Source organism: Corallococcus aberystwythensis, assembly GCF_003612165.1.
Lineage (GTDB): Bacteria > Myxococcota > Myxococcia > Myxococcales > Myxococcaceae > Corallococcus > Corallococcus aberystwythensis.
In genome coordinates this window covers 1-46975 of record NZ_RAWK01000035.1, presented here as the reverse complement: position 1 = coordinate 46975, position 46975 = coordinate 1, and the positions used below count along the sequence as shown (strand labels likewise).

43 protein-coding genes and 1 pseudogene are annotated in these 46975 nt (G+C 69.1%); 27 read left to right on the top strand and 17 right to left on the bottom strand.

Features of this window, described 5'->3' with window-relative positions:
• Positions 1-204 precede the first annotated feature (204 nt).
• The 9 genes and pseudogenes from D7W81_RS07990 to D7W81_RS07950 all read left to right on the top strand — a co-directional run bounded on the left by D7W81_RS07990 (position 205) and on the right by D7W81_RS07950 (position 8621).
• The gene (locus D7W81_RS07990) at positions 205-1515 is read left to right on the top strand and encodes a nucleotide-binding domain-containing protein (protein ID WP_120554739.1); all 1311 of its coding nucleotides are present in this window, start codon (positions 205-207) and stop codon (positions 1513-1515) included.
• A gap of 136 nt (positions 1516-1651) precedes the next feature.
• Positions 1652-1774, top strand: a pseudogene (locus D7W81_RS44370) (IS5/IS1182 family transposase); the annotation flags it as partial.
• A gap of 106 nt (positions 1775-1880) precedes the next feature.
• Complete coding sequence (locus tag D7W81_RS07980) at positions 1881-3074, top strand: serine hydrolase domain-containing protein (RefSeq protein ID WP_244227052.1); 1194 nt, start codon at positions 1881-1883, stop codon at positions 3072-3074.
• Between the two features lie 100 nt (positions 3075-3174).
• Positions 3175-3621, top strand: coding sequence for a Spy/CpxP family protein refolding chaperone (locus D7W81_RS07975; RefSeq protein WP_120554735.1), 447 nt, complete (start codon positions 3175-3177; stop codon positions 3619-3621).
• 103 nt (positions 3622-3724) lie between these two features.
• Positions 3725-4534: a M14 family metallopeptidase gene (locus tag D7W81_RS07970; protein ID WP_120554734.1), complete on the top strand. Its 810-nt coding sequence runs from the start codon at positions 3725-3727 to the stop codon at positions 4532-4534.
• Positions 4531-5412, top strand: coding sequence for an aldo/keto reductase (locus D7W81_RS07965; protein WP_120554733.1), 882 nt, complete (start codon positions 4531-4533; stop codon positions 5410-5412). The genes D7W81_RS07970 and D7W81_RS07965 overlap by 4 nt, the downstream gene beginning before the upstream one ends.
• 111 nt (positions 5413-5523) lie before the next feature.
• The gene (locus D7W81_RS07960; RefSeq protein WP_244227051.1) at positions 5524-5823 is read left to right on the top strand and encodes a FruA-associating protein, FapA; all 300 of its coding nucleotides are present in this window, start codon (positions 5524-5526) and stop codon (positions 5821-5823) included.
• A 102-nt stretch (positions 5824-5925) separates the two neighbouring features.
• Complete coding sequence (locus D7W81_RS07955) at positions 5926-6393, top strand: (2Fe-2S)-binding protein (RefSeq protein WP_120554732.1); 468 nt, start codon at positions 5926-5928, stop codon at positions 6391-6393.
• Positions 6390-8621 carry a xanthine dehydrogenase family protein molybdopterin-binding subunit gene (locus D7W81_RS07950; RefSeq protein WP_120554731.1) on the top strand — a complete coding sequence of 744 codons (2232 nt, stop codon included), beginning with the start codon at positions 6390-6392 and terminating at the stop codon, positions 8619-8621. Before D7W81_RS07955 ends, D7W81_RS07950 begins: the two co-directional genes overlap by 4 nt.
• Positions 8622-8750: 129 nt before the next feature.
• Here the strand turns inward: D7W81_RS07950 and D7W81_RS07945 are convergent, their stop codons facing one another.
• Positions 8751-9383: an Isoquinoline 1-oxidoreductase subunit gene (locus D7W81_RS07945; RefSeq protein ID WP_120554730.1), complete on the bottom strand. Its 633-nt coding sequence runs from the start codon at positions 9381-9383 to the stop codon at positions 8751-8753.
• Between the two features lie 331 nt (positions 9384-9714).
• Here D7W81_RS07945 and D7W81_RS07940 point away from each other — a divergent pair, with 331 nt between their 5' ends.
• From D7W81_RS07940 to D7W81_RS07920, 5 genes are all read left to right on the top strand, one after another.
• Positions 9715-11454 carry a flavin monoamine oxidase family protein gene (locus D7W81_RS07940; RefSeq protein WP_208721209.1) on the top strand — a complete coding sequence of 580 codons (1740 nt, stop codon included), beginning with the start codon at positions 9715-9717 and terminating at the stop codon, positions 11452-11454.
• A 36-nt stretch (positions 11455-11490) separates the two neighbouring features.
• The gene (locus D7W81_RS07935) at positions 11491-12669 is read left to right on the top strand and encodes an FAD-dependent oxidoreductase (protein ID WP_120554728.1); all 1179 of its coding nucleotides are present in this window, start codon (positions 11491-11493) and stop codon (positions 12667-12669) included.
• Positions 12670-12703: 34 nt separating this feature from the next.
• Positions 12704-13237 carry an AidA/PixA family protein gene (locus D7W81_RS07930; RefSeq protein WP_158621486.1) on the top strand — a complete coding sequence of 178 codons (534 nt, stop codon included), beginning with the start codon at positions 12704-12706 and terminating at the stop codon, positions 13235-13237.
• A gap of 62 nt (positions 13238-13299) precedes the next feature.
• Positions 13300-13833 carry an AidA/PixA family protein gene (locus D7W81_RS07925; RefSeq protein ID WP_120554726.1) on the top strand — a complete coding sequence of 178 codons (534 nt, stop codon included), beginning with the start codon at positions 13300-13302 and terminating at the stop codon, positions 13831-13833.
• Between the two features lie 33 nt (positions 13834-13866).
• On the top strand, positions 13867-15378 hold the full coding sequence (locus tag D7W81_RS07920) for a peroxidase family protein (protein ID WP_120554725.1): 1512 nt from the start codon (positions 13867-13869) through the stop codon (positions 15376-15378).
• A 30-nt stretch (positions 15379-15408) separates the two neighbouring features.
• Here D7W81_RS07920 and D7W81_RS07915 read toward each other — a convergent pair whose 3' ends face one another.
• Positions 15409-16599: a substrate-binding domain-containing protein gene (locus tag D7W81_RS07915; RefSeq protein ID WP_120554724.1), complete on the bottom strand. Its 1191-nt coding sequence runs from the start codon at positions 16597-16599 to the stop codon at positions 15409-15411.
• Positions 16600-16749: 150 nt separating this feature from the next.
• Between D7W81_RS07915 and D7W81_RS07910 the strand changes: the two genes are divergently transcribed.
• On the top strand, positions 16750-17583 hold the full coding sequence (locus tag D7W81_RS07910; protein WP_244227049.1) for a hypothetical protein: 834 nt from the start codon (positions 16750-16752) through the stop codon (positions 17581-17583).
• A 29-nt stretch (positions 17584-17612) separates the two neighbouring features.
• Here D7W81_RS07910 and D7W81_RS07905 read toward each other — a convergent pair whose 3' ends face one another.
• The 8 genes from D7W81_RS07905 to D7W81_RS07870 form a co-directional block, all read right to left on the bottom strand.
• Positions 17613-18482, bottom strand: a complete 870-nt coding sequence (locus tag D7W81_RS07905; RefSeq protein WP_120554722.1) for a WGR domain-containing protein — start codon at positions 18480-18482, stop codon at positions 17613-17615.
• 11 nt (positions 18483-18493) lie between these two features.
• Positions 18494-19468: an NAD-dependent epimerase/dehydratase family protein gene (locus D7W81_RS07900; protein WP_120554721.1), complete on the bottom strand. Its 975-nt coding sequence runs from the start codon at positions 19466-19468 to the stop codon at positions 18494-18496.
• 76 nt (positions 19469-19544) lie between these two features.
• Positions 19545-20732 carry a GNAT family N-acetyltransferase gene (locus D7W81_RS07895; RefSeq protein WP_120554720.1) on the bottom strand — a complete coding sequence of 396 codons (1188 nt, stop codon included), beginning with the start codon at positions 20730-20732 and terminating at the stop codon, positions 19545-19547.
• A 57-nt stretch (positions 20733-20789) separates the two neighbouring features.
• Complete coding sequence (locus tag D7W81_RS07890; protein WP_120554719.1) at positions 20790-21995, bottom strand: DmpA family aminopeptidase; 1206 nt, start codon at positions 21993-21995, stop codon at positions 20790-20792.
• 11 nt (positions 21996-22006) lie between these two features.
• Positions 22007-22579: an imm11 family protein gene (locus D7W81_RS07885; RefSeq protein ID WP_120554718.1), complete on the bottom strand. Its 573-nt coding sequence runs from the start codon at positions 22577-22579 to the stop codon at positions 22007-22009.
• Between the two features lie 6 nt (positions 22580-22585).
• On the bottom strand, positions 22586-23815 hold the full coding sequence (locus D7W81_RS07880) for an AHH domain-containing protein (protein ID WP_120554717.1): 1230 nt from the start codon (positions 23813-23815) through the stop codon (positions 22586-22588).
• 74 nt (positions 23816-23889) lie between these two features.
• Entirely contained in the window at positions 23890-24462 is a 573-nt protein-coding gene (locus D7W81_RS07875; RefSeq protein WP_120554716.1) for an imm11 family protein, read from the bottom strand.
• 15 nt (positions 24463-24477) lie between these two features.
• Positions 24478-24846: a hypothetical protein gene (locus tag D7W81_RS07870; RefSeq protein WP_147445379.1), complete on the bottom strand. Its 369-nt coding sequence runs from the start codon at positions 24844-24846 to the stop codon at positions 24478-24480.
• A 106-nt stretch (positions 24847-24952) separates the two neighbouring features.
• Here D7W81_RS07870 and D7W81_RS07865 point away from each other — a divergent pair, with 106 nt between their 5' ends.
• Together D7W81_RS07865 and D7W81_RS07860 are read left to right on the top strand one after the other, a co-directional pair.
• The gene (locus tag D7W81_RS07865; protein ID WP_120554714.1) at positions 24953-25525 is read left to right on the top strand and encodes a dihydrofolate reductase family protein; all 573 of its coding nucleotides are present in this window, start codon (positions 24953-24955) and stop codon (positions 25523-25525) included.
• A 205-nt stretch (positions 25526-25730) separates the two neighbouring features.
• Entirely contained in the window at positions 25731-27344 is a 1614-nt protein-coding gene (locus D7W81_RS07860; protein WP_120554713.1) for a sensor histidine kinase, read from the top strand.
• Here D7W81_RS07860 and D7W81_RS07855 read toward each other — a convergent pair.
• Positions 27268-28848, bottom strand: coding sequence for a GspE/PulE family protein (locus D7W81_RS07855; RefSeq protein WP_120554712.1), 1581 nt, complete (start codon positions 28846-28848; stop codon positions 27268-27270). The genes D7W81_RS07860 and D7W81_RS07855 overlap by 77 nt on opposite strands.
• A 391-nt stretch (positions 28849-29239) precedes the next feature.
• On the opposite strand from D7W81_RS07855, the gene D7W81_RS07850 reads away from it, so the two are divergent.
• Genes D7W81_RS07850 through D7W81_RS07840 form a run of 3 tightly spaced genes read left to right on the top strand, consistent with a single transcriptional unit; the run spans position 29240 to position 32276 of the window.
• Positions 29240-30343 (top strand): porin family protein, encoded by a 1104-nt coding sequence (locus tag D7W81_RS07850; protein ID WP_120554711.1) that lies wholly within the window; start codon positions 29240-29242, stop codon positions 30341-30343.
• Between the two features lie 16 nt (positions 30344-30359).
• On the top strand, positions 30360-30638 hold the full coding sequence (locus D7W81_RS07845; RefSeq protein ID WP_120554710.1) for a DUF485 domain-containing protein: 279 nt from the start codon (positions 30360-30362) through the stop codon (positions 30636-30638).
• 12 nt (positions 30639-30650) lie between these two features.
• A complete protein-coding gene (locus D7W81_RS07840) occupies positions 30651-32276 on the top strand; it encodes a sodium:solute symporter family transporter (protein ID WP_120554709.1) in 1626 nt (541 codons plus the stop codon).
• Between the two features lie 26 nt (positions 32277-32302).
• On the opposite strand, the gene D7W81_RS07835 is transcribed toward D7W81_RS07840, so the two are convergent.
• The 3 genes from D7W81_RS07835 to D7W81_RS07825 form a co-directional block, all read right to left on the bottom strand.
• Positions 32303-33415 carry an alpha/beta fold hydrolase gene (locus D7W81_RS07835; protein WP_120554708.1) on the bottom strand — a complete coding sequence of 371 codons (1113 nt, stop codon included), beginning with the start codon at positions 33413-33415 and terminating at the stop codon, positions 32303-32305.
• Positions 33416-33463: 48 nt separating this feature from the next.
• Entirely contained in the window at positions 33464-34225 is a 762-nt protein-coding gene (locus tag D7W81_RS07830; RefSeq protein ID WP_147445378.1) for a bestrophin-like domain, read from the bottom strand.
• A gap of 237 nt (positions 34226-34462) precedes the next feature.
• Positions 34463-35227 (bottom strand): bestrophin-like domain, encoded by a 765-nt coding sequence (locus D7W81_RS07825; RefSeq protein ID WP_120554706.1) that lies wholly within the window; start codon positions 35225-35227, stop codon positions 34463-34465.
• A 141-nt stretch (positions 35228-35368) separates the two neighbouring features.
• Here D7W81_RS07825 and D7W81_RS07820 point away from each other — a divergent pair, with 141 nt between their 5' ends.
• From D7W81_RS07820 to D7W81_RS07810, 3 genes are all read left to right on the top strand, one after another.
• The gene (locus D7W81_RS07820; protein WP_120554705.1) at positions 35369-36223 is read left to right on the top strand and encodes an ion transporter; all 855 of its coding nucleotides are present in this window, start codon (positions 35369-35371) and stop codon (positions 36221-36223) included.
• 21 nt (positions 36224-36244) lie between these two features.
• Positions 36245-37822, top strand: coding sequence for an N-6 DNA methylase (locus tag D7W81_RS07815; RefSeq protein WP_120554704.1), 1578 nt, complete (start codon positions 36245-36247; stop codon positions 37820-37822).
• A 109-nt stretch (positions 37823-37931) separates the two neighbouring features.
• A complete protein-coding gene (locus D7W81_RS07810; RefSeq protein ID WP_120554703.1) occupies positions 37932-38489 on the top strand; it encodes a superoxide dismutase family protein in 558 nt (185 codons plus the stop codon).
• A gap of 59 nt (positions 38490-38548) precedes the next feature.
• On the opposite strand, the gene D7W81_RS07805 is transcribed toward D7W81_RS07810, so the two are convergent.
• Together D7W81_RS07805 and D7W81_RS07800 are read right to left on the bottom strand one after the other, a co-directional pair.
• Entirely contained in the window at positions 38549-40828 is a 2280-nt protein-coding gene (locus D7W81_RS07805) for a glutamine amidotransferase (protein WP_120554702.1), read from the bottom strand.
• A 27-nt stretch (positions 40829-40855) separates the two neighbouring features.
• Positions 40856-41614: a DUF4159 domain-containing protein gene (locus tag D7W81_RS07800; protein ID WP_120554701.1), complete on the bottom strand. Its 759-nt coding sequence runs from the start codon at positions 41612-41614 to the stop codon at positions 40856-40858.
• Positions 41615-41670: 56 nt separating this feature from the next.
• On the opposite strand from D7W81_RS07800, the gene D7W81_RS07795 reads away from it, so the two are divergent.
• From D7W81_RS07795 to D7W81_RS07780, 4 genes are all read left to right on the top strand, one after another.
• Positions 41671-41958 (top strand): molecular chaperone DnaJ, encoded by a 288-nt coding sequence (locus D7W81_RS07795; RefSeq protein WP_120554700.1) that lies wholly within the window; start codon positions 41671-41673, stop codon positions 41956-41958.
• Between the two features lie 27 nt (positions 41959-41985).
• Positions 41986-42693 (top strand): hypothetical protein, encoded by a 708-nt coding sequence (locus D7W81_RS07790; RefSeq protein ID WP_120554699.1) that lies wholly within the window; start codon positions 41986-41988, stop codon positions 42691-42693.
• Positions 42694-42774: 81 nt separating this feature from the next.
• Positions 42775-44247, top strand: a complete 1473-nt coding sequence (locus D7W81_RS07785) for a DUF6250 domain-containing protein (RefSeq protein ID WP_120554698.1) — start codon at positions 42775-42777, stop codon at positions 44245-44247.
• A gap of 29 nt (positions 44248-44276) precedes the next feature.
• Positions 44277-45842 (top strand): beta-ketoacyl synthase N-terminal-like domain-containing protein, encoded by a 1566-nt coding sequence (locus D7W81_RS07780; RefSeq protein ID WP_120554697.1) that lies wholly within the window; start codon positions 44277-44279, stop codon positions 45840-45842.
• A 46-nt stretch (positions 45843-45888) separates the two neighbouring features.
• Here the strand turns inward: D7W81_RS07780 and D7W81_RS07775 are convergent.
• A partial coding sequence (locus D7W81_RS07775; RefSeq protein WP_244227047.1) for a sigma-70 family RNA polymerase sigma factor occupies positions 45889-46975 on the bottom strand: 1087 nt, incomplete at its 5' end.

Sequence of the window (46975 nt, the reverse complement as noted above, 5' to 3'; positions counted from 1 at the left end):
GATGCGTCGCCACAGCTCATCCGGCACTCGCCAGCCGTCGTCCTTCTTCACTACCCCATGGCCGCGTCCTCCTGCCTCTTCAACCCGGCAGGTGGCCGACCTTCTTCCCTACCGAAATAGGCTCTTAGAACCAAGCGCAAAGAACAATGAGCCTTATCAGCAAGCACATCGAATTTCTTTTGGTGCAAATCCAAGGAGGTAATGGTGGGACTCGGTGAAATTTTTGGCGAATTTCTGTCCAACCTCCAGATCGACAATGCCGAGACGATCTCGATGCGATACGGAGAGATAACGGCGGCATTAAACAAAGCATTTCGCGACACCGACTCAAAGATCGACAACAGACTACAGGTCGGCTCATATGGCAGGTCATCTGCAATCAAGGAAATCTCCGACCTCGACATGCTATACATCATGCCGAGCACTGCCTGGGACGACTACTGTGGAGAGGGAGGGCAGTACAAACTGCTCGATGCCGCAAGCAACGCAATCAAAGCGCGATACCCCAAAACGGATATTTTCGTCGATCGACTCGTTGTTCGCGTGCTCTATCAGGACTTCCACGTCGAAGTTCAACCTGTCTTTGAGACAGACGATGGCAGCTTCAAGTACCCAGACACATACAATGGCGGAAGCTGGAAGATCACCAAGCCACGTGAAGAAATAGATGCGATGTCCGAGGTTGACGAACGAAAGAACGGGAACCTTAGGCGTCTCGCTAAAATGGCTCGAGCATGGAAAAACAAACACGGCGTCGGCATTGGTGGCCTACTAATAGACACCCTTGCACACAACTTCCTTGAATCAACGAAAGACTACGACGAAAAGAGCTTCCTATACTTCGACTGGATGAGTCGTGACTTCTTTTCCTACCTTGCTGCGCTGCCCGAGCAAGAATATTTCGCGGCACTTGGCAGCGGCCAACGGGTCAGGGTCAAGAGTAAGTTTCAAAAGAAAGCAAAAAAAGCGCACGAACTGTGCCTAAAGGCAATCGACGCAGAGGGGCGCCCCACTCAGAACTCAAAGTGGCGAAAAATTTACGGTCCTCCATTTCCGGCTGACACCGCAGGACTCAAGAAGTCAACCCTCATTGATGGCGCCTATTCCGCAAGCAACACTGAAGAGTTCTTCGAGAGCCGTTTCCGCTATGACGTCCGATACAATATTCGACTCGAATGCGAGGTATCTCAAAACGGCTTTCGCGAGTACCTGCTCAGCGATCGGATTGCTAGAGGTCTACGACTCCGGCGCAAACGGTCACTCAGGTTCTTCGTAGCGGCACACGATATTCCGGAACCCTTCGACCTCTACTGGAAAGTTCTCAACAGAGGGGCCGAGGCGATTCGGCGGAACAATATTCGAGGTCAGATTGTGGAGGACGCAGGACATCTGGAGCGGACTGAAACTGCCAATTTTTATGGAGACCACATTGTGGAGTGTGTCGCCGTCAAGAATGGCGTCGTCGTCGCAACCGACCGAATTCGTGTACCTATTGATGGAGAGAGCGACGGGTGAGAATGCTTCTCGAAAATCAACTTAAGCCAAGGCAATCACTCGCAGCGCCCAACGAAATTTAGTCCGGGGCTGGTCAGTGACGAGAGACATCCTCAGCTTGTAAGTCATGGTCTGCTAGCTCGTCCCCGACGCCTTCTGGCAGCGCGTAGCACCGATGCTGCCTCCGCACCGGCCCAAGAAAAAGATGGGCCGTCCTCGGGCGGACGAACGGGCGGAGCTGGAGGCCATCGTCTTCCAGCATCACAGTGGCACCCCGTGAGAGATGCTGCCTCGCAAGCAGTTCGACCTGTCCGACATGACGGCTTGGCGCAGGCTGGAGGAATGGCCCCGCGCTGGTGTGATAGCTACAGTTAAATTCGCGGCGAATGGGAAACCGATTAATGAAGCGGCTGCGCGCCTGGGGATTGTGTCTGTTGCTTGCCAACGGCTGCGCCACGACGTCCGCGGTCCGCGAGTCGCCGCCCGTTCCGGACGTAGCCGCGCTGGATGCCGAAGCGGCTCGCGCGATGACCGCGACCGGCGCGAAGGGACTGGCCATCGCCGTGATTGACGACGGGCGCGTGGTGGCGACCCGCGCCTATGGTGCTCGTGATGCGAAGGGGGAGCCGCTGCGGACGGACACGGTGATGTATGGCGCGTCCATCACCAAGACGGTCTTCGCCTACGTCGTCATGCAACTGGCGGACGAGAAGCGCATCGACCTGGACACGTCCATCTCGAAGTACCTGGACAGGCCACTGCCGGAGTACCCGGACGAGGACCGCTATTCGACCTGGTCCCACCTGGCCGGGGATGACCGCTGGCGGGACATCACGCCTCGCGTCCTGCTCACCCACAGCGCGGGCTTCGCCAACTTCGGCTTCCTGGAGCCCGATGAGCGGCTGCGCATCCACTTCGCTCCCGGCAGCCGCTTCGCGTACTCCGGCGACGGCATCATCCTGATGCAGTTCGTGCTCGAACGCGGACTGGGGCTGGACGTGGGCGCGGAGATGCAACAGCGCGTGTTCGACCGCTTCGGCATGCGCACGACCAGCATGATGTGGCGGCCGGACTTCGCCCAGAACCTGGCCGACGGATGGAAGGCTGACGGCGGCGTGGAACCGCACGACGAGCGCAGCCGGGTGCGCGCGGCGGGTTCCATGGACACCACCCTCGACGACCTGTCGCGCTTCGCGGCCGCACTGGTGCGCGGTGAAGGTCTGTCACCTGAAACATTCGCCCGGATGACGTCGCCGCAACTGCTCATCACCACCCGGAGCCAGTTCCCCACCCTCCAGGACGAACTGCCGCCGGAGTCGCGCCGCAAGGACCTGGCGGCGGGCCTGGGCGTGGTGGTGTTCGACGGCCCGCAGGGACGCGGGTTCTTCAAGAACGGTCACAACGACAGCACCGCCAACACGCTCGTGTGCCTGCCTCGCGGGCGCCGCTGCGTGCTCATCCTGAGCAATGACGTCCGTGCAGAGCCCGCCTACCCGCACCTGGTCCGCTTCGTGTTGGGCGAAGCCGGCGTGCCCTGGGATTGGGAGTACGGTGACATGCCACTCTGGGACGGGCGCTGACCCCACGCCCTTCACACTTCTTCACCGCCCGCTCAAACTCACGCAACTGGCGGCTTCCATATTGGTTCCAGTCAAGCCCACGCCTCTGGAGCCACACGCCATGAAGAAGACGCTCGCCATCGCCGGAACCGCCGTCGTCGCCGTCACCCTCCTCACCGGGTTCGGCTTCGGCCGCCATCACCGCGGCACGCCCGACCCGGAGCGCATCCACCAGATGGTCACCTGGAAGCTGGACGACAAGCTGGATGACCTGGACGCCACCGAAGCCCAGCGCACCTCCATCCACGCCGTGAAGGACCGCCTCCTCAACGAAGGCCGGGGGCTCATGGAGGGACAGCAGGCCGCCCGCACCGAGGCCGTCACCCAGTTGGCGTCCGACACGCCCGACGCCGCGAAGCTCCACGCCCTGGTGGACGCGCGCATCGACGCCGCTCGCGCCTTCGCCCACAAGGCGGTGGATGCCGTGCTCGAAGTGCACCGCACGCTCACGCCCGCCCAGCGCCAGGAGCTGGTCGGCGACATCCGCGAACACACCGGCGCGAAGTAGACCCACCCAGGGAGTTCCACCCCGGTGCGCGGGGCACGACACATCCCGTGTTTCACCTTGATCCTTCGTGGGCAGGAATGACGCGCGCGGTTATGGTCGGACGGTGGATTACACCGACTACGCACGACGCATCCGCTCCCACGCTACGCTGGGTGAACTCTCCGAATACGGCCAGGTGAACGAGGGGGGGCGCGACTATCCCCTCTTCCGCCTCATCGTCCCGGGCGACCGCTGGCTCGTCATCACGTCCGGCTTCCATGGCGAGGAGCCCGCCGGGCCGCTGACGCTCGCGAAGCACCTGCCGGACATCGTCGCGTACGCGAAGTCGAAGGGCGTGGGCCTGCGCGTCTACCCGTGCATCAACCCCTCCGGCTTCGAGGACGGCACGCGCTACAACCGCAGCGGCGAGAAGCCCAACAACGACTTCATGCGCTACGAGATCGCCCCCGGTGAGTGGCGCGGCGAGCTCGTGGGCGACCCGTCCATCCTCCGCTGGGCCCTGTACGACGGCGGCCCCAAGGAGACGCGCGCGGTGCGAAGCGACCTGGCCCGCTTCCCTGCTCCGGATGCCGCGCTCGACATCCACCAGGACAACTACCTGGGCGGCATCGCCACGTACGCGTACACCTTCGGGGACACCGCCGCCTTCCGCCCGCTGATGGAGGCCGCCGCCGCGCACGCCACCGTGGTGAAGAGCCGCAAGGTGGATGACAACGCCTACGCCGACGAGCACGGCCTCATCTACTTCCACGATGGCAGCGTCACCGACTGGTACATGCGCCAGGGCGTGCCCTATGCCGCCGCGCTGGAGACCACCACGCCCACGACGCAGGACGCGTGCGACGCGGTGAACCTCATCTGGATCCGCGGCTTCATCGACCTGGCCGCGCGTGGCGAGGGCCCCACCCGATGATTCAGCGTCCCCTGGGAAACAGCGGTCTCACCGTGTCCGCGCTCGGCTTTGGCGCGGGGCCCGTGGGCAGTGAAGCGCTGAGCGACGCCGACGCGGAGGCGCTCCTGAACGGCGTGCTGGACGCGGGCATCACCCTCATCGACACCGCGCCCAGCTATGGCGTGTCCGAGGAACGCATCGGCCGGTTCCTCGGCGCCCGCCGCCGGGAGTTCGTGCTGTCCACCAAGTGCGGCTACGGCGTGCCCGGCGTGGAGGACTGGACGCCCGAGTGCATCACGCGCGGCGTGGACCTGGCCCTCCAGCGGCTGCGCACCGACGTGCTGGACGTGCTGCACTTCCACTCGTGTCCGCCGGACGTGCTGCACCGCCCGGGGCTCATCGAAGCGCTCACCCGCGCGGTGCAGGCGGGCAAGGTGCGCGCCGCCGCGTACTCGGGTGACAACGCCGGGCTGGACGCGGCGCTGGAGACGGGCGCGTTCGCCGTGGTGCAGACGTCCGTGAACCTCTTCGACCAGCGCTCGCTGGACCACGGCGTCGCGAAGGCCCGCGAGCGCGGCGTGGGCGTCATCGCCAAGCGGCCCCTGGCCAACGCGCCGTGGCGCTTCCCGGGGCGCCCCTACGCGCACGACGTGGGCGAGTACTGGGAACGGATGCAGCGCATGGCCCTCCAGACGGACGGGCTGGACTGGCCGGAGCTGGCGCTGCGCTTCACCGCGTTCGCGCCCGGCGTGGCCACCTGCATCGTCGGCACCACGCGGCTGGACAACCTCCGCGCCAACGCGCGCACCCTGGAGCAGGGTCCCCTCCCTGACCCCACTGTCCAGGCCATCCGGGACGCCTTCCGTCGCAATGACAACAATTGGGACGGCGTCATCTGACGCAGCCCGCCAGTCTGACATTCCGTCCTTCAGCGAAGATTTCAGCGTCGGCAACTGCTCAGAATCGACGTTTGTCTCGTCCATCCGGGTCGGGTGCTCAGCCTGGGGGCCATGGCAACCATCCGGTCCATGAACGTGATGCCAGAGTTTGAGAAGGATGGAGAGTCGGTGGAGATGCACCCCTCTGCGCTCGACCTGAACCAGATCGAGCCCACGCCGCAGGTGGCGAACTGGTTGCGCCTGCGCGCGAGCCAGTGGCTCACCACGGCGCAGAAGGACTTCAACACAGCGCTCTTCGCGCGGGACGGTTCGGAGGCGTCGTTTGACCGTTACGCCGACGCCCGCTCGGAGCTGGACTCCGCGGAGGCCTGGGCGCTGCGCGTCGCGGAACTCCTGACGCAGGCGCGTTAGAGCCGAGCCGCGTTGATGGGAGGCGGACGTTCGGTGTCCGCCGCCTCCGGGACATCCGAGCGGGACTGCTAGCCTCCACTCCTCCCCCGGAGGAGTCCGCGGATGGCCTTCACGCTGAACGTCAACGGAGCAGCCCACGTCATCGACGAGGAGGAGGACATCCCCCTTCTCTACGTGCTGCGAGACACGCTGCGGCTCAACGGCGCGAAGTACGGCTGCGGCGTGGGCCAGTGTGGCGCGTGCACCGTGCTGCGCGACGGGGCGCCGGTGCGCTCCTGTGTCGTGCCGGCCGTGTCGCTCCAGGGACGGGAGGTCACCACGCTGGAGGGACTGCGCGCTCCGGACGGTGCGCTGCACGCGCTCCAGCGCGCGTTCCTCGCGGAGCAGGCGGGACAGTGTGCGTACTGCATCCCGGGGATGATCCTCTCCGCGGCGGGGCTGCTGCGCCGCAAGCCCTCCCCCACCGAGGCGGACATCCGCACCGCGCTGGATGCGAACCTGTGCCGGTGTGGTTCCCACAACCGCATCGTGCGCGCCGTGCAACGCGCGGCGGCGGAGCTTTCGGGATGAGCGCTCCTGTTTCCCGACGCTCGGTGCTGAAGGGGTCGCTGGTGATGGCCTTCGCGCTCGCGGGGCCGGATGTCGGATGGGCCGCACCCGCGAAGAAGAACGGGCTGCCCCAGGACCTGGCGCGCACGCCGGGGCTGGATGCGTGGATCCGCATTGGCGAGGACGGCGTCGTCACGCTGATGACGGGCAAGGTGGAGCTGGGCCAGGGCATCCTCACCGCGTTGGGACAGTTGTGCGCGGAGGAGCTGGACGTCGAACCGTCGCGGCTGCGCGTCGTCTCCGGTGACACGCGCGTGTGTCCTCCCGAAGGCCCCACGGCCGGGAGCATGTCCATTCCCAATGGTGGCGCGGCGGTGCGGCAGGCCTCCGCGGAGGTGCGCGCGCTGCTGGTGGACATGGCCGCGAAGCAGCTGCGCATCCCGGCGAAGCGGCTCACCGTCCGGGACGGCACGCTCCAGGACACAGGTGGAAGCGCCCGCATCACCTACTGGGAGCTCGTGGGAGGCAAGCGCCTCCAGCGAGAGGCCACCGGCACCGTCGCGCCCAAGCCCGCGGCGCAACGCAAGCAGGTGGGACGGTCCCTCCCCCGGGTGGACCTGCCCGCGAAGGTGACAGGCGAAGCGCGCTTCGTGCAGGACCTGCGGTCCGACACGTTGGTGCATGGCCGCGTGGTGCGCGCGCCCACGCCGGGTGCATCACTGGTGTCGGTGGACTTCGCGCCGGTGACCGCGATGCCCGGCGTGCTCAAGGTGGTGCGGGACGGAGACTTCCTGGGCGTCATCGCCACGGGTGAATGGCGGGCGGTGAAGGCCGCCGCCGCACTGGCCGCCACCGCTCGGTGGAAGGAGCGCGCGCCCCTGCCCGTGGATCCGCATGCGTGGTTGCTGGCACAGCCCACGCAGGATACGGTCATCCACTCCGTGGAGCGGCCCACCGACGTCGCGCCTACGCGCACGCTGGAGGCCACCTACCGGCGGCCGTACCAGATGCATGCGTCCATCGGTCCGTCCTGCGCGGTAGCGGCGTGGGACGGCGCCACGATGACCGTGCACACCCACAGCCAGAGCGTCTTCGAGACAGGCGAAGCACTGGCGAAGCTGCTGGGGCTGTCGAAGGAGCACGTGCACTGCCGGCATCAGGAGGGAGCCGGCTGCTACGGCCACAACGGCGCGGACGACGTGGCGGCGGACGCCGCGCTGCTGGCCCGCGCCCTGCCCGGCCACTCGGTGCGCGTGCAGTGGTCACGCGAGGACGAACACACGAACGAACCCTACGGCTCGGCCATGGTGACGCGGGTGCGTGCGGGCGTGGACGCGAACGGGGACGTGCTCGACTGGGATTACGCGCTGTGGTCCACGGCGCATGGAACGCGGCCCGGAGGCGAGCCCGGCAACCTGCTCGCGGGCCGTTCGCTGGCGAAGCCCTTCGCCCAGCCGGAGCCGAGGAACGGTGGACCGCCGAACTACTCCGCCGACCGCAACGCCATCCCGCTGTATGCCTTTCCAGGTCAGGCCGTGACGACGCACTTCGTGAAGGCGATGCCCGTGCGCGTGTCGTCGATGCGCGGTCTGGGTGCCTACGCGAACGTCTTCTCCATCGAGTCCTTCGTGGACGAACTGGCGCACGCCGCGAACGTGGACCCCGTGGCCTTCCGGCTCCGGCAGCTCCGGGATGAGCGGGCAAAGGCAGTCATCACCCGCGCGACGGAGCGGTTCAATTGGGCAGGCTTCCAGCGCAGGCCGCACCACGGCCGGGGGCTCGCGTTCGCCCGGTACAAGAACCTGGCGGCGTACTGCGCGGTGTGCCTGGAGGTCTTCGTGGATCCAGACACCCATGTGCCGCGAGTGGTGCGCGCCGTCATCGCCGCCGACGCGGGCGAGGTCGTCAACCCGGATGGGCTCGCCAACCAGTTGGAGGGCGGGCTCATCCAGTCGCTGAGCTGGACCCTGAAGGAGGCCGTGCGTTACGACGCGCGCCGCATCCTGTCGCGCGACTGGGAGGGCTACCCCATTCTCACCTTCTCAGAAGCGCCGCCCGTGGACGTGCAGCTCATCGACCGGCCGGAGGAGCCGTTCCTCGGTGCAGGGGAAGCAAGCCAGGGGCCCACGGCGGCGGCGCTCGCCAATGCCGTGTTCGACGCCACGGGCCTGCGCGTGAGGGACCTGCCGCTCACCGCGGAGCGCTTGAGGACCCTTCGCGAAATCCAGGCCTCCGGACATCCAGGCTGACCCCCTCCCGGCCGAGGCCGTCCCAACTGGTCCGACTGTCGGACCAGTTCGCGAGGTGCGCCGCCGCCGGGGAGCCCTCGCGGGATTCTCTTTTTCTCAACCCAGGGGACGGACTTCCTGTCCGCGCGCTCAGGGCTTCGGACAGTGGGCGCCCGTGTCCATCCAGGCCTGGATGAGCGCGCCGAACTGCGCCTGCGTTCCCGGCACCGGCTGGCGTCCCGGGCCCGGGTTCCAACCCCAGCCCACGAGCACGTCCTCCGCCATGTGGTGCTGGATGGCGGCCAGGTCCTTGCCGCCGTTGCGCTTCGGGTCCTTGAGCTGCTCGCAGATTTCGCCCAGCGAGCGCCCCACCCACGCCATCTCCACGGGGGCCAGCGCCCACTTGGGATTGCCCGGGATGCTGGCCACGGTGGCGCCCACCGTGGGCGTGTTCGCCTCCTGATGGCAGGCCGTGCACGGCAGTCCGGGCGCACCGTGGCCGTCCTCGCCGCCCACCACCGCTGGGACGTGCGCCTGTTGGGTCATGCCCTGCCGGGGCCGCCCATCTGGCGGGTGGCAGTTGGTGCAGCGCGGATGGGCAATCACCCGCCCCGCCTCCACGAAGAGCGCAACGGAGCGCGCCTGCGCGTCCTCGATGCGCGCGAAGGACGCCACGGGCCGCAGCGTGTCTGGCGCCACGGGTGCGTCAGGTGTCGCGCTCCGGCAGCCCGTGGGCGCGACCACGGCACACGACAGCAGGAGGACGGCCCGGTGGCTTCGCATGTGTGCCCAAGCGTGACACGGCACGCAGGGGACCCACCATCCCAGAGGAAGGCCGGTCCCGCCGAGTGTCCACCTTCCGGCGCCAGGGAAGGCCCCCGGCCCTGACTCCTGACGCGTCAAAGCCAGTCCTGACACGCCAGGAATCAGCGCCGCACCCAAAGCCTGTCGCCTGACACGTCAAGGCGGCGGCCCTGCCTGCGCAAGTCCTTGAATGCAGACAGGAAATCACCAGGACTTCCCTGGCACACAGGCTGCACACGGATTCCTCGAAATAGAACACCTCTCACCCTCTCCCTGTGAGGCAGACATGTCGCGCGTGAATCCCCCACCCATGGACACCGGAATGGACGATGGCCTCCAGGTCGACGTGGCCATCGTTGGAGCGGGCGTCTCCGGGCTCTACACGGGCTGGAGGCTGCTGGCCGGGGAACTCGCGCAGGGCGAGACGCGGCCCGGGTCGGTCCACATCTTCGAGCTGACCGAGCGGCTGGGCGGGCGCATTGAATCCGTCTTCCTGCCCGGCGTCTCGCTGGCCGCGGAGATTGGCGGCATGCGCTATCTGCGCTCGCACGAGATTGTCGATTCGCTCATCACGAAGGTCTTCGCCCAGGAATTGACGCCCACGGACTTCCCGCTGGGTGACGACAGCAATCACTACCGCTACCTGCGGGGACAGCGCTTCAAGGCCGACGCGTGGGTGAACGCCCAGAAGAACCGCCAGCCCTACTGGACCCGCTACTTCCTGCCCAGCGAGGTGGTGGGGTTCGACTCGGACCAGCTCTTCAACAAGATCATCTACGACGTGCTCATGGCCGACCCGTGGTTCCGGGAGCGCTACGCGGACAAGGTCTCCTTCACCGCGCCCTACGACTATGGCTTCAAGCTGACCGCGCGGGAGTGGGATGACATCAAGCCCCAGCTGACCTACCGCAAGCCGGGCCCCTACGAGGGCCTCAAGGTCAACGACCTGGGCTTCTGGAACCTCATCAAGGACCAGGTGGGCCAGGAGGCCTACGAGTTCCTGGCGGTGGCGGGCGGCTACTACTCCAACACCATCAACTGGAACGCCGCGGAGGCCTTCCCCTACCTGGTGGGCGACTTCTCGAAGGCGGACGTGAGCTACCACACCCTGGTGGGCGGCTATGACCAGGTGGGCAACAGCCTGGCGCAGCGCTACGTGGCGCAGGACCCCACCGGGAAGCGTGCCCACCTCTGGGGACAGAACGGCCTGCAGCGGCTGGACCCGGCGCCGGGCGGCAGCCCGTACAAGTACGTCCTCACGATTGGCAATGCCCAGAGCGGGAAGAGCTGGACGGTGTATGCCAATGCCGTGGTGCTCGCCATGCCGCGCCGCTCCCTGGAGCTGATTGGCGCGGACCGGTTCTTCTCCAGCCCCGAGGTCCGCGCGGAGGTCCGCAAGAACATCGGCGCGGTCATCAGCGAGCCGTCCTTCAAGCTGCTGATGGGGTTCGAGTCCCCCTGGTGGAGCCAGGAGTTCAACGCGCACGCGGGCGAGTCCCTCACCGACCTGCCCATGCGGCAGTGCTACTACTTCGGCACCGACCCGGTGAACAGCCACTCCATCCTGCTGGCCAGCTACAACGACATGCGGACCACCGCCTTCTGGTCCGCGCTGATGGCGTCGCCCCACCGGAACCTCAAGCGTTTCAAGCCCCGCGCCACGCGACTGGCGAGCGCGGAGGCGCTGGCCGAGGTGGAGTCCCTCCAGGCCCCGGATGTGATGGTCCAGGAGGCCGTCAACCAGCTCCAGGAGCTGCACGGCGCCGAGAACCCCGTCCCCGCGCCGTATGTCTCCTACTTCCGCAACTGGACCGACGACCCCTACGGCGGCGGCTACCACGCGTGGCAGGCCGGCGTGAGCGTGCGGGAGGTGATGCCCTTCATGCGCCGCCCCGACCCCTCCGAGCGCATCCACATCTGCGGCGAGGCGTACTCGGACCAGCAGGGCTGGGTGGAGGGCGCCGTCTGCGAGGCGGAGAAGATGCTCCAGGCGCACTTCGGCCTCGCGTGGCCGTCCTGGCTGGACAGCCAGTACTACCTCGGCTGGTGAAGCCAGACATCCCCCGGCACGAGGACAAGCAAAGACATGGACTCCTATGACGTGGTGGTCGTGGGCGCGGGCGCCATTGGCCTGTCCGCCGCCTACTGGTGCTCGAAGGCGGGCAAGAAGGTCCTGCTGCTGGACCAGTTCGACTTCGACAATGACTTCTTCTCCTCCAAGGGAGAATCCCGCTTCTTCCGCGTGATGTATTCCAACCCGCACCTGTCCCTGCTGGCGCAGTCCGCCTATCCGCTCTGGCGGCAGCTGGAGGACGACAGCGGGCTGGACGGCATCCTCAATGACACGTCCCTGCTGTTCTTTGGCCCGCCCAGCGGGGTGAACACGCCCGAGGGAGACCTGGTGGATGCCCAGGCCGTCCTGCAGGAGCAGGGGCTGCCCTTCGAGCGCCTCACCGCGGCGGACTTCCCCGAGCGCTATCCGGCCCTCAAGGGCCTGAGCGACGACGTCGTCGGCTTGCGGCAACCCCAGGCGGGGGTCATCGCGGCGGACCGCGCCCTCCGGGCCCTCACCGAGCTCTGCCGCAAGCAGGGCGTGACGATGATTCCCCGCCGGACGGTCAGCCGCATCCAGGACGCTCCGGGACAGGTGACCGTCACCACCGCGCAGGGGAACTACACCGGGAAGAAGCTCATCCTGGTCCCCTCCGCGTGGACCAACCCGGTGCTCGACAGCCTGAACATCCAGCTGGAGCTGGAGATCTGGACCATGACGTATGCCTATTTCGCCGTGGCCCAATCCCAGTACACCTACCCGCTCTGGTTCTACTTCGGCACGCCCCAGTTCTCCGGGGACGACACGACGACCTACTACGGCCTGCCCCCGCTGCTGACGCCCGGGCGCCTCAAGGTGGGCACGGACTTCACCTTCACGAAGTCCCCGCTGCCGCCCACCTCCCCGCCCCAGGCGGACCCGCGCATGGTGGAGCTGCTCAACACGTTCATGCGCACGCACTTCCAGGGACTGCAATCCCTGGCACAGGACCCCGTGGGCTGTCTCTACACGATGACGCAGGACCTGAACTTCGTGCTGGATGCCCTGCCAGGGCACCCGGACATCCTGCTGTTCACCGGCGACACAGGCCAGGCGTTCAAGTTCACGCCGCTACTCGGGAAGATCCTGGCCGAGCTCGCGCTCACCGGCGTCACCCAATTCAACATCCAGCCCTTCTCCATCCAGCGGCCCGGAATCCTGCGGCCCCGCTGAAGCCTGTCCTCCCCCTCAATCCCAGGAGCCCGCAATGGCAGATACCGAGAACACCGCCAACGTCCTTGTCGTCGTGGATGCGGAGAGCATCTATCAGACCTACCAGGGCCAGTTCAGCACGGACCCCAACCGCCCCGTCTCCCTGGGCGAGCGGACGCCCTACATCTACATGTTCGTCCGCCAGGACGAGATGCTCTCCGGGCAGGCCACGGACGACCTGACCATCGCGGTCAACACCAACAACAACATCCGGTGGCGGATCACCTCCCTGACGGGGAACACCCGCTACAGCGTCGCGCTCAACACGTGCACCATCCTGCGGGGCGTGGGCTGCATCACCCAGCCCATCCTCATCGAGCCCACCGTCACGGTGCCCCTGCCGTCGGTCAATGGCTACCAGGTCACCGTGGACCGGTTCCAGCAGTACAAGGATGCCTACTTCCAGGCCACGGCGGTGAACGCCTCGGAAACGCCTGTCTCCTACCAGTTCTCTTTCGCCCTGGCGAACAACGACGGGAACATCCTGGGTTACTTCTCCTGGGACCCGAAGATCTCCATCACGGCGTAACACCCCCGTCTGTCTTCACACTCCAGGCCCCCGTTTGTCTTCTTGGAAAGGATTGAAGCGTCATGGCACAGGATAGCGGCTTCATTGACGTCCTCACCGTCGTGGATGTGGACAAGGTCATCAGCAAGTATCACCCCAATGCGTCGGCGGACGAGCCGGGGGTTTCGATCTCGGACTGCGTGTACATGCTCGTCCGGCGGGACGAGGCGGTGGGGGCGGAGGCGATACCGGAGCTGACCTTCGCGGCGAAGACCAGCGACACCCTGCGGTGGCGGCTGGCGTCGCTGACCCTCAACACGCGCTACAGCGCCGTGCTCTACAAGATGCGGGTTTCCGGCAACCCGGATTGCATCACCCGGCCCCAGCCCCTGGTGTCCAACATCAAGGTGCCGGTCCCGGAGGTGTCAGGCGGACAGAGCAGCGGCTTCAACACGCAGGACTACGTGGACTTCTTCCTCCAGTCCACGGCCCTGAGCCCCACCGCGACGGTGCCGAACCAGAAGGTGACCTACCAGCTCTACGTCCAGATCACGGACAACCAGGGCAACAAGGTGGGGACCTACTCCTGGGATCCGTACATCACCATCACGACCTGACCCGCGCGGCCCACAGACATAGGGAGACCTCACATGAGCGACCAGAACCGAATGCAGGCCCGCGCCGCGCTTCCAGGCAGCGGCTGTCCCTTCCACCGTGGCGTGGGGAGCGCCATGCTCTCCAAGACGTCCTCCGGCAACCTGGTCCGCCCCCACGGCGGAGTGGGCGCGGCCCCTTCCAGCAGGTCCGCCCAATCCCTCACCGGGGACAACGGCCCCGTCGCCTCCGACTTCTTCCGGATGTTCCCGGACCTGGCGCCATCCCTGTTCAATGTGGAGGACCTCCGGCTGCTCACCCTGCCGGGCGGCCCGATGGACGTCGCCAACCTGGGCGTGGGCGTGCCCCAGGACAACCCCACGATTCCGGCGGGCTATACCTTCCTGGGGCAGTTCCTGGACCACGACCTGACGTTCGACGTCTATTCAGACATCAACGGCCGCGACACCCAGCCCAACCAGACGCGCAATGCCATCACCCCCACGCTGGACCTGGGGAACGTGTACGGCCGGGGCCCGGTGCAGGACGCGTTCCTGTTTGACCAGAAGGACGGCGCCACGCTGCTGTTCGGCCGGCCGGACAACCCGGACGGGGACGTGCTCCGCAACGTCCAGGGGACGGCCATCATCGGGGACCCGCGCAACGACGACAACATGTTCGTCGACCAGCTTCAGCTGGCCTTCATCAAGTTCCACAACCAGGTGGTGAAGGACCTGAAGGGCCAGTTCTCCGGAGGAGACCTCTTCACCGAAGCGGCGAAGCGCGTGCGCTGGCATTACCAGTGGATCGTCTACCACGACTTCGTGCGCCGCTTCGTCGGGGACGACCTCTACGGCAAGCTGGTGGACCAGGGGCCGCAGTACTTCCCGCCCAACCTCCAGCAGATCCCCATCGAGTTCTCCGCGGCCGCCTACCGCATGGGCCACGCGACCATCCGCGAGCTCTACCAGGTGAACGCGAGCTACAAGAACGTGCAGATCTTCGACCTGCACCAGCCCGGGACCTTCCTGAGCCCGGAGAAGCGCGTGGACTGGAAGTACTTCTTCAACACGGACGCCAGCGTCACGCCGCAGGGGGCCAAGCTGTTCGACACGGTGGTCGCATCGGAGCTGCTGCAATTGCCGGAGGCGCTCATCCCCGGCTTCGACCACCCCCAGTTCAACGGGAAGCCGGATCCGCTCTACCTCTCACTCCCAGGCCGCAACCTGCTGCGCCAGAACGAGTTCACCCTGCCCGCGGGACAGACCGTCGCCGACGCGCTGGGGGTGACCCGGTACTCCAACTCCCAGCTGGGGCTGCCGCAGAACTGGGCGAGCACCCTGGCGCCGCTCTGGTACTACATCCTCAAGGAGGCGAAGCTGGCCAACCAGGGCCGCTTCCTGGGCCCCGTGGGAGGCCGCATCGTGGGCGAGACGTTCTTCAGCGTCCTGAAGAACGACCCCCGGTCCTTCCTCCACAACAAGGGATGGAAGCCCACCTACGGCACGGCCGGCGACTTCACCATCGCGGACCTGCTGCGCATCGCGGACGCGTACACGGCGTCCTGACACGTCCGGGGCGCTCCGCGGTGTGAACGCTCAGCGCCCCACGCCCATGCGCGTCCACAGCTCCAGCAGCGTGCGGAGCACGGACGCGTCCGGCACGTCCGCCGCGGGCGGCACGTCCACGCGGATGCCCTGCGCCGCCAGCCGCGTGAAGGGGTTGTCCGCGTCCGGCGTCTTCAGCGGCACGGACGGGTCCGCCGGCCGGAAGCCGAATGCCAACGCCCGGGCCTGCACGGCCGGGCTGCGCAGGAAGGCCACCCACTCCAGCGCCGCCTCGCGCTGCTCGGGCGTCACCCAGTCCGCCTGCAACACCGCCGCCGGATGGTCGCTCCACAGCGTCACCGGCGGATAGTCCACCCGCAGCGGCCCCCACCGGCCCTGCGCGTGGCTCAAGTGCGCGATGGCCAGGCTTTCGTACACCAGCGCCAGGTCGTAGCGGGACGGCCCGTAGCGCACCAGGTCCGTCATGAACGTGCCCGTGGAGGGCTCGAAGCGCGTCACGCCCCGCTCCAGCCCCTGGAGCCACGCCTGATAGCCCGGGTCCAGCAGGTCCGCTTGCTTCACGGCCGTGCGCCGGCCCAGGTACTCCAGCGTCGCGGACAGGAGCGCCTGCAGGCCGGAGTTGGACTTCGTGGGGTCCGTGTGGCCCAGCTTCACGAAGCCCCACTCCGGCGGGCCGCCCACCGCGGGCCAGCCCCGGTCGCTCGCCACCGCGCGCTGGAGCGTCTTCCACGACAGGGCCGCGCCTCCGTCCGCCTTGCGCAGCACGTCCATCCGGTCCTGCCAGCCCACGAACACCAGCGGCGTGATCACCAGCGGATGCGGGACGGCATCCCCCTGCGTGGCGAACAGCGGCCCGTGCGAGGCGTCCGTCGCCCAGTCCGCCGCCAGCATGCGCAGCTCCGCGCTGTCCGCCGGGCTCCACACCGTGGGCTTCTCCCGGCCCTCCAGGATGGCCCGCGCCGCCTCCAGCGAGCCCTGGCCCACCAGCGTCACCCGCACGTGCGGATGCGTCGCCTGGAAGTCCGCGAGCGCCGCCTCCACCCACGCCCGCTTCTCCGTGCTGTAGAGGAACGTGATGTCCGTCACGCGCCGGCGCGACGGCAGCGGCGGGGACTCGGGCTCCGGCGTCCCCTGGCGGGGCGCTCCCGGGGCCGCCAGCAGGTAGAACACCCCCAGCATCGCGGCCAGCACGCCAATGAGGAGGAGGACCCGGGGCTTCATGTCCCCCCTCGTACCCCGGGGCGCGGTCCCGGAAAGCCCGGAAGTGCTTTTGTCACAACCCTGTCACTCACGACTTCTCCCCTGGCCGCTCCCCTTCCAGGAGGAGCCTACCGGGTTGTTTGAACTCATATGGCTGGCAGAATGGGCCGGATGACGACACTGGCACGAAGCATCGCGCTCCTGGGGCTGGGAGCGGTGTTCGGAGGCTGCGCGGCGAAGCAGGCCCCTCCCGTCCAGCACTACGCGCTGGGCATGTCCCGGGCGGAGTATCGGGACTACGCGGGAGCGAAAGCGAGCCCCTGCGACTCGGAGCCGCGCTGGTTCCAGGACGAGCTGACCGCGGTGAACGGCCTGATGGCGCGCTTCCTCAAGGAGACGGAACAGGCCCTGGATCCGAAGGCGCTGGAGCACCCGAAGCAGCTGGCGCTGCTGGAGGAGGGGCTGCGCACGCTGCCCCCGGTGCTGAAGGTGCACGAGGCCAACCTCCGCGCGCTGACGTCCTGCGACTTCCGGCGCGTGGGTGCGTTCCCGGACCTGGCCCAGCGCGGCACGACGCTGCTGGCGGAAGCGCGCGAGCGCATGGCGCTGGGGCCCCAGATTCAAGCGGCCTCGGCGCTGCGCGAGGCCCAGAAGCAGTGGCGCGAGCAGGGCCCGGCGCGCGAGGCGAAGGCGCGCGAGACGTGGTGCCCGAAGCCCTCCAAGGTGGGCCAGCCGGACCTCTACTTCGCGCGGCAGTCGCCGGACGGGCGCACCGAGTGGTTCTTCTGTGATGGCCACGTCGTGGAGAAGTCCGGGGACGCGGAGCCCGCGCTCCTGAGCCCGGAGGGGCTGTCCAAGGCGGAGCGCCGGCGGGTGCAGGCGAAGAAGTACCTGGACGCGGCGCTGGCCTACCCCGCGGAGGAGATGGACCGCGAGCCCACGGCCGCCACCCTCCAGAAGCCCGCCGCGTCCGAGGGCGGCAGCGCGGCGGAAGGCGCACCGTAGGCCCGGGCGTGACGCGCGGCCCTCCGGCGTCACGCTCCCAGCCGGGCGAGCCGCTTCGACAGGTGCGCGTCACCGCCCGCGTCCACGCTGGACACGAAGGCGGACAGGGACTGGCCCGCGCCGGACAGGTGGGCCTCCACGTGCGGCTTGAGCACGGACCAGCGCTTCGTCCACGCGTCCTCGGAGCCGTCCCGCAGCTCCGGGCGCTCGCTGAGGAGCGCCGTCACGCGCAGCGCCAGCTCCGGGTCGTTGAGCGTCCGCACCGCGGCCACGCCCGGCGGCACCGAGCCCGCGGGCGCGGCCTTCCACATCTCCGTCGCGCGCTGGAAGGCGGCCACGTCCACCTGGGACAGGAGCCCCAGCGCGTGGCGCAACGGCAGCCGGCCCTCCGCCTTGGGCCCCACCACGTGCGCCATCAGCGCGGCGAAGGGCGCGGCCAGGGCCGGGTGCGCCGCGGGGTCCACGCCGCCCAGGGACCGCAGCGCGTGACGCGCCTTGCGCGACAGCCGCGTCACCTTCCAGCTGGGGCCCTTGAGGCGCGACTGGAGCAGCGTGAGCGCGGATGCGGCGGCGGCCACGGCCTCCGGGCCGGGCGTGGCGGGGGTGACCCGCCGGGGCAGCACGAGCGCGGGCGGCGGCGCGGCGGCGGCCTTCGGGGGCGGCGCGGCCGGGGCAGCTCCGGAGCCCGCTTCGGCGCCGACTTCCGCGTAGCCCTCGCGCACCTTCTCCGCGACCTTCTTGGTGTACTCCTTCAGGGCGGCGTCTTCGTCCGGGAAGACCTTCTCCTTGCGCTGCCCCGCGGTGCCGATGCGGCCGTAGGTGACGATGAAGGTGGCGCCCTGGACCTCGGGCATCCAGAACTTGGAGCTGTTGCCGTCGACGAACTCGAACCTGCGCATGGACGCGGAGGTTACTCCACCTTCGCGCCCAGGGCGCGCAGCCCTTCGTCGCGCGACACGCTGCCCGTGTAGCCCAGCTCCAGCCGGGCCTTCTCGTCGCTCACCGTCACCTCCTGGCCCGCGAGCAGCAGCTCCGTGCGCGACAGGGGCGGCGGGCTCTTGAGGCCCAGCAAATCCCAGACGAAGTCACTGACCACGGCCACCGTCGCGGCGAGCGCGGTGGGCATGGACTTGCCGCCGGGCTCCACGCCCTGCGTCTTCAGGAGCGCGGTGACGAAGGCGCGGAACTCCACGGGCGGGCCGTCGGTGAGGAAGTACGCCTGGCCGCCATGCCCCTTCTCCGCAGCCAGGAGCATGCCCTCCACGAGGTTGGCCACGTGGCAGGTGGACGTCAGGTAGTGCCCGCCGCCAATCCAGCGGAAGCGCCCGGCCTTCACCGCGGCGACCAGCGCGGGCAGCACGGTGGTGTCCCCCGGTCCCCAGACCAGCCGGGGCCGCACGGCGACGGTGGTGAACTCCGGCGAGCTGACCTGGAGCACGAGCCGCTCCGCCTGGCCCTTGGTGGACGGGTACGGGCCCACGGGACGCTGGGGCAGCGGGTGCGTTTCGTGGAGGTTCGCCATGGGGCCGCCGTCCACCAGCACGGCCTCCGTGCTCACGTGCACGAAGCGCTTCACGCCCGCCGCGCGCGCCGCCTCCAGCACGGCCTCCGTGCCGCGCACGTTGGCTTCATAGAAGGCCGCGCGGGGGCCGGTCAGCTTCACGTGCGCGGCGGCGTGGAAGACGGTGTCGCAGCCCTCCATGCCCAGGCGCAGGCGCTCCGGGTCGGAGAGGTCGCCCTCCCACGGCTCGCCGCCCGCGGCCCGGACGGCCTCCGAGGCGATGAGCGAACGGGCCAGCGCACGCGCCGGTTCCCCGCGCTTCGCGAGCGCCGTGAGCAGGTGCTTCCCGACGAACCCCGAACCACCGGTGACGAACGCGCGCACGTGTGAAGCCTCCTCCAGCCGAACACGCCGCTCCTACCACTCCCGGTGGGGCGCGGGGTAGCCCGCGCCCCGCGCGTCAGAACATGTCGCGCAGCGAAGGAGCGGGGCCCGCGAACAGGGCGCTGGCGGTGTCGAGCGACGCGTCGTCCGCGGTCAGCATGCCGGCCAACTGGAGCGCGCGGGGCGTGAGGAAGCCGGTGTAGAGCGGCGCCAGGGCGCGCACATGCAGCTTCAGGCGCCCCTCGCCGCCGGGCCGGACGCGGGCGGTGCCGCCCTCCACCTCCAGCACGAAGCGCCCCTGGTTCTCCGGGAGGACGTCGTCCTCCACGTCCAGGTGGAGCGCGCCGGACAGGCCGGGGGCGAAGCCGCGCGCCTCCAGGGCCCGGGGGACGTCCAGCAGGCGCGTCATCCAATGCATGGAGAGCTTCACCTGGAAGGTCTGCTCGCGCAGCAGCGCGAGGAGCGGTTCGTCCGCGCCGCCGAACCACATCACGTCCTGCGCCAGTGAGCGGTGGTCGCCCAGGAAGCGAAGCAACCGGCGCGCGGCGGCGGGCGTGGTGGCGGTGAAGTCCGTGAGCTTCATCACCTGCTTGAACACGGTGCTCTGGGGCGCGAGGTTGCGCACGAGGTACACGTAGCCCTCCACGCCGGAGGGCCCCTCCACGACGTAGCCGTAGGCGGTGTCACCGCGGGGCGTGCGCACGCGCCGCCAGATGTAGTCCCCCCGGTCCAGCCAGCCGTGGTGCTGGGCGGCGAAGCGCCGGTAGCACGCCTCCACCGCCGCGGCGTCGGATGGGCGCATGGGACGCAGGGACAGCGAGCGTTCGCCCAGCTCCAGCGAGGCCGCTTCGACGTGGATTTCGTAGCGCGCGCCGGCCACTTCGTAGCCCACGCGCCGGTAGAGCGGCTGGGTCGCGGGGTAGAGGGCGGAGAGGGGAGCGCCCTCGTCGCGGACCTCGCGCAGGAAGCGATGGAAGAGGCGCGTGGCGGCGCCGGCGCCCCGGTGCGCGGGAGCGACGCCCACGCCGCCGACCCCGATGAGCGGCACCGAGCGGCCGCCCAGGAACTGGCCCATGCGGATGAGGGTGAGGGTGGCGGCGGCCTCGCCGTTCAAGCGCAGGACGCGCAGCGAGGACTCCGCGAAGTTCTTTCGCACCGCGGTCTCGGCATCCGCGAGCGGCATGGCGAACGCCTGCGCGGTGATGTCCGCGATGGCGGCCAGTTCCTGCTCGTCCCTCGGCGGTCCGTACTCTTCCGTCTCCATAGGCGGCGCAGCATGGCGCAAGCGGAGGGAGGGCGGGAAGGCTGGACGGATCCGCTGTCACTTCGTGGGTTTCGGGGCCGGAGGCAGGCGCCCGTACTTCCGCAGGGCCTTCACCAGCCGCTCCGGTGGCAGGCCATGGACGCGGACGCCCTGGTGCCCGGTCATCGTGTCGGAGGCGAGCATCGCGTTGAGGATGGCCTCCTGGGTGGCCTGCACGGTGGCTTCAAAGAGCGGCGTCATCCGCTCGTTGTCGAGCATGGAGACCGGGGCGACCTCCGTGGTGCTCACGGGCTGGGTGGAGAACGCGAGGAAGATGTCTCCGGAGGCGTTCTCCCCCAGGCCGCCCATCTTCCCGAGCGCGAGCGGAACCCGGCGGGCCACGCGGTCGAGCTGGTGCGGCAGGAGCGGCGCGTCGGTGGCCACCACGATGATGATGGAGCCCATGCCTTCCGGAGGGGGCGGACCGGCGCTCGCGCGCCGCGAGCAGGGAGGCAGGTGGGAGCGGTAGGGCCCTTTCGGAGGGACGTCTCCGAGGTAGCAGGAGCGCAGGTCGGGGATCTCCTCGCCCACGGGAGCACCCGCGACGGAGAGGAGGCGGCGGCTGCCGTAGTTGCACTGCACGAGCACGCCGAGGGTGTAGCCGCCCTGCTCCGCCGGGAGCCTGCGGGAGGCCGTGCCGATGCCGCCCTTGAAGCCATGACAGACCATGCCCGTGCCGCCGCCCACGGAGCCCTCCGCGACGGGGCCGGGACGCGCGGCATCGAGCGCCTGCATCGCGTGCGGGGGCCGGACGTGGAAGCCATCGATGTCGTGCAGGAACCCGTCCCAGGTCTCCGCGACCACGGGCAGGCCCAACTCCCAGGTGAGGTCGCGCTTCTGGGCCCAGGCGATGACGCCCTCGTGCACGGCGCCAACGGCGTGGGTGTCGCTGATCATCACGGGGCCGGAGAGCAGGCCGGACTCCTTCACCCAGTGGGTGCCGGTCATCTCGCCGTTGCCATTGAGGGCATGGGTGGCCGCGAAGACAGGCTGGGCCACGGCATCCCGGCCCCGGGGCAGCACGGCGGTGACGCCGGTCCGGACAGAAGTGCCAGTGTTCAGCGTGACGTGGCCCACTTCGACGCCCTTCACGTCCGTGATGGCATTGAGCGCACCCGGCTGTCCGCCGAAGGGGACGCCCAGGTCACTGGAGCGCGGGCGGGCGGTGCTGGTGAAGGGAAGGAGGCAGAGCAGGCCCAGGAGGAGCGCGGGACGAAGTTCCATGGGCCCGGGTTCTACACCTCGACGAACTGTCCTCCCACGATGCCGGTCTGTTCCAGGGCGTCCTTGAGCTGTCCATCCAGGATGATGGGCAGGAGATATCCCCAGGGCCGGAAAACGACAGCGCTGCCCACCTTCGCGGTGTCGATGCGCAAGCCGGAAACAACGTGGTACTCCCCCACCTTGTCGGGACGTCCATCCTCGGGCGACCAGAGCCGGGCTTCCTCACAGGCCGCATCGTCAATGCAGCGGATCACGCGCATCACGTTGAGCAGGAAGAACGGCTCGGCCTGCCCTTGGACTTCCACCGGGAGGAGCTGCACGTCGTCCGGTGCCAACTCGCGGAACACGGATGCAATCCGCCCACTGACGATGGGCGTCCCGGCCACCGTCGTCTTGTCGAAGTCCAGCGGTTGGCCGGGCCGGGACAGCGGAACACGCAGCGGCCCTGGGTCCACGACAGGCCTTCCGGACACGAATGCCCAGATATCCGGAACCGTCTTCCCCTCCAGGTCGGTGGGCTCACGCAGGTACCAGCGGTCCGGCACAGCGATGTCGAAGTCGAGCTCGAAAAAGTGTCGCGGCATGGCTGCTCAGCCCTTGGGGTTCTTCGTGATGAGCTTCCGCAGCTTGGTTCCCGCAGTCACGAGGTCTTTCGCGATCCTCGCCAGTTCGCCAACCAAGGCAGCCCGGCACTGCCCGGGGTCCTGGCATCCCTGCATGGCAAGCCGGATCCGGGCCAGCACCTCGGCGTGGTACTCGCGTGGATGTGGTCCCTGGTGCCCCTGAATTCGCACTTGATTCACGCCGTCGGAGAGCTTCATTCCGGCGGACTGGAAGATGTCTTCGAAGATGGGCGTCCAGGGCCCACCAGACAGCTCCGACACCTCGTTCTTGTCCGTGCAGATGTGATGAACATCTCCCTCCAGGTCGCCCTGGATGCCGCCTCCGGGCCCCATGGCGACGGCCGCCACGGCGGTGGGAGCCAACGTGACGTTGAGCACTCCCGCCGACGACAGGGAGATGGAACGCACCTCACCGGCCATCGCCCGCGACAGCAGGAACCCGCCCTCGACCTCCGCTCTCACAGCCGCCTGTGGGAAGCCCGGCATCCGCGGCCCCTGCGCAGCCATCGCGCTCCTGCCACCGAGCGCCGTCATCGCGACGAGGACCAGCACCCGCGCGCCATTGCTCCCGAGCACCCGTCCGAAGCGATGCCCCGCCTCCTCCAGTGCGGCAACGTCTCGGGCGTCCCGCGACTCGTCCATGAGTCGCAAGAAGGCCTGTCCCATGTTCCACACGGGCCCTGTGCCCAGATACGCGATGAGCGAGGCCGTCAGCATCACCGCGACCAGCTTGGTGATGGGCTCTGGCGCGACCAGCATCACCATCGCGGTGCCAATCATCGTCGTGACCATGGCCCGGAGCGCGGCAGGGTCCATCAACTCCTCCATCGCGTCCCCCACCCCCGCCCAGACCGTATCGAGCGCGAAGGAGAGCGCCATCCTCCGCCGCCCCATCGGGTCCAGGGGGAAGGCATTGCTCAGGCGAAGCGCCTGCCGGCCTTGAGCCCCATCAACGATGCCTCCCGCCGATGCGAGCAGGGACCGCCGTCCGTCCTCCTGACGCGCGATATCCAGCTTCAGCTCCAGCACGAGCCGGGTGACGGCGTCCTTGAACGCCTCCTCGTCAATCCGGACCGGCTCCGTTTCCGCCGGCGCATAGGCGATGGGACTGCCCCGGCCCGTGTCGAGGTTCACCACGCGCGTCGTCGCGCAGCCTGCCGCAAGCCACAGCAGCAAGGCCATTGCCCAGGGCTTCATGCGCCCTCCGAAGTCCACGGTTCCGACACGACCGCCTGCTCCGGGTCCCGAAGTTCCATGGGCCCGGGTTCTACTCAGACCTCGACGAACTGTCCTCCCACGATGCCGGTCCGCTCCAGGGCGTCCTTCAGTCCTCCATCGACGATGAGCGCGGACCGAAATCCCCACGGGCGGAACACGCGCTCGTCAGAAACCCGTGATTTGTCGATACGCAGCCCGACGATGTACCGGTACCCCCCGACCTTCTCGGGCTGCCCGTCCTCAGGTCTCCAGAGCTTGACCTCTTCACTCGCGGCCTCGTCCACACAGCGGACCGTGCGCGCTACGACCAGGAGGAAATAGGGCTCGGTTTGGCCATCAACCTGCACGGGAAAGAGCTGCACGTCGTTGGGGGCCAGCGCACGAAAAACATCTGCGGTCCGGGTACTGAGAACGGGCGTGCCCCCTACGCCCGCGGACGTGAAGTCCAGGGGCTTCCCAGGACGGGAGAGCGGAATACGCAACAGCCCCGGAGAAGGTATGGGCGTCCCGCGCGTGAATACCCAGGGGTTATCCAGTGGCTGACCGTCGAGGTGGGTCGGTGTCTTGAAGTACCACCGTCCCGGTACGTACACGTCGATGTCCATTTCGAAGAAGCGTCGTTCCATCGCGTCAGCCCCATCTCACGGATCCGACGAGACCACCCGCTCCGGCTCCAGCACTTCCCGCGTCCGCGCCCCACGCTCGATGTAGCCAGCGCCGCCTCGCAGTTCGCGGCCGTCCTCCAGCACGGCGATGAGGCTGTACGACGACTCGCCGACGGCCGGATAGGCCAGGGCCACGGTGTTCCCTTTTCCCAGCGGCCGGTGGAGGACCTGGCCGTGGCCGTGCTCGATGCGCACCTCTCGCACGTCCTGGCCGGTGCGGTTCTCCACGCGCACCTCGATCAAATTCCGCGTTGGCCCTGTGTCATGCAGCCACAGCGCGACCCCGGTGATGAGCGTCAGGACCGAACCCAGCACCATTCCTCCCAACAACCACAGGACTCGCATGGAACTCCCTCCTCCACGGTCCCCGTGCGGGCAACCGGTGCCGCCGTTCTACCAGCCGCGCTTGCCCACGCAGTGCTAAGCCCTACCCCCAGGAGGAAGCACGCCCATGCGGAAACTGACCTATTACATCGCCAGTTCTCTCGATGGATTCATCGCCTCGCCCACCGGGGCGTTCGACTACTTCGTCATGGAGCCGGACTACCTGGACGCCATCGCCGCCGAGTACCCGGAGACGCTTCCCGCGAGCTACCGCGCACACAGGGGCCTCACGGGCCCGGGCAAGCACTTCGACACCGTGCTGGAGGGCCGGCACACCTATCAGGTCGGCCTGGACGCGGGCGTCACCAACGCGTACCCGCACCTCGAGCACTACGTCTTCTCCCGCACCCTCACCCAGAGCCCCGACCCCGGCGTCAACCTCTCCAGCACGCCGCTCGCCACCGTGCGCGAGCTCAAGGCCCGGGATGGCCTGGGCATCTGGCTGTGCGGCGGCGGCCAGCTCGCGGCCGAGCTGTTCCCCGAAATCGACGCGTACATCATCAAGCTCAACCCCGTCATCGCGGGCAATGGCATCCGCCTCGTCGACGCGGGCTTCGCGCCCCACCGGCTGCGGCTCACCGGCACCCGCACGGTCGACAGCGGCGTCGTCTTCCTGAGCTACGTCCCTCGCGAGCCCTAGCCTGGCCCTCCGCCCGGTCCTGCCGGCACCCGACACTTTATTGGACCCAGGCTCAATCCGGGCCCGTGAAACACCCCGGGATCCACGCAGGGTGTGAGCTTCCGCTCTGCTCGGAAGCCTGGCCCCCGGCAGGGTTGGCGGGTGGATGACTCTGAAGAATCGTTCCTCCACGAACGACCCGGCCGGTGCGTTACGCTAGGACCCCATGAGGAGTCCCCTGGACGACAGCCCGTCGCCCTCGTCCACCAGCGGTGGCGACATCGCATACGCAGGCCCCCATGCCATCCGCGACATGGATGCGCAGCTGCGCCTGTTCATCGACAGCGTCAAGGACTACGCCATCCTGACGCTGGATCCGGCCGGCTACATCATGAGCTGGAACACTGGCGCGGAGCGCATCAAGGGCTACCGGGCCGAGGAGATCCTCGGACAGCACTTCAGCCGCTTCTATCCGCCCGAGGATATCGCCAGCGGCAAGCCCCAGATGGATCTGGAGATCGTCAACCGCGAGGGCCGCTTCGAGGAGGAGGGCTGGCGCGTGCGCAAGGACGGCAGCCTCTTCTGGGCCAACATCGTCATCACCTCGATGCGCGACTCGCAGGGCCAGCTCGTGGGCTACGGCAAGGTGACGCGCGACTTCACCGAGCGCAAGCAGACCCAGGAGCACCTGCAGCAGAGCGAGGAGCGCTTCCGCCTGCTCGTCGAGCACATCCAGGACTACGCCATCTACATGCTGGACCCGGAAGGCCGCGTCTCCACCTGGAACGCCGGCGCCGAGCGCTTCAAGCAGTACAAAGCCGACGAGATCATCGGCCAGCACTTCAGCCGCTTCTTCCCCCCGGAGGACGTGGCGCGCGGCAAGCCCTGGCACGCCCTCCAGGTGGCCGCCCGCGAGGGCCATTTCGAGGAGGAGGCCTGGCGCATCCGCAAGGACGGCAGCCTCTTCTGGGCCAGCGTCGTGCTCACCGCGCTGTACGACTCGCAAGGCAACCTCCGGGGCTTCGCCAAGGTGACGCGCGACATCACCCAGCGCAAGCAGACCCAGGAGCGCCGTGAGCTGGAGATGCTGCGCGACGCCGTGCGCGCCCGCGACGAGTTCCTCTCCGTCGCCTCGCACGAGCTGAAGACGCCGCTCACCCCGCTGCAGCTGAAGCTCACGGCCCTGCTGCGCACCGTGGAGAACAACCCTTCCGCCACCCTGCCCGTGGAGCGCATCGCGCGCGACCTGGAGGTGGCCCGCCGGCAGGTGCGCAAGCTGTCGGACCTCATCGAGGACCTGCTGGACGTGTCGCGCATCAGCGTGGGCCAGCTGCGGCTGGACCGGGCGCCCATGGACCTGGCCTCGCTCGCGAGGGACGTGGTGGTCCGCTACGCGCCCCAGTCCGCGCAGGTCGGCTGCTCGGTCACGCTGGAGGCCCCCACCCCCGTCGAGGGGAACTGGGACCGGGCCCGTGTGGATCAGGTCATCACCAACCTGCTCACCAACGCGCTCAAGTACGGCGCCGGTAAACCCGTCCATGTCCGCGTCCGCAAGGAGGCAGGCCTGGCCGTCCTGAGCGTGCGCGACGAGGGCATCGGCATTTCGCAGGAGGACCAGCCGCGCGTCTTCGAGCGCTTCGTGCGCGCCGTCTCCGAGCGCAACTACGGGGGCCTGGGGCTGGGCCTCTTCATCACCCAGCAGATCGTGGAGGCCCTCCACGGCACCGTCCAGGTGCGGAGCACCCCCGGCGAGGGCTCGACCTTCACCGTGATGCTGCCTCCAGACATGGACGCGGAGACGCAGGCTCCCCCGAAGCCTGACGCTCCTCCCGAGCCGTGAGGAGGTAGCGGTAGGGCACCACGCGCGTCAGCTCATGCAGCGTGGTGACGCCGGCCGCCACCTTCGCCAGCGCGTCCTCCACCAGCGTGCGGAAGCCCCGCGCCCGCGCGTGCCGGCGCAGCTGGACGCCCGGAGCCCCGGTGGCGATGAGCAGTTGCAGCTCCGGGTCCACCACCAGCAGCTCATAGAGGCCCACGCGGCCCTTGAAGCCCGTGTGGCGGCACGCCTCGCAGCCCTGCCCCGCCCGGGGCTGCACACCGTCCAGCAGCGGCCCCAGGAGCGTCAGCTGATCCGCCGTCGGCGTGGTGGGGGCGGAGCACTCCGGGCAGATGCGCCGCACCAGCCGCTGCGCCAGCACCGCGAGCAGCGCCTCCGAGATGTCGCCATCCTCCAGCTTCAATCCGCGCAGGCGGCTCACCGCGCCAATGGCATCCGCCGTGTGCAGCGTGCCCAGCACCACGTGGCCCGTGGACGCCGCCATCAGCGCGGTGCTGCCCGTCTCCAGGTCGCGAATCTCCCCCACGAGCATCACGTTGGGGTCCTGCCGCAGGAGCGCGCGCAGCAGCGTCAGGTGCGGCATCTGCGGCGACACCTGCTTCTGGTTCACCTTGGGGACCACGTATTCGATGGGGTCCTCCGCGGTGATGATCTTCTTGCGCCCGTCGTTGAGCCGGGCCAGCGCCGCGTACAGCGTCGTCGTCTTGCCGCTGCCGGTGGGGCCCGTCACCAGCACCAGCCCCTCCGGGTTGCTCAAGAGCCGCAGCACCGTGGCCTGCACCTCCGGCGTCATCCCCAACTTCTCCACCGGCACCAGCCCCACCGTGGCGTCGAGCAGGCGGATGACCACGTCCTCGCCCGCCGGGGAGGGCACCACGCTCACGCGGAAGTCCACGAACTTCCGCCCCGCGGGCCCTTCGTAGAGCGCGCGCAGGCGGCCGTCCTGGGGCCGCCGCTTCTCCGCGATGTCCAGCCCCGCCATCACCTTGATGCGGCTCACCACCTCCGGCAGCGTGTCCGGGGAGATGTCCGTGTACGTCTGGTGCAGGATGCCGTCGATGCGGTAGCGCAGGTCGACGTCATCCGTGTAGCTCTCCAGGTGGATGTCGGACGCGTTCTGCGCCACCGCCACCGCGAGCACGTGGTTCACCAATTCCACCGGCGTGGGCCAGGGGGACAGCGGCGTGCCCGCCTTCAACACCACGTCCACCGACGCGTGCATCCCCGCGCCGAAGCCCACCTCCAGCGCGGCGTCGATTTCGTAGCGGTTGAGCCGCACGGGCCGCACCGGCCGGCGCAGGAAGTCCGCGATGCGGTAGCGGACGGACTCGTCCTCCGGGTCCAGCATCGCCACCGTCACGGGCTCGGTGTCGTTGCCAGCCACCACCTTGCCCATCACCGCGACGCCCAGCCGCCGGCAGAAGGACTCGGGGAGCAGCCGCAGCGATTCACGCTCGAGCGTGAACTGGGGCAGTTCGGAGAACGGGGGCACGTCCGGGGGAGCCATGGCCTGCCGGCTTATCACGGCGCCCCGCGCACCCGCGTCCGAGGCCCGGTCGCTTCGACACGTCGAACGAGGGAGAGGTCCCGGGCACGGCGGTTGCTCGCAAGCAGAACTTCTACTGCACGCGCTCCACCCCCGACGCGGGCAACACGCTCTACTTCTTCGTCAACGGCGCCGCGGAGGAGCTGCAGTGCCAGTTCGTCAGCACACAGTGCAACGTCTCCCTGTACGAGTCGTAGGGCATCCCCAGTGTGACGACGCGCTGCACGAATCGTTGCGGGGGGTAACGTCCTGTCACCTTCCGCCGCACCCTGACACAGCGAGCCAACCTCCAAGGTCCTGAAACCCGGAGTGCACGCGAGTGGAACGGGCGTTGCTCAGGGGATGGGGACCCATGCGCCCCGTCCCCCCTGCCCTGTCGCGGTTCCTGGTGCTGACGACCCTGCTGACCGCGCTGCCGGCGGCGGCAGGGAAGATCCAGCTTGGCGAGGACGCGGTCCTCAACGTCGACGTGTTGCTGCATCCACAAATGCAGCTCATCAAGGACGGCGCGCCCACGGGCGGCGTGGGAACGGACTTCTTCCTGCGCCGCGTGCGGCTGCTCGTCTTCGGCTCCATCACGAAGAGGCTGTCGTTCTTCATCGACACGGACCAGCCGAACTTCGGCAAGAACGGCGACTACAACGTCGCCTTCTACATCCAGGACGCGACGATCGCGTACGAGTTCGCCGACAAGACGTGGGTGGAGGCGGGCTTCATCCTCGCGCCGCTGTCGCACCACGCGCTGCAGGGTGCCATCGCGCTCCAGACGGTGGACTACCACTCCGACCTCATCCGCTACCCGCCAGGCGTGGGCAAGGTGTGGCGCGACATGGGCGTGCAGGTGCGCGGCTTCGCGGGCCCGTGGACGTACCGCGCCGCCATCCTCAACGGCGTGGAGGGCGCGAAGCTGGAGAACGGCCAGGTGGTCAACGCGGACGACCTGCCGCGCGTCGTGGGCCACGCGCGCTACAACGTCTGGGGCCACGAGTACGACCAGTTCCTGCGCGGCATCTACTTCACGGACCAGCCCATGCTGTCGTTCGGCGTGGGCGCGGACTACCAGTACAACGTCATCGCCACCGCCTCCGGCGTGCACGACGCGGTGGCCATGGCGGCGGACGTGTTCCTGGACATCCCCGTGGGTGACGACCAGGAGTTCGTCTTCCAGAGCAACGTCTTCTCCTGGCAGCAGGGCTACGACAACGTGCGCAGCGGCACCGGCTTCTTCGTGGAGCTGGGCTACCGCATCGGCATCATCGAGCCCGTCTTCACCGGCGAGTACTTCAACGGGCGCGTGGCGGCGCAGGACTTGCTCTCGTTCCGGCCCGGCTTCAACCTCTGGTTCCAGAAGCACACCTTCAACCTGAAGACGGAGGTGGCCGTATCGCGCGTGGGGGACATCGCCCACGCGACCACGGGCATCACCGGCACCGCCCAGCTCCAGCTCTTCTACTGATGAACGGAGTGCACCGATGTATGGCAATTCGAAGGACGACCTGCTGAAGGCGCTGGCCGCGAGGCGCTGGCGCGTGGCCGGCGCGCTGACGGTGGCGATGCTCGTCGCCTACCTGGGCTTCATCCTGCTCGTGGCATTCAACCGGCCGCTGATGGGGCACCAGTTCATCCCCGGGCTGTCCGTCGGCATCGTGCTGGGGGCGCTCACCATCCTGCTCGCCTGGGTGCTGACGGGTGTCTACATGCTGTGGGCGAACCGCAAGTACGACCGCGCGCTCGACGAACTGCGCCGCTGAAAGAGGCCCCCCATGAATCCCTCGACCGCGGGCACACGGATTGGCCAGCCCAACACCACGGCCATCTTCTTCTTCCTCCTCTTCGTCGGCATCACGCTGGCCATCACGTACTGGGCCGCGCGCAAGACCAAGACGACGTCTGAGTTCTTCGCCGCTGGCGGCGGCATCAGCGCGGCGCAGAACGGCTTCGCGCTGGCCGGGGACTTCATGAGCGCCGCCAGCTTCCTGGGCATCGCGGGGCTCGTGGCCACGTCTGGCTTTGACGGGCTCATCTACTCCGTGGGCTGGCTGGTGGGCTGGCCGGTGGTGACCTTCCTCATCGCGGAGCCCCTGCGCAACCTGGGCAAGTACACCTTCGCGGACGTGGTGGCGTACCGGTTGAAGCAGACCCCGGTGCGCCTGTCCGCCGCGGTGGGCACGCTCACCGTCGTCGTCTTCTACCTGATTGCCCAGATGGTGGGCGCGGGCAACCTCATCCGCCTGCTGTTCGGCCTCTCCTACGAGACGGCCGTGGTCATCGTGGGCGCGGTGATGATCCTCTACGTGCTGTTCGGCGGGATGATCGCCACGACGTGGGTTCAAATCGTCAAGGCGGTGCTGCTGCTGGGCGGCGCGACGGCGCTGGCGGTCGCGGTGCTGTCCAGGTTCGGCTTCAGCCCCACGGCCCTCTTCAGCGAGGCGGTGAACCGCTACGGCCCGGAGGCGCTGGCGCCGGGCAAGCTGGTGTCCAATCCGCTGGAGACCGTCTCCCTGGGCGTGGCGCTGATGTTCGGCACGGCGGGCCTGCCGCACATCCTGATGCGCTTCTACACGGTGCCGGACGCGAAGGCGGCGCGCACCAGCGTGTTCTACGCCACGGGCCTCATCGGCTTCTTCTACCTGGTGACGTTCATCCTGGGCTTCGGCGCGTCCGTGCTGGTGGGCCGTCAGGCCATTGTCGGCGTGGACAAGGGCGGCAACATGGCGGCGCCCATGCTGGCGGAGGCCGTGGGCGGCACGGGCTTCCTGGGCTTCATCTCCGCGGTGTCCTTCGCCACCATCCTCGCGGTGGTGGCGGGCCTGACGCTGTCAGGCGCGGCGGCGCTGTCCCACGACCTGTGGTCCAGCGTGGTGCGCAAGGGGCACGCGCCGGAGGCGGAGCAGCTCAAGGTGGCGCGCATCTCCAGCCTGCTGTTGGGCATCCTGGCCATCGTCCTGGGCGTCGTCTTCAAGAACCAGAACGTGGCCTTCATGGTGGGGCTGGCGTTCGCCATCGCGGCGAGCGCGAACTTCCCCGCGCTGCTGCTGTCCATGCTGTGGAAGGGCTTCACCACCAAGGGCGCGGTGGCCAGCATGCTGACGGGCTCCATCAGCGCGGTGCTGCTCATCTTCCTGTCGCCCACGGTGCAGGTGGAGCTGCTGGGCAACGCGTCCGCCCTCTTCCCGCTGAAGAACCCGGGCATCGTCACCATCCCGCTGTCGTTCCTGGTGGGCTGGCTGGTGTCCCTGCTGTCACCGGAAGACGAGGCGTCACGCAGGTTCGCGGAGGTGGAGCACCGCATGCACGTGGGCGCGGTGGTGACGCCGCCCGTGACGGTGCCCACGGGCGTCGCGGGACGGGTGCCTCCTGGCATCCCGGAGGCTCCGCACAAGGATTGAGGCTGCTCGGCCTTTCGTCCCCGTGACTACTTCCCGCGCGTGAGCGGGAGCACGTCCTGCACCAGGTGGACGAGCACCTTGCCGGGCTCCTCCTCGTGGACCATGTGCGCGGAGTCCTCGAACCAGACGAGCTTCTTCGACGGGGCCTGGACGGTGGGATACCAGGCCTCCAGCAGCTGCGCGGACGTGGTGCGGTCATGCCGGCCGTGGAAGAAGACGACGGGCACGGCGAAGCGGTTCGCCTTCGTGAGGTTCATCTGGGTGATGGGTCCCCAGAACGCCGCGAGGCTCAGGTCCAGGCCCTCGTCGCGCGCCTGCATGTCCTTGTCGGTGACGTCCGGGCTGTAGCGCCAGACCTCCGCGCCGTGCCAGTCCGGCGCGCGCCAGCCGTGCGTCTCATAGTGCGAGCGCCAGCGGCGTTCCTTGTGCAGGTTGGCCAGCGTGCGCGCGGGGTCCTTGGGGTCCGGGAACGGGGCAATGGACTCCAGGTCCGCGATGGCCTTGGTGTTGCCGTCCGCCTTCGCCGCGGCGAGCGTGGCCTCGTAGCCCAGGACCTCGTTCCTCGGAACGTCCAGCCCCTGGCCGATGCCGACGTAGGCGTCGAACCAGTCCGGGTGCTTCTGCACGAGCCGCACGCCCAGCATCGTGCCCCAGCTGTGGCCCACGAGCACGATGCGCTTCTTGCCGTACGTCTTGCGCAGGTACGCGACGACTTCTTCCGTGTCCGCGACCATGCGGTCCACCGTCATGGTGGGGCGCACCTTGTCCGGCGGGTTGAGGGCGTACGTCTTGCCCGCGCCGCGCTGGTCCCAGTGCGCGACGGTGAAATATTCCTCCCATTCGCCCTGGTAGAAGTACGCGGTGGGCAGCGCGGTGAAGCCCGGCCCGCCGTGCAGGAAGAGCAGCAGCGGGTTGTCCTTGTGGCGTCCGCGCACGGAAATCCACTGGTCGATGCCGCCGATGCGCACGGCCTCCGCCCGCTCGATGCCGTCCGTCAGCACGCTGCGGCGGGCCTCCCGCATGACGTCTTGCGGCGTAGGCGGTGCCCCCTCCGCGAGAGCTGGGAGGGCCGCCAGCGCCAGGCCCAGTCCCAGGAGGGAGAGGGGGGCGCGCTTCCGGGTGTCGTTCAGGGTCCGCATGCCCCTGGAACGGACGGCCCGCGCGCCGATTGCCCGCGGCAGGCGTCTTCAGTGGCTGGAGCCCAGCTGTATCTGGAGGTTGCGCAGCGGGGCCTGGTCCGCGCGGAGGTGGCCGCTCAGGGGGACGTCCATGTTCACGAGGGTGAACGTCACGGCGGTCAGCACCACCACGAAGATGATCCAGGCGAGCGGCCCACGCACATGCCCTTCCGGCCGGTACCCCAGGAGCACCCCCGAGCCGAGCATCCCGATGAGCAGCAGGATGAAGACGGTGTTCGGGATGATGTTGCGGGCCGCCGCCAGGCGCTCCTCGGAGACGTCCAGCACGTTGTTGAGGGCCTCCGTGGTGAGGGTCATGACGGCGGTCGGGAGCTGGGGCGCCACCCCCTCCAGCAGGGACCAGAGCTGGTCCTGGATCGCATCCGACTCCGCCAGCCGCTGCTTGAAGCGCTCCGGGTTCCCCGCATCCGCGTAGCCTTCCAGCCGGACGTCGACGTAGTGGCGCAACCGGGTCCGCATCTCGGTGCGCGTGGGCTCCGGAAGGAAGCTCGCGCGCAGGTAGAGCGTGCCAATGTCGTTCGCCTCCTTGACGACGAGGTCGCGGCGCAGGGTGTACCGGTCCGCGGCCATGGAGAAGGAGAAGGCGAGCAGCAGCGCCACCATGCCGAGCACCGAGGACTGGAGCGCCGTTATCTCATCGAGCCCCTCCTTGCGGTGACTGAGCCGGAAGCCGACCTCCAGGCTCGCCAGGAGCAGGGCCATCACCACCAGGGCCATCATCCACGTGGGCAGCAATTCAACGAGTCGCATCGCGCCGGGAGGCCTCCACTCCACGAATCCTGGAGGGCAGCAACGGTGGGCCCGGAAGCCGGTGGAGGCAACGCGCCCACGGGTCCAGGGCCAGGGATGACCGTGAACGTTCCGCAAGCCAGCGCGCGGGCTGCGGCCACGCGCTGCACGTCGCGGAGCTGAGGAGTGCGATGGATGGCCCCCGCCACACCCTTGTCTGAACGGGTCCAAGGTACGCCGTGGAACTCTCGGCGTGCGTCAGGGATTGGCGTGCAGCTTCTCCCGGAGCGCCCGCATGGGCCGCTGATCCACGCGGATGCGGCCTCGCGTGGTGAGGTCCAGGTCCAGGAGGGTGAACATCACAGCGGTCAGGATGACCACGAACAGGGTCCAGGAGAGAAGCCCGCGCTGGCGCGCCTCCGGCCGGTACCCCAGGAGCACTCCCGAGCCGAGCATCCCGATGAGCAGCAGGGCGAAGATGGAGGTCGGGATGAGGTTCCGGGCCGCAGCCAGGCGCTCTTCGGCGGTGTCCAGTACCTCGTTGAGGGCCTCGGAATTGAGCATCAGGACCCCGGTCGGAAGCTGGGGCGCCACTCCCTCCAGGCGCGACCAGAGCGCGTCCCCGAGCACCTCCGATTCCTGGAGCAACTTCGCGAAGCGCTCCGGCTCCGCCGCGGCGTCGTAGCCCTCGACCCGCAGGTCGGTGTAGCGGCGCAAGCCGGCCCGCATCTCACCGCGCGTGGGCTCGGGGAGAAAACCCATGCGCTGGTAGAGCGTGCCAATAGCGTTCGCATCCTGGACGACGAGGGCGCGGCGCAGGCTGTAGCGCTCCGCCGCCATGGAGAAGGAGAAGGCGAGCAGCAGCGCCACCAGGCCCAGCACCGAAGCCTGGAGCGTCGGGGCCTCGTCGAGTCCCGGCTTGCGGTGGCTGAGCCGGTAGCCGGCCTCCATGCTCAGGAAGAGGATGCCCATCACCCCCAGGGCGAGCAGCCACACAGGCACGACGTCGAGGATTCGGATCATGCGCTGGACGATTTCCGGTCCCCGGGAGGAGGAGACCCGGGAAGCTGGACCCGCCAGCGGACGCAGGCAACGCGGCCTCCGGTCCAGGGGCTGGGCGGATGTTGAACGTTCCGGAAGCGCAGCGCCTAAGCTGCGCGGCCTGTGGACCGTCCTTCCGAACAGAGCCCCCCGAGCGGCTTCCGCGCCCGCCTGCACACGGTCATCTTCGAAGCGGACACCCCCGCGGGGAAGGCGTTCGACATCGCCCTGCTCTGGGCCATCGTGTTCAGCGTGGTGGCGGTGATGCTGGAGAGCGTCGCCCAGGTGCGCACGGGCTACGGCTCCTGGCTGCACACCGCCGAGTGGGTCTTCACGGTCCTCTTCGCGCTGGAGTACGTGCTGCGGCTCATCGCCGTACGCCAGCCGCTGCACTACGCGCGCAGCTTCTTCGGCATCGTGGACCTGATGGCGCTGTTGCCGTCGTTCCTGAGCGTGCTGTTCCCCGGCGCGCAGACGCTGCTGGTCATCCGTGTGCTGCGCCTGCTGCGCGTCTTCCGCATCCTCAAGCTGGGGCACCTGCTGGGCCAGGCGGAGGTGCTGCTGACGGCCCTGCGCGCCAGCCGCCCGAAGATCATCGTCTTCCTGGGCACGGTGCTGAGCATCGACGTCATCATGGGCGCCGTCATGTACCTGGTGGAGGGCGAGGAGCACGGCTTCGACAGCATCCCCCGCTCCATGTACTGGGCCATCGTGACGATGACGACGGTGGGCTTCGGGGACATCACGCCCAAGACGGTGCTGGGGCAGTTCCTCGCGTCCATCCTGATGGTGATGGGCTACGGCATCATCGCGGTGCCCACCGGCATCGTGTCGGTGGAGCTCGCCGCCGCCACGCGTCCGCCCCTCAACACACAGGCCTGCCCCGGTTGTGGCGCACAGGGTCATGACCTGGATGCGCGTCATTGCAAACGCTGCGGTACGGCATTGGACTGGACCCCCTCGCGGCCCACCGGGTGAATCCGTCTAGGATGGCCGCGCATGGCCCGCGCCATCGACACGCCCGAGCTGGACGAGGAACGGCTGGTCCACCAGTTCCCCGACATCAACCGCAAGGCGGTGGGCGCGTTCTACACGCCCGCGCCCATCGTGGAGCGCACGCTGGCGCTGGCGCTGGCGCACCTGGGTGACGGGCCGCTCACGGTGGTGGACCCGGCCTGTGGCGCGGGGGCCTTCCTCGCCGCCGCCGCGCGGCACCGGCCGGACGCGAGGCTGTGCGGCCTGGAGTTGGACGCCGGCGTCGCCCGCCTGTGCCAGGCCCGCGTGCCGGGCGCGGACGTGCGCGTGGGGGACGCGCTCCGGGGCGGACTGGAGCCGCTGCTCGCGGAGACGCCGGAAGGGCACGCGGAGTTATGGGTGGGCAACCCGCCCTACAACGGCACCTCCGCGGTGCTGAAGGACGCGGCCTGCTACGCGCGGCTGCGAGCCCTGGTGCCGCTGGCGATGCCACCGGGCACGAGCCTCCGGGACGACTTCGCGTTCTTCCTCCTGGTCGCCATGAAGCGGCTGACGGCGCGGCCAGGTGTCCTCGCCTTCATCACGCCCGCGAGCCTGCTGGAGTCGTTCATCTACGCGCCCCTGCGCCACGCGCTGCTGGAAGCGCTCCACCTGCGTGAGGTGGTGGACCTGGGCCCGGGCATCTTCACGGGCACGCAGGTGCGCACGTGCATCACGGTGTGGACGTCGCGGTCCGGAGCCGCCGCGTCCGCGCCCCGCTACGAACACAAGGGCGTGGGCCAGTGCTTCACACCCGAGTCCCCCGAGTGGCGGCTGTCCCCCATCGCGCAGGAGGCCGCGGCGCTGGACGCGGACTGGCGGGCGCGGGGCGAGCTGCTCACCACGCTCATCCCGGTGAGCCTGCCCGGGGTGAAGACGCGCTTCGACGAGCTGCTGGTGGACGCGGACCGGGACCGGCTGCTCGCGCGCCTCCGGGCCTTCTGCGCGGCGACGCAGGACACGCTGGAGGACTTCGCGCGCGAGCACGGCCTGGAGCCCGCGCTGTTGCCCAAGCTGCGCGCGCTGAAGCAGGGGCCGGCGCTGGAGGTGGACGCAAGCCACGTGCGGCCCTTCTTCCGCTACGGCGGCGCAAGGCACCGGGGCGCCCTGCCTCCGGAGGCGAAGGCGTTCTGCTACCTGGACCGGCGGCTGATTCCCCGAGGCGACCACCGGCTGCGCGGCCCGTATGATCCGCACCAGGACGCGGTGAAGCTGCTGTTCAACGTGCGGGAGCTGCCCCTGTCCGCGGCGCTGCTGGAGGAGCCCGGCTGCGTGCACGACCACCGCCACGCGCGCTTCGCGCCGCTGTACGTCCCCCAGCGGATCCGGGATGAGGGCCTGGGCATCACCCGGGGCGCCACGTCGCGCGAGTCCCTGGGCCCGCTGGTGCCGAACCTGTCGCCGAGGGGAAGCGCGTGGGCGGAAGGACTGGGCGGTCCGGAGGCGGCGTTCCGCGCGGTGATGCGCTTCCTGAACGGGGCGCCGGTGCAGCGGGTGTGGGCACCCGCGTTCGGAGCGTCCCGGGTGGTGCCGGTGCCGCTGGAGGGCCCGCTGCCGGAGTGATGACTCTCCATCACCGGATGCACGGGAACGGACATTCTCCAGCGACGGGCACGGGTGGCGGGTAGTGTCCCGCGCCGCTGGGTAACCCAATCCCTGGAGTCTCCGAGACATGATGATCCGTCCCCTGCTGGTTGCCGCCGCCCTCCTCTCCACGCCCGCCCTGGCCCAGGACGCCGGGACGCCGGCCCCCACGGACGCGGGCACGAAGCCCGCCATCAAGAAGGGCGAGACGGTGAAGGCGACGCTGAAGGACGCGCAGGGCAAGGACGTGGGCGAGGTGATGCTGGAGCAGGCGCCCAAGGGCGTGCTGGTGAAGGGCACGCTGATGAACCTGCCCGCGGGCGAGCACGCCTTCCACATCCACGAGACGGGCAAGTGCGAGGCGCCGGAGTTCAAGACGGCGGGCGGCCACTTCAACCCGACGAAGAAGCAGCACGGCGCGCTGTCGCCCAAGGGCCAGCACGCCGGTGACCTGCCCAACCTCTACGTCCCCCAGGACGGCAAGGTGCAGTTCGACGTCTTCATCGCCGACCTCAAGGTGAAGTCGCTGCTCGACAAGGACGGCTCCGCGCTCATGGTGCACGCCAAGCTGGACGACTACCACACCGACCCCACCGGCGACGCCGGCGGCCGCATCGCCTGCGGCGTGGTGGAGAAGGCGCAGTAGTCACCGCATCACGGAAAAATGCTCCCGGTCCCCGAAATGGGGCCGGGCCGCATCCGGGCTCACACGTACCCGAACCGCCGCCGCGCGAACCACTCCGCGCCCAGCAGCGCGATGAGCGCCACGAGGTAGTACCAGCGGTCCCACAGCGGCTGGTCCTTCGCGCGCCCCACCTCCACCACCGGAGGATCCAACAGGGGCACGTCCGGCATCCCGTCACGCGGCAGCTTGTACGCCTTGCCCTCCGTGACGCTGGCGATCTGCTCCATCAGCTCCGGCCGCACCGACGCGTCCGACAGCTCCGGGCCCACCGCGCGCACCGCCACCGCGTCCTCGCCCTTGCCCAGGTCCGTCTCGCCCTTCTTCGCGGACGCGAGCAGCTTGTAGGGCCCCGGCGCCGGCGGCGCGAACTCCACCCGCACCACGCCGTCCGCCCCCGTCGTGCCCGTCTGCACCGCCACCGGCTTCTGCGTCGCCACGGAGAACAGCTCCACCCGCACCTGCGCACCGTCCGCCGGCTGGTAGTCCGCCATCCGTGCCTGCACCACCACGCCCACCGGACGCCCCGGCTCCACCGACGGCGGATCCGCCGTCACCTTCAGCGTCGTCAGGTCCGGGTCCCGCACCAGCCACCGCAGCGCATTGCCCCAGAAGCGGTCATACGCGCGGTTCGGTGAGCCATCCCGGTGCGCCGTGAACGCCCACGACCACGTGGCGTCCGTCGCCACCACCATCGCCCGGCCCCGCCCGTAGTCCCACACCGACACGAGCGGCGCGTTCTTCCCGTCCACCGTCAGGAACGGGTGGTCCATCAACACCGTCGCGCCCGGCCGCGCCCGCGTCAGGTTCGCCCCCGGAATGGGCGCCAGCTCTCCCCACGTGCCCTCCGTGCTCGCCGCGCCCGTGCCAATGGACGTCACCGGGTGCCGCAGGCCCTCCGGCGTCAGGCGCGGCTTGAACGGATCCGCGTTCGCCGGGCCCGCCGCCTCCACCGGCAGCGCCTCCATCAACGTGGGCATCCCCGCGCGCCCTTCACCCAGCACGCTGTCGCCGCCAATCATCACGAACGCGCCGCCCTCGTGGATGTAGCGCTCCAGGTTGCGCTCGTACTCCGCGATGGACAGCGACGGGTCCGAGTAACCGAAGTTCTGGAAGATGACGACGTCGAACGTGTGCAGCTTCGTGTCGAAGATCTCCTCCATGGGGAACGGGATGAGCGACAGCTCGCGCTCGTTCGACACGCCCGGGTCGTCCGACAGCGTACGCAGGATGTAGAACGACACCAGGTCCACGTTCGCGTCCTGCTTGAGCAGCCCGCGCAGGAAGCGCTCGTCCCACGACGGCCGGCCCACCACCAGCAGCACGCGCACGCGGTCGCGAATGACCTTCAGCGTGAACGACCGGCTGTTGTTGTCGCTCACCGCTTCATCCGGGAACGTGGGCACCGTGACCGTGTAGACGAACCGCCCCGTCTGGTCCGGCGTGAAGGTGAAGGACACCGGCTTCACGTCGTCGCCGGTGGTCATCCGCACCAGCTTGCTCGCCACCGTCTTGCCCTCCTGGCTCAAGACGACCGGGATGTCCTGACCGGCGAAGCCACGCCCGTGGATCTCCACCTCCACCGTCAGCGAGTTGCGCACGAAGGCGAAGTCATCCACCTTCAGCCCCTCCACCGACAGGTCCTTCAGCGCCTCCTGGCCCACCAGGAACGTGGACACCGGCACGCCCAGGTCCGTGAGCGCCGCGCGTGCACGGCCCACCGCGCCCGCCTTCAACTCCGTGTTGTCCGCGCCGTCGCTGAACAACAGCACGCCGGACAGCTTGCGCGCCCCCTGCCCTCCAGACGCCGCGGACCGCAGCGCCGCGAGCAGGTCCGTCGTCCCCGCCCGCGCGGGCTCCTGGGCCAGCTGCGCGGCCGTCACCGGCGCCAGCTCCGGATCCACCCCGTACACCTCCACCGTGAAGCGGTCCTGCCAGGACGCGAACGTGGGTGCGGCCTTCTCCAGGAACGCCGCCACCTGCGCGCTGCGCGTGGGGCCGCCCGGCTCCGACGGGAAGTTCATGGACGCACTGCGGTCCACCAGCACCGCCACCCGGTTCTTCATCCGCGCCACCTGCAGGTGCCGGATGCCGGGCTCCAGGAGGAAGAAGAACGCCGCCACGCCCGCGCCCAGGCGCAGGCCCCACAGGAGCAGCTTGCGGCCCCGGGACGGCTCGCGGCGCACGCCCCACGCCGCCAGCGCGATGCCCAGCACCAGCCCCACGCCCAGCAGCACCAGCGCCCAGACGGGCAGCGGTGAGAGGCTGACGAGCTTCCACGCGTTGAAGGACGGGGAGTTCATTCGGTCGTGCGCGCGCGAGAAGGACTGTCAGCGCCGCTTGTTGAGGATGAGGGGCAGGTGCACCGCGTCGTCCTTGTAGTCCAGGCAGAGCGCGTACATGCACAGGTTGATGCCCAGGCGGATGGCCAGCTCACGCTGCGGCTCGCCGCCAGGGGACACGTCGAACTCGTAGTCGCCGGACTCGCTGCGGCTCCACGCGCCCGCCACGTCGTTCTGCGAGTAGATGATCGCCGCGCGCTTGCCCACGCTCGCCACCAGCGGCAGCGGCTTGTGCAGCAGGCGGCCCGGCGCCGCGTCCAGCAGGAAGAAGGACTTGAAGACGACGTGCGTCGACGGCGCCTCCTTCAGCGGGCTCTGCGGCAGCACGCGCGCCATCTCCCGGCGGAAGCTGGCGTCGAAGCCCTCCCCGTCGCTGCCGTCGTTGGCGTCCCCGAACACGAAGCCGCCGTACGTGAGGTAGCGGCGCAGGTTGGACACCTCCGCGTCGGACAGCGCCGGGAAGGCCCCGTCCCCTCCGAAGTAGAGGAACGGATACTCGAAGAGGTCCGGGCTGCTCAGCGCGAACGGGCGCGCGTCCGGAACCACCTCCACGGACGTGCGTCGCTGGAGCTCCCACGCAAGGCGGCGCAGGCCGGACAGCCGGACGTCCCAGCGGCCCCCATGCCGGGCCACGGCGGGGATGAAGCGGCTCTTCTCACCGAAGGCGGCCGCACGCCGGGACAGCAGCGGGACGAGCGCGGACGTGGCGAGAAGCAGGTTTCGACGGGAGAGGGGCCGCACGGGCATGGGGACCTGCTTATACCGTCGGCGGGTGCCTGCATTCCCTGGTATAGACGCGCCCCATGGCGAAAGGCGGACAGACGCCCCCCGAGGACTCAGGCGGCCCCTCCGGCGGCCCCGGCTCGGACGCGGTTCGCGCCGCCTGGGCCCGCAAGGACGCCGGTGACGTGGCCGGTGCCCGGAAGGACGCCCAGCGCATCCTCGCGGGCAGCCCATCCCCGGAAGACCGCGAACGGGCGGAAGACCTGCTGCGCGCCACCGCCACGCCGCGCGCCCTCTACGGATACGCGTTCCTGGGCGCGGTCATCCTGGCGGTGCTGCTGGGGCTGGTCCTGACCCGCTATTCCTGACGGCCACAGCCGCTAGGATGGCGCGCCATGGATGGCTTCCTCCAGGCGCTCAAGGCGTACCAGACCTTCAACCCCTCCGGCTGGGTGGGCATCTACCGGCTGCTGCCCATGTGGGTTGGCGTGGTGGTCGCGCTCGTGGGGCTGGTGCTGCTGCTGGCGGGCGGCGGCAAGCTGTTCCGCGCGGTGGCGGGCCCGGTGGGCGCGGTGCTGGGCCTGCTGTGGACGGGCGCCGTCACCCAGCGGCTGGGCATGGTGGACCTGGATCCGCGCCTGCCCACCCTGGTCGCCGCGGCGCTGATGGCGCTGGGCTTCCTCTTCCCGCCCGCCGTCACCTTCGTGGGCGTGGGCGTGCCGCTGGGGCTGCTGGCGGGCCAGATTGCAGGCCCCAGCGACTTCCTGCTCGGCTTCGGGCCGGGCTTCATCGTGGGCGGTCTGGTGGGCGCCATCCTCCACCGGCAGGTGAGCGGCATCGTCGCGTCCGCGGCGGGCGCGTGGCTCTTGGTGATTGGCGCGCTCGCGGCGCTGCACCAGTTCGGAGGGGTGGTGGAGGCGGTGGCCAGCCGCCCGTGGGGCGTCATCATCGCCGCGCTCCTCTTCGCCCTGGCGGGCAGCATCTACCAGCTCGCCGTGCGCCCCTCACCCAAGGAGTCGGATCAACAGAAGGCGGAGAAGCAGCGGCTGAAGCAGCGCCAGGCGGAGCAGCAGGCGCTCGAGAAGCGATGGGGGGTCAAGTAACCCCTCCCCGGCAATCCTTTACGCCGGGGGGGCCGGAGCGTAGATTCCGCCGGCTTTCCCCCTCCCCTTCCTCGAGCATCGATGGGCCAGGCCAGCCGCAAGGACAAGGACACGCAGAAGCAGGAAGGGTCGCCCCCGGCGGCCTCCGTCCCGTCTTCCCCGGATGCCCCCTCCGCCGTGCCCCATGAAGGGTGGCGCAAGCCCGCGGGCATGGGCCGCAAGGGCTGGGCCGTCCTCGCCGGCGCCGTCGCCTTCATCCAGCTGCCGCTCATCCACTACGCGCTCTTCCGGGGCCAGGCGGACGTCACCGCGACGGTCCCCTACCAGCAGGCGTTCAACGACCCGGCCGTCGTCGCCCGCGACTTCTTCTCCACCGGCGCCTACTGGCGCGTGACGAACGGGGAGCTGCTGGGCCCCGCGCCCAAGAACAACCCGCTGTGGCTCCAGGCCCCGCTGCCGGATGACGTGGCGGTGGAGTTCGACGTGCGCCCGGAGTACCCCGAGGGCGACATCCGCGTGGAGCTGTTCGGCAACGGCCGCGACCCGGCCTCCGGCTACGTGCTGGTGCAGGGCGGGTGGAACAACAGCCTGTCCGTCATCGCCCGGCGAGACATCAACGGCCCCTCGCTGGAGGTGCTCCAGCGCAAGGCCGCGCGCGTGGCGGAGAAGGGCGGCGGCCAGGGCGCGGACCTCGTCGCCACCGGCGTCTTCAAGAAGGACACCGCGATGCGCGTGGAGTCCCGCGTGGGCGCGCCCATCCAGTCCGGCCGCACGTACCACTGGCGCATCGAGCGGCGCGGCAACGTGCTCAAGTGGGCCATTGACGGACAGCTGGTGGCGGAGCTGGACGACCCGTTCCCCTTCAAGGGCAAGGGGCATGACCGGCTGGGCCTGTCCGGCTGGGAGTCGCAGCTGTTCTTCGACAACCTGCGCATCGGCACGCCGGACTCCATGCCCGCCACCCTGGTGGCGAAGGAAGAGCCCGCCCTGCCCCCGGGCCCCTCCGAGGACGACTTCAACCGCGACACGCTGGGCGACGCGTGGAACGTGACGAACCCCGCCGCCGTGAAGCTGGAGGACGGGGCGCTGGTGGTGCAGAACGTGGGCAACCGCCCGGTGTGGCTGAAGAAGCCCCTCCCGGAGAACGCCATCATCGAGTTCGACGCCTGGGGTGACAGCCCGGACGGCGACATGAAGGTAGAGGCGTGGGGCGACGGCCGCTCCTTCTACGCGGGCGACCCGCGCCTGCAGTACACCGCCACCGGCTACGTCTTCATCTACGGCGGCTGGCGCAACACCCAGTCCATCATCGCCCGCCAGCACGAGCACACCAACGACCGCGCCGTGCGCGACGGCGCCGCGGTGGTGCCCGGCCAGCGCTACCACTTCCGCATCACCCGGCGGGATGGACTCCTGTCGTGGGAAGTGGACGGCAAACCCTTCCTCACCCTCCAGGACGCGTCTCCGCTCTACGGCCCCCGGAACCGGCACTTCGGTTTCTCTGGCTGGCAGACGCGCGTCCACTTCGACAACCTCAAGATCCAGCCGCTGTAGCCTTCCCCCGGGCGGCGGAGGAAACACCCGTGCGCAGAGTCGGAATCTTCGGCTGGGGCGTGGTCGCCCCGCGTTCCCCCAACATCGAGGCCTTCGCGAAGAACCTCGAGTCGTCCGAGACTTGGCTGACCCCCTTCAACGGCTTCGGTCCGGACAACTTCCTCGTCGGCACGCCCACGTTCAACCTGGCGGACTACAAGCCGTGGATTGACGAGCGCTTCCCCGCCAACCGCTTCTCCCAGCTGGAGCGGAAGATGGGGCAGCCCACTCAGTACGCCATCGGCGCCTTCATCCAGTCGCTCGCGCAGAACCCGGGCATTGAAAAAGAGCTCCAGGCGCTGGGCACCAAGGCCCACGTCTACGTGGGCACCGGCCTGGGCGACCTGCCCACCATCCAGAACATCTCCCTGGACCTCTACCGCGCCCAGCGCCGGTGGGACCGCTTCTGGGCCTCCCCGGAGCACAACGGCGCCGTGCGCCAGTGGCGTGAGACGCGCGAGCCGCTGCCCGGCCTGCCCCCGGAGCCCTCCACCATCGAGGAGGTGGAGCGCGACAAGGCGGAGGACGACTGGTGGCACTTCTGGGCCGGCCGCTCGCCGGAGCTGCGCGAGTACCTGGAGGAGCTGCGCGAGATTGAAGCCATTGGCGTGCCCGACGAGGGCGACGTGGAGTCCGCCAAGCTGGCCGTCATCAAGGAGAAGCGCACGCGCAACGCGCGCCTCCAGAAGAAGTGGAGCGCGCCCGAGCCGCCGTGGAACGCCGTGTCCTCCAACGTGCTGTGGAACATCCACAACACGCCCGCGTCCCAGGTGTCCATGCTGGGTCAAATCACCGGCATGACGTTCGCGCCGGTGGCCGCGTGCTCGTCCTTCGGCTACGGCCTGAAGCTGGCCATGAACGCCATCCGCCTGGGCGAGGCGAAGGCCGTCGTGCTGGGCATGACGGACGCGGCGCCCAACCCGCTGGTGGTGGGCGGCTTCTACAACGCGCGCGTCATCTCCGCGGACGCCGCCGTGTCCAAGCCCCTCACCGCGCTGCGCGGCACGCACATCGCCGGTGGCGCGGTGGTGTGGGTGGTGGGCGACTACGAGCACTTCACCCAGAAGGGCTTCAAGGCGCTGGGCCTGGAGCCCGTCGCCGTGGGCGTCACCGCGGACGCGGACCACATCATCACCCCGTCCAAGGAAGGCCCCACCCTGGCCATCCGCGAGGCGCTGGACGCCGCCGGCTGCCAGCCCGAGGACGTGGGCAGCTGGGACCTGCACGCCACCGCCACCCCGGGTGACTTCCTGGAGGTGCAGAACCTGCGTGACGTGCTGCCGGAGTCGGTGCTGATCACCGCGCGCAAGGGCACCTTCGGCCACGGCATGTCCGCGGGCGGCGGCTGGGAGCTCACGGCGCAGTACCTGGGCGCGGAGGCGGGCAAGGTGTTCCCCACGCCGCTGGCAGCGCCGGAGCTCAACAAGCAGATCGCCAAGGTGCACCGCCGCTTCGTCTTCAACGAGGAACAGGCGGCGCCCGAGGGGTGCTCGGGCAAGCTGTCCATGGGCGTGGGCGGCATCAACGCCTGCATCATCTCCCGGCCCTGGAAGTAGCAGGGAGGCGCGCGGCGGGCTTCGCGAGGGGGCGCCCTCCCTCGCGTCAGCCCTTGGGCACCGCCACCATGTCGAAGTCCGGGATGCGTTCGCGCATGAACTCGCGCATCCGGTTGATGAGGGCCGCCTCAATCTGCCGGGCGCGCTCGCGGCTGACGCCGTACTTGTCGCCGATGTCCTGGAGCGTGAGCGGTTCATCCGCGGTGAGGCGGTGCTCGAAGATGTAGCGCTCCTTGCCCTCCAGCGTCTGGGCGAAGGCGTTGAGGTTCTCCCGGAAGAGGGCCTTGAGCTGCTCGGCGCCCAGGCGCTCGTCGGCGGGCACCGCGTTGGACGGCAGGTAGCGGTCCGCCCGGGTGGAGCCCGAGTCCCCGTCGTTTCCCAGCGGCGCGTCGATGGACATCTCGTCGTGCCCCAGCCGCTGGTCCATCTCCACCACGTCCTGCTCGGAGACGTTGAGCCGCTCGGCCAACAGGCGCGGGCTGGCCTCGAAGCCCTGGGAGACGAGCTTCTCCTGCTCCTGGCGCAGCTTGAAGAAGAGCTTCCGCTGGGCCTCGGTGGTCCCCAGCTTCACCATCTTCCAGTTGTCCATGATGTAGCGGAGGATGTACGCGCGGATCCACCAGGCGGCGTAGGAGCTGAGCTTCACGCCCCGGTCCGGGTCGTACTTCTTCACCGCCTGCATCAGCCCGATGTTGCCCTCCTGCACCAGGTCCAGCAGGGACAGGGGGTTGCGGTGGTACTCGTGGGCCAGTTTCACCACGAGTCTCAGGTTGGAGGCCACCAGGCGGTAGGCCGCCCGCACGTCCCCCGTGGCCTGGTACTCCTTGGCCAGCCGGTGCTCCTCCTCGCGGGTGAGCAGGGGGTGGCGCGTCACCTCGGCCATGTAGGCCTGGAGCGGGTCCCGGTTGGTGAGGGCGGCCCCCTCCGAGCGAATCAGGGCCGCGGGCCGGGGGGCGCGGACCGGGGTGGGCACCTCCTCGATTTCCGCCTCGGCTTCGTTCAGCTCCGCCAGGTCCGGCTCCAGGGCGTCCGGGTCCTGGGCGAGCTCCTCCCCTTCCTCCTCCAGGGCTTCCGGAGCGCTCTCCCGGGCGGCCCCGGGGCGGGCGGAGGCCGCGGGGCGCTTCGCGCGGGGC

Coding starts and splice junctions, on each gene's coding strand:
- D7W81_RS07975 (WP_120554735.1), top strand. CDS start 3,175: ATGAAGAAGACGCTCGCCATCGCCGGAACCGCCGTCGTCGCCGTCACC.
- D7W81_RS07960 (WP_244227051.1), top strand. CDS start 5,524: ATGGCAACCATCCGGTCCATGAACGTGATGCCAGAGTTTGAGAAGGAT.
- D7W81_RS07815 (WP_120554704.1), top strand. CDS start 36,245: ATGGCCCGCGCCATCGACACGCCCGAGCTGGACGAGGAACGGCTGGTC.
- D7W81_RS07875 (WP_120554716.1), bottom strand. CDS start 24,462: ATGGAACGACGCTTCTTCGAAATGGACATCGACGTGTACGTACCGGGA.
- D7W81_RS07835 (WP_120554708.1), bottom strand. CDS start 33,415: ATGCGGACCCTGAACGACACCCGGAAGCGCGCCCCCCTCTCCCTCCTG.
- D7W81_RS07920 (WP_120554725.1), top strand. CDS start 13,867: ATGAGCGACCAGAACCGAATGCAGGCCCGCGCCGCGCTTCCAGGCAGC.
- D7W81_RS07910 (WP_244227049.1), top strand. CDS start 16,750: ATGACGACACTGGCACGAAGCATCGCGCTCCTGGGGCTGGGAGCGGTG.
- D7W81_RS07905 (WP_120554722.1), bottom strand. CDS start 18,482: ATGCGCAGGTTCGAGTTCGTCGACGGCAACAGCTCCAAGTTCTGGATG.
- D7W81_RS07860 (WP_120554713.1), top strand. CDS start 25,731: ATGAGGAGTCCCCTGGACGACAGCCCGTCGCCCTCGTCCACCAGCGGT.
- D7W81_RS07840 (WP_120554709.1), top strand. CDS start 30,651: ATGAATCCCTCGACCGCGGGCACACGGATTGGCCAGCCCAACACCACG.
- D7W81_RS07980 (WP_244227052.1), top strand. CDS start 1,881: ATGGGAAACCGATTAATGAAGCGGCTGCGCGCCTGGGGATTGTGTCTG.
- D7W81_RS07785 (WP_120554698.1), top strand. CDS start 42,775: ATGGGCCAGGCCAGCCGCAAGGACAAGGACACGCAGAAGCAGGAAGGG.
- D7W81_RS07950 (WP_120554731.1), top strand. CDS start 6,390: ATGAGCGCTCCTGTTTCCCGACGCTCGGTGCTGAAGGGGTCGCTGGTG.
- D7W81_RS07850 (WP_120554711.1), top strand. CDS start 29,240: ATGCGCCCCGTCCCCCCTGCCCTGTCGCGGTTCCTGGTGCTGACGACC.
- D7W81_RS07965 (WP_120554733.1), top strand. CDS start 4,531: ATGATTCAGCGTCCCCTGGGAAACAGCGGTCTCACCGTGTCCGCGCTC.
- D7W81_RS07810 (WP_120554703.1), top strand. CDS start 37,932: ATGATGATCCGTCCCCTGCTGGTTGCCGCCGCCCTCCTCTCCACGCCC.
- D7W81_RS07885 (WP_120554718.1), bottom strand. CDS start 22,579: ATGCCGCGACACTTTTTCGAGCTCGACTTCGACATCGCTGTGCCGGAC.
- D7W81_RS07795 (WP_120554700.1), top strand. CDS start 41,671: ATGGCGAAAGGCGGACAGACGCCCCCCGAGGACTCAGGCGGCCCCTCC.
- D7W81_RS07790 (WP_120554699.1), top strand. CDS start 41,986: ATGGATGGCTTCCTCCAGGCGCTCAAGGCGTACCAGACCTTCAACCCC.
- D7W81_RS07870 (WP_147445379.1), bottom strand. CDS start 24,846: ATGCGAGTCCTGTGGTTGTTGGGAGGAATGGTGCTGGGTTCGGTCCTG.
- D7W81_RS07880 (WP_120554717.1), bottom strand. CDS start 23,815: ATGAAGCCCTGGGCAATGGCCTTGCTGCTGTGGCTTGCGGCAGGCTGC.
- D7W81_RS07855 (WP_120554712.1), bottom strand. CDS start 28,848: ATGGCTCCCCCGGACGTGCCCCCGTTCTCCGAACTGCCCCAGTTCACG.
- D7W81_RS07895 (WP_120554720.1), bottom strand. CDS start 20,732: ATGGAGACGGAAGAGTACGGACCGCCGAGGGACGAGCAGGAACTGGCC.
- D7W81_RS07935 (WP_120554728.1), top strand. CDS start 11,491: ATGGACTCCTATGACGTGGTGGTCGTGGGCGCGGGCGCCATTGGCCTG.
- D7W81_RS07865 (WP_120554714.1), top strand. CDS start 24,953: ATGCGGAAACTGACCTATTACATCGCCAGTTCTCTCGATGGATTCATC.
- D7W81_RS07800 (WP_120554701.1), bottom strand. CDS start 41,614: ATGCCCGTGCGGCCCCTCTCCCGTCGAAACCTGCTTCTCGCCACGTCC.
- D7W81_RS07890 (WP_120554719.1), bottom strand. CDS start 21,995: ATGGAACTTCGTCCCGCGCTCCTCCTGGGCCTGCTCTGCCTCCTTCCC.
- D7W81_RS07825 (WP_120554706.1), bottom strand. CDS start 35,227: ATGATCCGAATCCTCGACGTCGTGCCTGTGTGGCTGCTCGCCCTGGGG.
- D7W81_RS07945 (WP_120554730.1), bottom strand. CDS start 9,383: ATGCGAAGCCACCGGGCCGTCCTCCTGCTGTCGTGTGCCGTGGTCGCG.
- D7W81_RS07915 (WP_120554724.1), bottom strand. CDS start 16,599: ATGAAGCCCCGGGTCCTCCTCCTCATTGGCGTGCTGGCCGCGATGCTG.
- D7W81_RS07930 (WP_158621486.1), top strand. CDS start 12,704: ATGGCAGATACCGAGAACACCGCCAACGTCCTTGTCGTCGTGGATGCG.
- D7W81_RS07940 (WP_208721209.1), top strand. CDS start 9,715: ATGGACACCGGAATGGACGATGGCCTCCAGGTCGACGTGGCCATCGTT.
- D7W81_RS07845 (WP_120554710.1), top strand. CDS start 30,360: ATGTATGGCAATTCGAAGGACGACCTGCTGAAGGCGCTGGCCGCGAGG.
- D7W81_RS07955 (WP_120554732.1), top strand. CDS start 5,926: ATGGCCTTCACGCTGAACGTCAACGGAGCAGCCCACGTCATCGACGAG.
- D7W81_RS07925 (WP_120554726.1), top strand. CDS start 13,300: ATGGCACAGGATAGCGGCTTCATTGACGTCCTCACCGTCGTGGATGTG.
- D7W81_RS07830 (WP_147445378.1), bottom strand. CDS start 34,225: ATGCGACTCGTTGAATTGCTGCCCACGTGGATGATGGCCCTGGTGGTG.
- D7W81_RS07805 (WP_120554702.1), bottom strand. CDS start 40,828: ATGAACTCCCCGTCCTTCAACGCGTGGAAGCTCGTCAGCCTCTCACCG.